Here is a 57,671-nt window from a genome sequence, read left to right on the forward strand (position 1 = left end):
TTGCTGACAAAGTTGGTATTTTTGCCGATTTACCCGACGCCGAGTATAGCGATCTTCTCAGCCAAACTCTGCAAGAAAACATTTCTTTAGCTTTAGCAATTAATACCGAAAAAGCTCGCTCCGAATTAATTGTCACACCTATTTTAGTAGAACTTAGAAAGCAGTTTAAGTATCAAATTAGCTTTTTTTCAGGAAAAGAGTTTAATGTAGATTTAGAAAAAGGCTTAACGGGTTTCTGTGATTTTATGATTAGTCGTTCTCCCGAACAACTGCTAATCAAAGCCCCCGTAGTCGCCTTAGTAGAAGCTAAAAATGATAATATCCAAGCTGGGCTTCCACAATGTATGGCAGAAATGATTGCTGCTCAAATTTTTAATGAAAGAAGAAACAATAATATTTCTGAAATATTTGGAGTGGTCACAACAGGAACAAATTGGAAATTTTTACGCCTTAGTAATCAACTTATGGAAGTTGATTTAAATGATTATTTTATTGATAATATTAGTAAAATTATTGGGATCTTAAAATATTTGATCGATGCCACTAACCTATGAAACTGGGAGCCAATTTATGAAATTTGCTCAATATAGATAAATTTAACAATAACTTAACCATAATTTTTACAAGATCACAAATTCTCCGGGACAATGTAGCTTTCATCAGCTTGTTGTCACCGGCTCGATCACTCGTTTTTCCCCGTCGAACGCGAGCGTTCGGGAGCGTGGTTTGGATGGGGACAATTTAGGGCAAATTGTTCCAAGCTTGAGCCACAATGTCGCTCAGCCATAGCCTCTGAGCAAAATCGAGCAAATTGTCGTCCGCGAGTACCTCAGCCTTCAATTCATCCAAAGACTGAGATCGCGATCGAGCTATTTGAATCACACCCGCGATCGCCGACGCCACCAATTCTTCATTCAGCGGCTGCTGTCGCAAAGCAATCATTTCTTGAGGATTCGTAGGAATGGGATAATTCATAGAAGTGCATACCGAAAGGAGTAGATATTCAGCCACTGCGCCCCCACCGACAGCAAGAGCGATCGAAAACCTAAAAATCTGAGAACATTGTAAACTTATTTAAAACTCAATAAGTATTCGGGAGTATAGCCTACTTTGCTCCCTTGTCAACTCCCCCATCTTTATTAATTTATTCAGAATTGAGAGCCTAATCATGCAAGAAATTCTTTATCTAGAAGTCCCGACGCCGGATACAGCAGCCGTCTGCACTTGGTTGCAGCACGAATTCGATCCCGGAATCGGAGAAAAAATTATTACTGCTGACGGCTTTCGACTGCTTTCACCAGCCACAACAGCCGAGGTTCTCAAGTCTGGAACTCAAAATGCCAATCCCAAACCCCCCTTCGCTGACCCCAATTCAGGAAACCCAAATTGGCGATCGACAGAACTTTCCACCTTTGTCTGGTCACTGCAACGCACCACTTATTTAAAAGTCTTTCGTCTAGAAGAGGCGCCTGCGGGAGAAAAAAAGTTCCTGGAAGCTCTGAATCTTGCTGTGAGAAACAAGTTTCCCGATCGCTACCCTGAACCCCCTGTCATAGACCTCTCCAAACAGTCAATTTTTGACGCTCTTGCCCCCTATTACCCCCTGACCGTCAAATACTTCCAAAAAATGCCTCAAGGCGAATACGACCTCAAGCGCGTCTACTGGTGGGAGCAACGTTGGCGCGAAGGCACTCGCAATCCTCAAAAGCCAAAACAAGTAGTGTTTTTGAAGGAAGAGGGAACAGGGAAGAAGGAAGAAGGAAGAGGGAAGAAGGAAGAGGGTACAATTTCGGTGTCTGATTCTGGTGATACTTTTTATGACTTAATTTATATTGGCGGGGCCTTGGGAGTGATTCACGCCGCAGTCATGGCGAGATTGGGCTACCGGGTGCTGCTAGTTGAGCGAATGCCTTTCGGGCGGATGAATCGCGAGTGGAATATTTCGCGGGACGAAATTCAAAGCTTAATTGATTTGGGTTTATTTACTGCTGCGGAAATCGAAACTTTGATTGCCAGAGAATACAAAGATGGCTACAACAAGTTTTTTGATGCTAACAATCCGCCCGTGGCTCAAGCGCCAATTCTGCACACACCAAAGGTACTCAATGTAGCTTTGGACGGCGAGAAATTGCTGAATTTAGCGGGAGTGAAGCTAACAGAAGCTGGTGGAGAAATCTGGGACGAAACAGAGTTTCTCCGAGCCGATGTTGAAGCCGAAAAAGTAGTAGTTCAGGGTCGCCACTTGCCGACAAAAGCCGATCGCACTGCATTAGGACGGCTGTTGGTGGATGCAATGGGTTCGGCTTCTCCCATCGCTTGGCAATTGAACGAAGGGCGGACTTTTGACAGCGTTTGTCCGACAGTGGGAGCAGTCATCGACGCAGGATTTGAGCCGGGAGTGTGGGATTCCGAGTACGGGGATGTGCTCTACACTCACGGGGACATTTCCCGTGGCCGCCAGCTCATTTGGGAGTTGTTTCCCGGCGCCGGCACAGAATTGACAGTTTATCTATTTCACTACCACCAAGTACATCCCGATAATCCCGGTTCTTTGCTGGAAATGTACGAGGATTTTTTCGCAATTTTGCCGGAATACCGCCGCTGCGATGTCGATAAATTGGTGTGGAAAAAACCGACCTTTGGTTATATTCCGGGGCATTTTAGCAGCAACAGCAGCGATCGCTCCGTGGCGATCGATCGCCTAATCTCGATCGGCGACGCAGCATCATTGCAATCTCCCCTCGTTTTCACAGGGTTCGGCTCTCTTGTCCGCAATCTTTTCCGCTTAACAGACCTTTTGGATACAGCTTTAAAGCACAATTTGCTGACGGCAAATCACTTAAACCAAATTCGCGCCTACCAGAGCAATGTTTCAGTAACTTGGCTATTTTCTAAAGGCATGATGGTTCCTACCGGGAGCAGTTTGCCACCTCAAAGAATTAATTCAATTCTCAATACCTTTTTCGGTATTTTGGCAGCCCAAAAACTCGCCGTAGCCGAAACTTTTATCAAAGACAGAACCGACTGGCTAACTTTCAATCGGCTGGCGATCGAAGCAGCCGGAAAAAACCCTTCTCTCCTAATGTGGATTTTAGATTTTGTCACCTTGAGGGATATTTGGCGCTGGCTGGGAAGTTACTTGAATTTTACTCTGCTGGCTTTTGCCACTTTGCTGTTCGGATGGCTTCCCAGCTTCGCCCGCAGAGTACAACCTTGGTTGGAGCCCCGGTATCCGGCTGTTTGGCTGTGGCTGTTGGCTACCAGCTATGCTCTCACCTACGGCATGGGAAAGGGGAGAAAAGAGTGTTGAGTGTTGAGTTTTGAGTTTTAACTCAAAACTAGCAACTTCAGTTCGCTATCGAAAACTCGGCAATTCAATTTCAGCTAGCGAACGCCGTTTTTTAGAAGCCCGCAGCGGACTGGCAATCAAGCTTAGCCAGTCTGGTTGGGCGACTGCTGTAGGTTTTGCCACACTCGATCGCACTTCTTGAATGCCAAAGGTTTCAACGGAGTTCAAAATTTGAAAAGCCCTGGCTAATTCTTGCGTGTCCACATTGGTAGCAGTTTCGGGTTCAGACTCCGCCACCGGCAGTTCAGGTTCCGCAACCGGTTCGGCCGAGTCAGGTGCAGGCTCATGAGGCTGGTAGGTTTCGGTCTCCTGTAATTGAATGGCGGATACTTGGGCTAATTTGTTGAGTTCTAGAGGAGCTGGGGATTCAGGCTCGATCGCCTCGGCAGCAGTCGCTACCTCTGGAAGCTCTTCTGGTTCCGACCAAGGTTGGACAGGGGAAGCGTTGAAGGCTGGCGGCACCGGCATCTGAGAGCTTTTGACCGCCGCGAGCAAAGATTCTAATTGTGCGCTGGCGGTGTCCAGATTATTGTCAGGCGGCTCGATCCTCGGCGACTTTACCTGCGGCCTGTCCAAACTTCTTTCCAAGGCAGCTTTGAATTGCAGAGTGTGGCGCTGCTGGCGGTGCAAGCGGGCTCGCAATTCCCTGCAAATATTTTCTGTGGCTACTAACTGCTGTAACTGTTCGTTGTAGCGCTGCACAGTAGACGCACATTCTCGCTCAACAGTCGCTAGCCTGACTTGGCTGGTTGCCAACTGACTTCTTAAATTTTCGACTAAAATTTCTTGACTTTGGAGGGTTTGATGGGAAACTTCCACTTTGCCAAACAGCCGCGTCAATTGTTCTTGAGTATTTTCGAGTTCTGCAGTCCGCTGTTCTAGCAAAGTTTCGCGATTCTGCAAGGTTTTTTGGGACTCTTCAAGAGCTGTTTCTAGCTGGGCGATGCGCTGTAAAAGGTCGCGGTTGCATTCGTGCAGCGCTTGCATGAGGGTGACTGGGGTTGATCCTTTGCCCTTGGCCTGTTCGGCATTCCCAAGCATATTTTTTAGATTCTCTGAAATCGGGGGCGAGCCCGCCTCCGCCGGCTGTGTCGGAGATTGCGAATTTTTTGTTTCCGGTTTTGTGGGAATTGCATCTACGCTGATGGCGTTGGGAAAATCTACTGTTTGCCAGTCTTCTTCTGGCTGTTGGGGAACCATTGCGGGAGTGTCTGTCGCATAGGGGGCGAGCGGCTCAAAACCCCCAGCAGCAGCAAAATCTGACTGCAATGGTTCGGTATCGGATGGAACAGCAGGGTACGGTTGGTGCTGATGGGCTCGAAGATCAGCTTCTGACATGGCTTTTTATCCCAATACTCACAGGGTCTCAGATACAGTCTATCCTTAGATATTCTCCCGAAGGAAGCCCCTCAGTGATAGTTTTTGGCATTTTTTCTGTTTTTTCGGACAATCGTCTCTGAATCGATTCGCGCGATCGAACTACAACCCGAACTCAAATTCAGGCGTAATATGCGCCTAGGAGCACCCTACAGACGTGAGTTGTGGGTCCAGAGTCCTATCAAAATAATTTTTCTTGATGTCTAACGCACTGTTTCGGTATGCGTGCGATCGCCTAAGCTTTAACAACTGCACAATGTTTGTCAATGATTGCTGGAACTTCTGCCGGTGCAATGCGGCTGTAGCGAGTTTTGTCCGGCATCACAACTATATTTGGGCCCGCTTTACACTGTTTGAGACATCCGGTTCCCTGTACTGTCACTTTGTCTTCTAAACCGCGCGCATTCAAAGCATTTTCTAAAGCTTTACAGACTCCTCCAGCGCCCCGCTTCAGGCAGTCTGATTTTTGACATACTAATATTTTGGTTTGGGTTTTGGCCGGAGCTTTTACAGTTTGAGCGGCTGTGGGAGAGCTGAATTCGCTTTTGCCGATCGCGCGATCGTCGGATGTCAATACCGCAACAGGCCCATTGGTGGAGTCAAGCAGTTCTGGCGATCGATCGTTTTGACCTTGAGCCAGCTTGAGGCTGCGAGCTTTAAGTTTTATTTTACCGTTTTTCAAGTTGATTTCTTTCTCACCTACAACTTCAACTTTCAAACCGGGCGTCAAAACAGGTAACAGAAATGACCGCAATTCCTTGCACAGTTTAACAAGATATTCTACTCCCCGAGCATTGCTAATTCGCAAATATTTAAGTTTGCAGCCATCTTCAATAATCAGGCCGAGGATTTCTCCCTCTAAACTGAATTCGGAAACTTGCTTGCCAGATTTATACATTGTTATGACTCCTTTAAATCCGTTACATCCGTTACATCTTGTACATTGCTCGTTGCCGAACTTCGTTCTACCTTTAGCCCCGTTGCCAGCAGCACTCCAGCCATTCCACCAGTTCGTCCCGAGGGGCACTGACTTGCCTCAACACGCTCATTAACTGAGCCGCTTGTTTAGCTGTGTTGACTTTTGCCCGCAAAGGTTGGTCAACCGCACACCAGCAGGGAATTTCTAGTTCTTGCAAGCGTTTGTAAACTTGCCACCTATCTAGCCAACTAACTTGCACAATGTCACAAACTTCTAATTCTGGATCTGCTGGATTCATTTTTTAACAACAGTAATAATTTGCATTAATTTTTACCCTGAATGGTAGCGGGTAGAAGTTAAAAGCCAGATTTCAGGAGAACATCAAAGATGTTCAAAAGCCCTTCCTGAAAAATTCTGCCTTTTGTCCTCTGCCTTCTGACTTCAGAAGGTTCGCCCCACTTTCAGGAAGCCTTCAGAACGAGGATCTTGTTCAAGCATAACCCAACTGCTAATAATTCTCAATAGGTTTACAAAAAAAATTTCCTACTCTATAAAATCTTCTACTATCGAGGCAGACGCTGCTTGACTGGTAAATTTACGGTGCTAGACTGACTCTATTGGCAACAAAACTGCCTATTGAGAGGAGAACACACATGGCTGAGACTCAGAGTGCATTGAGACCGTTTGGGCACATAGCCGAAAACCCAGTTCTACTGGAACATTCAGTCACAGCACCGATTTGTGAAGGGATGAACGCGCTGCTGGCCAGTTTTCAGGCTCTATACCTGCAATATCAAAAACATCATTTTGTGGTGGAAGGGGCAGAATTTTACTCCTTGCACAAATTCTTTGAAGAAAGCTACGGAGAAGCTCAAGATAGCGTCCACGAGTTGGGCGAACGGTTAAACGGGTTGGGCGGCATACCGGCAGCTAGCTTTAGCAAGTTAGCCGAGCTGTGCTGTTTTGATCCGGAAGCCGACGGCGTATATTCCTGCCGCCAAATGCTAGAGCATGATTTGGCAGCAGAGCAAGCTATCCTTGGTTTGCTGCGGCGTCAAGCAGGACAAGCAGAAAGTTTGGGCGATCGAGCTACCCGCTACCTCTACGAAAAAATCCTGCTAAAAACAGAAGAGCGAGCCTATCACATTTCCCACTTCCTCGCCCCCGATACCTTAGTGCAGTTGAACTTGAACTAACAATTCTTCTTCTTCCTCTTCCTTCGCGCCCTTTGCGCCTTCGCGGTTCGTTATCTTAGATCAAACAAAAAAAAAGCGAGCAGTTTTGTCACTGCCCGCTTTTTTTATACAAAGTGCGTTTGACCCGCAGGGAATTAAGGCGCTAAAGCATTGCCGCGCAACAAGCTACCAATGGTTTTGGCGGTAATCTTCATCTGGATGAAAGGATTAGCCGGTACTACTGTCTTATACAAGTAGCTATCGAATGTGAGTTTCTGCACATCGCGATCGGCACACATTTCCACAAAAGCTTCGCGGGTAGCATCGGAACGGTAAAACACGCGCTGCAAAATGTCCAGAACTTTGTAAGTAATGCCGTAGGCTTTATCCCACCGCTTCAGGTAAATCTTAATTTCCTCTTCAGTCGGAATGCGCGCGCCTTTATTGGAAATCTCAACAATAGTTTCGGCGCACATCCGGCCAGACTTGGCGGCAAAATAGATACCTTCGCCGGAAGACTTGGTAACATAACCTGCGGCGTCGCCTACGAGAGCAACTCGGCCGACAACCCGGCGGGGACGCGGATGTTCCGGGATGGGGTGAGCTTCCACTTTAATAATCTCACCGCCCATCAGTTTTTTGGCAGCGCGAGCGCGGACTCCTGCTTGCAGCTTTTTGATGCTGGCTTGATTGACTTTCATCGTGCCGGTACCGACGGCTACGTGGTCGTATTTGGGGAACACCCAAGCGTAGAAGTCGGTAGATACGTCGTCGCCGACGTACATTTCGGCTAAGTCTTCGTAGTAAGCCATTTTATCTTCTGGCAGGCGGATGCGCTCTTGGAAGGCGATCGCATAATTGTAATCACCAGCATCGATCGCCTTTGCTACGCGGGAGTTAGCGCCGTCAGCCCCAATTACCAAATCCACCTTCAGAGTTTTCTGAATTCCCATTGCGCTGCCGTCGGAGTGGTCGGCATAATGCAAGGTGTAGGGGTCGGTGTTGTTTGAAGGAATGTCTAATTTGTGAACGGTGCCGTTAATCAGCTTTGCACCCAACGAAGCGGCGCGATCGCGCAGGAAGCCGTCGAGCACTTCGCGGCGGCACATACCGATGTATTCATGTGCGTTTTCAATATTGATGTCCACCTCGACGTTGGAGGGGGAGATCATTTTCATTTTTCTGACTTGGCGGTCAATAATACTTTGCGGCAAGTCAAATTCGCTGACCATGCACAGGGGAATCGCCCCACCGCAGGGTTTGGCGTTGTCTAATTTACGCTCGAATAGGTATGTTTCGATGCCTGCTTTTACCAATGTTTCGGCGGCGGAAGAACCCGCAGGGCCTGAACCTACTACTGCAACCCTTAGTGTCAAAGCTTTTCTCTCCAGTTTTTTTCTATAGGCATTACTCAGGTGTGATGGTATCACGGACTTTGGATGCGGGGGCGTGAAGCAGGGTAGATTTCAATGAAATGAAACAGAGCTTAACAGTTCGATACGAAAATCGGGTTTCCGGCAGTAGGTGCGATCGAATATCTTAAATCTTTAACGGCAGATGAACGCGGATGTGCGCTCATGTGCAGTGTGTCCTGGTGTGTGATCGAACATTTTGCCCTATTTTCTAAGAACAGGCTTTCCGGCCTGTTCCACAAAGAATGAATTTTCTGCTTGTGGGGTGGGCTTCTAGCCCGCCCGGACATGAACAGGCTGTCCGGCCTGTTCCACAAAGAGTGCATTTGGTTTTTGTGGGCCGTTGCTCCTAGCCCGCCCGGAATAGGTTAGAACCAGTCCAATAAGTTACATTAAAGTTACTTGCACTTATATCTAAAATTCTTATGCTCGGTAACTTTCAACAAAGCAACCTGCGGATTGAGCTTGAAGCTTCCGAAACAGCGATTAGAGACAGCTTGTTGCGTCCGAGTCAATTGCAGCAGTGGATGTGGCCGCAGCAGTTGTCTAGCGGTTTGCCGGAAGAATTTGCTCAAGGTTTGACCTTTACAAGTTGGCTGGGCCCCGTGGCAGTTCAGCATCACGTTAATATTGTTGAGCACAATTGTCTGCGGCTGTTATTGAGTCAGGGAATTGACGGATTTCACGAGTGGTATTGGGGCGATGGTTGGGTGCAGTCTCGGCTGGAGGGAGTGTCGCTGCTGCCGCTGAATTTGGGACAAACGGCTAGTTTGTTGCGGCTGCGAGAGTTTGTAGCCCGGAAGGGGAAGTAGATAAATGACTCTCCAAAATCCTTAGAACAAAGTCTGGTAGTCCTGCATAGCAACGAAAAATCCTAAACACTTTTAGGGGTCAAGAAGTGTTGTAATCATGGATAAAATACCAGAGGGCCCCACATTATTGGAAAGCTTTTTAGATTAGGAAAGACTCTTTCTTACAACAATATCGAGATATCCTGTAAATCAGGGAGTTCTTGCATCTTTCGATATCAGAAGTTTTGCCCGTATCTTTCCGACAGATTTGTGTCGCTGGCGAGGCAAAACTTTTTTATATGCGACCAAAAAATCTGTATAATAGACTGCACATTGTCTGTCAACTGCTGGGAGGGAATCCCAAAAACCTTTAGCACCCATTTCAACTCGACTTCCTATATACATCCCTAGAATTTCTTTGCTTAAGGTATCAATTGGCCGCTCTTTCCACTGCTTGTTCCCCTTATTGCCTAAAAACGACTACATTTCCTCACGTTGGATCGTTAGCTTGCCTTGGTTTTTTGACTTTACTTGAACTTTCCGGGGGACTGATGCTAATTGTTGAAAAACACATAGTATTGGAACCAGCGGGGGGACACCCTCGTGACTTTGAAAATCGCGACTCAAGATATTTTTTCTAATAAAAGCTGAGCTCTCAATTTTTTTGTTTCTTCTGAAATCCTTGGATGTCTGGGGTTTTAAAGAAACTGCCTGTGACAATATATACATTTAAAGTTTTGCTTAGCACTGGGGGTGGGACAATTTTTAACGATGTTTGGATAACCGAAACGGTGACAATTCATGGAGTGGAGAATTAACAAGGCTTAGGTACATCGCATGATAACTCCTTACCCTTACTCTGTCAGACCACCTGAAAGCCACTTCCCTGCCGAAAAACTAAGAGTGTGTTATAAAAACATAATTTGTTCCTTTCTAAAGCGCTATTGTTGACACAACGAACCAGGTGTGTTTTGACTGCGCGTTAATTTTTACCCGAAAAATAAATATGCTGTCCATTCCAGGCATTGCCGTCCAGAAGCTGCTTTACGAAAGTGCTAACTCTCTGGTGTACCGGGCGATACGGGAAGCGGATCACCAACCGCTCATCCTCAAACTGCTCAAAGAAAGCTACCCCACACCTCAAGAATTGCTACGCTACCGCACCGAATACCGTATCACCCGAGAGCTGAAAGAGGCGGGAGTCGTGCAAGTTTATGACTTGCAAAAATACCAAAACAGCCTCGTGATTTTTGTGGAGGACTTTGGCGGGGAATCCTTGAAAATATGGATGCAGCAGCGAAAGTTTAGCCTCAAGGAATTTCTGCTCCTGGCGATTGCAGCCACTGAAACTTTAGGACAAATTCACAGCGCCAATATCATCCACAAAGATATTAACCCCTCAAATATTGTTTATAACCCCGAAACGGAACAATTAAAAATTATCGACTTTGGCATTTCCACTCAGCTAACGCGAGAAATGCCAACCCTGAAAAATCCCAACGTTTTAGAAGGAACCCTCGCTTACATCTCGCCGGAACAAACTGGTAGAATGAATCGCTCTATCGATTACCGCACTGACTTTTACTCGCTCGGCGTCACCTTCTACGAATTGCTGACAGGAAAACTGCCTTTTGAGACAGAAGACGCTTTAGAGCTAGTTCACTGCCACATTGCCAGACAACCAGTTCCCCCGCACGAAATCAAGCCAGAACTTCCGGTAATTGTCTCTCAAATTGTCAGTAAATTGATGGCGAAGAATGCCGAAAATCGCTATCAAACTGCATTGGGTCTCAAGCAGGATTTAGAAATGTGTCTGGTTCAATTACAAGAAACCGATAGCATAGAAGAATTTGACTTGGGAATGCTGGATCTTACAGATCATTTCCTGATTCCCGAAAAGTTATACGGCCGAAAAACTGAAGTTAATCATCTATTAGCGGCCTTTGAAAGAGTTCGTAATGCTAATGCCGAAATGATGCTAGTAGCTGGCTTTTCGGGGATTGGTAAAACCGCCGTCGTGAACGAAGTCCACAAGCCGATCGCCCGACAGCGTGGCTATTTTATCAAAGGCAAATACGACCAATTCCAGCGCAATATCCCCTTTAGTGCATTTGTGCAAGCATTTCGGGAATTGATGGGACAATTATTATCAGAAAGTGACGCTCAGTTACACAGATGGAAAACCCTAATTCTCACCGCAGTAGGCGAGAGTGGGCAAGTGTTGATTGACGTAATTCCTGAATTAGAACACATCATTGGCGCTCAAAGTCCTGCACTAGAATTGTCCGGGAGTGCAGCACAAAACCGCTTCAATCTGCTGATGCAGAAATTTGTGCAAGTATTTACCCAAGCAGAACATCCCTTAGTGATGTTTCTGGACGATTTGCAGTGGGCAGATTCGGCATCTTTGAAGTTATTACAACTATTGATGGAGGATACGGGGCATCTGTTAGTATTGGGTGCTTATCGGGATAATGAGGTATCACCGGCTCATCCGTTTATGTTGACTGTGGATGAGATTGTGAAGTCTGGGGCAGTGGTGAATACGATTACCCTGCAACCGTTGAGTTTAGCAGATCTCAATCAGTTGGTAGCAGATACGCTGATTTGCGATTTATCTTTAGCCGGGCCCCTGACAGAATTGGTTTATCAAAAAACCCAAGGTAATCCCTTTTTCTCGACTCAATTCCTCAAAGCCTTGTATGAAGATGGTCAAATTATTTTTAACCCCCCTCAATCCCCTCTTAGTAAGGGGGGCAGTAAAGGGGGGTGGCAGTGCGATATTAATCAACTTAAATTGGCCGGCGCCTCGGATGTGGTGGAGTTTATGGCGGCGCAATTGCAGAAGTTGCCTGCCAAAACTCAGGATGTTCTCAAGTTGGCGGCTTGCATTGGGGCGCAATTTGATTTAGAGACAGTGGCAGTAGTCAGCGAAGAATTACCAGAACAAACGGAATCAGCGCTGTGGAAAGCCTTGCAAGAAGGACTCATTTTAGTGATTTCAGAAGGCTATAACTTCATTCAAGCAGATGCTCAATCCCCGAATCAGTCTGTTGCTAATCCCACTTATAAGTTCCTGCACGATCGCGTCCAGCAAGCGGCTTATTCATTGATTCCTGACGACCAAAAACAAGCCACTCATCTGAAAATAGGACAGTTACTGCTACAAAGTTCTTCTGAGATAGAAACCGAAGAAAAAATCTTTGATATTGTGGGGCATTTAAATCAAGGAATTGAGTTAATCAATCAATTAAGTGAACGATCAGACTTAGCCAAACTCAACTTAGAAGCTGGACGTAAGGCTAGAAATTCTACCGCCTACGCTGCGGCAAATATCTATCTACAAACGGGAATTGAGCTACTGACACCTCAATGCTGGCAAACTCAATATGAATTGGCGCTAAATCTTTATGTTGCTGCTGCTGAAATTGCCTATTTAAATGGTGAGTTTGATGGTATGGAACAGATGGCAGCACTGGTTTTGCAAGAAGCCCAAACAATTTTAGATCGAGTTAAAATTTACGAAATTAAAATTGCCGCTCAGACAGCCCAGAGCAAGGTGTTAGAAACGATCGCAGTAGCAAGAGAAGCACTCTTACAATTGGGGATTGAACTGCCTGCCGAACCCGATCAAGCCAAGATTGGCAAAGCGCTACAAGCCCTTGCGGCCCTCCTCGGCGACAGAAAGATTGAGGAATTGGTTGACCTACCTGTGATGACAAATCCGCAGACTCAGGCAGCTATGCAACTGTCTGGTATGTTGTTTCCACCCATTTTCCAGGGAATGCCCGGTTTGCTGCCCCTGCTGAGCTCCACGATGGTGAGTTTATCGCTCTCCTTTGGGAATGCACCCGCCTCGACAGTGGGTTATGCGATGCACGGGATGGTTTTCTGTGCCTTTTTACAAGAGGTGGAAACGGGCTATGGCTTTGGGCAATTGGCACTTTCATTGCTTGATAGGTTGAATGTACCGGAATTCAAGTCCACAGTTCTACTTTTGTTTGGTGGCTGGATTCAGCATCGCCAAGAATCTCTTTTGGCAACGATACCGACGCTGAAAGAGGGCTATAGGTTTGGTATGGAAACGGGCGACTTTGTAGACGCTGGCTACAACATATATATTTGTTTTTATACTCATTTATTCGCTGGTGTAGAACTAGACACTTGGGAACCAGAAATAGCAAGTTATAGGGCGGTAATGGCGCAGTTGAAACAATATTCTGCGCGGGTTTATTTGGATATGATTCAGCAGACGGTGCAAAACTTGAGGGAAACCCATATTCGGCCGGATTTGTTAATAGGCTCTGCCTACGATGAAACGGTGATGATTCCCAAGCACTATCAGGATAATGAATTTACGGCGATCGCCTGTGCCTGCATCTACAAACTGCTGCTTGCTTACTGCTATGGCAATTACACGGCTGCCCTAGACCACATTACCCAAGTCAAACAGTATTTGATGGGAGTATCGGGCTCGGCTTTTGTTCCAATTTTTCATTTTTATGCCGCCCTGACGCACTTGGCACTTTTTCCCGCACAGCCAGCAATTGAGCAAACTGAAACTATTGCCTTAGTGGAAACCCATCAAACCACGCTGCAACAGTGGGCACAAAATGCTCCCATGAATTATCTGCATAAATGGTATTTAGTGGAAGCAGAACGGCAACGGGTGTTGGGCAATAAAGCCGAGGCGATTGAAATGTACGATCGCGCTATTTCTGGAGCCAAAGAAAACACATATGTTAATGACGAAGCCCTAGCAAACGAAATCGCAGCCAAATTCTACTCGGAATGGGGCAAAACAAAAGTTGCTCAAGCCTACATATTTGAGGCGTATTATTGTTATGTTGAATGGGGAGCTACTGCTAAGGTAACGGATTTAGAAACGCGATATCCCCACTTATTCGCGGTAACTCAACCAGGAAGGAAAAATACTCAAACTACCGTAGCAATGACAACGACTGGTTCGGGGAATCACCTAGATATCACCGCAGTCATGAAGGCTTCTCAGGCGATTTCGGGAGAAATTATGCTAGATAAGCTACTGTCTAGCTTGATGAAAATTTTGATGGAAAATGCAGGGGCGCAACGAGGCTATCTAATTTTGTTAAGCCAGGGAAAACTGTTCATTGAAGCTGAAGGGAAAATCGATGAGGAACTCGTCACCGTGTTGCAGTCAATCCCCGTTGAAACCTGTCAAGAACTTTCCTCCGCAATTGTCAATTATGTGAGTCGCACTCAAGAAAGTGTGGTACTCGATGATGCTGCGCGATCGGGACAATTTACCAACGACCGCCACATCCGAAAGTATCAGCCCAAATCAATTTTATGTGTGCCGCTGATTAATCAATCTCAAATCATTAGTATTGTTTACCTAGAAAATAACTTGACAGCGGGAGCTTTTACCCCTGAAAGAGTGGAAATATTGAAAGTTTTATCTGGACAAGCGGCGATCTCAATTCAAAATTCTAAGCTTTATACAGAAGTACGCAAAAATGAAAGCAGGCTGGCTCAACTCAATAAAGCTTACGAGCGATTTATTCCCCATCAATTCCTCCAGTTTTTAGAGAAATCAAGCATCATTGATGTGGAATTGGGCGACCAAGTGCAGTTAGAAATGTCGGTGTTGTTTTCCGACATTCGCGACTTCACGACGCTTTCGGAAACTATGACGCCGGAGGATAATTTCAAATTTATCAATTCTTATCTTTCTCGCATGGAACCCGTTATTAATGAAAATAAGGGGTTTATCGACAAATATATTGGCGATGCGATTATGGCGCTGTTTAGCGGCGAGGCGGATAATGCGGTGAAAGCGGGAATTGCTATGCTGCACCGCCTCGCTGAATACAATGAATACTGCGCTAACGCTGGCTGTGCGGCGATTCAGATTGGGATTGGGATTAATACGGGTTCTTTGATGCTGGGAACTGTGGGAGGACCAAATCGCATGGACGGGACGGTAATCAGCGATGCGGTGAATTTAGCTTCTCGTGTAGAAAGTTTGACGAAAAATTATGGGGTGGCGCTATTAATTACCCAGCCAACTTATACGCGCCTGAAAAATCCATCCCAGTACGCAATTCGCACTCTCGATACGGTAAAAGTCAAGGGAAAATCCGAAGCTGTGACGATTTATGAGGTGTTTGATGCAGATCCGCCAGAAATTAAACAGGCTAAGTTAGCTACGCTGGAATTGTTTGCAGAAGCTAGGGCACTTTACTCGGGAGGGAAGTTATTTGAAGCGGCGCGGCTTTTTGAAGAGTGTTGGCGTCAGAATCCGGGCGATCGCGTTGCTAAAATTTACTGGGAACGCTGTGAGTCTGCATTGTTGACTCGCACAAAAATCAAAGACAGGCTACACAATTTAAATTAAGCGGTTGCTATACCTGAAAATTACAGCAAAAGTACGATCGACTGCTGAGACACCCTACAAACTAGGCGATCGCGATCGGGTAGGTAGGTTGTTGCGCTTTAGCGCTAAAGCGCAACAACCTACGCAGTCTAAAAAGTTACTGCCTGAACTATACTGCTGGCAGTGACTCCTTTCAAGACAGCTAAATATTCCCCTGTTACCTGATACTGAATTATAGTATCGCTAACATTCGCCCCTGTTCCTTGAAAAATATTTAACTCGCTAAAAGCAAGGGGGCTAATTAAATCAATTTTGTCTTGATTGAGGGTAAAGTCAGTAATCACATCAGCGGCGGCTAAGTCTGTTCCACCAGTATCGATCGCGATCGCAAACACATCAAAACCCAATCCGCCGGTGAGAGTGTCGGCACCCCTTTCTCCAAATAAGTAGTCATTGCCCGCGTCGCCAAACAATATATCGTCGCCCTTGCCCCCGTAAATGCGATCGCTTCCCTTACCTGAGTAAATCAAGTCAATGGCGCGATCGCCCTGAATAAAATCAATCCCCTTACCACCAAAAATAATGTCATTGCCATCACCGCCCCTGATGCCGTCATCCCCTTTTTGTCCGTAAAGCAAGTCATCGCCTGCTTTGCCATGAAGATAGTCATTGCCGGGGCGTGCGTGGATAATGTCGTTTAATGCCGATCCTGTGACGCGATCGTCGGAGTCTGTCAAACCGATTACTGACTGTTGGGACAAGGTTTTGACATCGCCTAAGTTATCGTTATCGCTGATATTGACTGTGAGAGGGGCGGCGAGATTATTATACAATGTGTCTGTGCTGGTAGTGGCGTGGCTAATTGGACTTAGATGATTGCCCTCAACAACCGCATCGTCAACCGCAGTCACCGTTACTGTTTGGGCGATATTCCAATTGGCGGAAGTAAAAGTAAGTGCAGGTAGGCTGACAGTAACTTGGGTTCCAGGGGTAATGGCGACGGTGACATTAGCAGTTGGCTGAGTATTTAGTCGCACTTTGTATATATCGCTGCCCAAGCTTTCGAGTACGTTGGTACTGCCAAGTGGTTCAAGGAAAAGGACAGCGGGAGTACCTGGAGTTGTTGTCGGAGTCGGTGTTGTTGTCGGAGTCGGTGTTGTTGTTGGAGTCGGTGTTGTTGTTGGAGTAGGAGTTGTTGTTGGAGTCGGTGTTGTTGTTGGAGTAGGAGTTGTTGTTGGAGTAGGAGTTGTTGTCGGAGTAGGCGTTGTTGTTGGAGTTGGTGTGGGAGTTGGTGTGGGAGTTGGAGTTGGTGTGGGAGTTGGAGTTGGTGTGGGAGTTGGAGTTGGTGTGGGAGTTGGAGTTGGAGTTGGTGTGGGAGTTGGTGTGGGAGTTGGAGTTGGTGTGGGAGTTGGAGTTGGTGTGGGAGTTGGAGTTGGAGTTGGTGTGGGAGTTGGAGTTGGTGTGGGAGTTGGCGTGGCAATGTTAACAGTAAAACTGCCTAAATTGCTACCTACAACTTGATTGCCAAAAGTATCTTTTACTTGCGATGCTTGCAAATTAACAGCGTAATTGCCATTATCTGTGTCATCCCAACTTCCCCCAGGCGGAGTTAGAGAATAAGTTGCCGTGCGAGGTGTGCCATTACTATTAGTATCGGCACTGACAAATGTAGCGGGAATTGCACCACCTGACCAGTTTACTACCAGATCAGAATTATCTAAACTGCTAACATCAACTCCCCTGCTATCAGTGAAAGTAACTGTCAATGTCTGACTTGTGCCGCCCGCTGTAGTAATATTAGAAATTGTACCCAAGCTAGCACTAGGTGCTGTAAAATCAGCAGTACGAACCAGTTGAGTGGCTGCGGTATTGTTATTACTCGCTGTATCCGTAGCTGTTGCCTCCGGTACATCAACTGTGACGGGGCCATCAGCATTCGGTGTGACTGTAAAATTATAAGTCGTGCCGCTACCTGTAAAACCGCTAACCGTACCGTTAGTAACATTAATGCCACTGGCACTAAATCCTGTCACATTTTCACTGAAAGTGGCTGTGACTAAAAATGGTGCATTTATTGTTGTGGGTGATGTGGATGTTAAGGCAACTGTTGGTGCGGTAACATCAGCAGTACGAGTCAGTTGAGTGGCTGCGGTATTGTTATTACTCGCAGTATCCGTAGCTGTGGCGGCAGGTACATCAACTGTGACGGGGCCATCAGCATTCGGTGTGACATCAAAGGTATAGGTTTTGGCATCAACTGTGACAAAGTTACTGACAGTCGCATTGGCTACGGTAAGATCAGTATTATCAAACCCAGCAACATTTTCGCTGAATGTTGCTGTGACGCTAAATAAACCATTTACTGTTGTTGCTGATGCGGATGTTAAGGCAACTGTTGGCGGTGTAACATCAGCAGTACGAACCAGTTGAGTTGCAGCGGTATTGTTATTACTGGCAGTATCAGTAGCTGTTGCAGCCGGTACATCAACTGTGACGGGGCCATCAGCATTCGGTGTGACTGTAAAATTATAAGTCGTGCCGCTACCTGTAAAACCGCTAACCGTACCGTTAGTAACATTAATGCCACTAGAACTAAATCCTGTCACATTTTCACTGAAAGTGGCTGTGACTAAAAATGGTGCATTTATTGTTGTGGGTGATGTGGATGTTAAGGCAACTGTTGGTGCGGTAACATCAGCAGTACGAGTCAGTTGAGTGGCTGCGGTATTGTTATTACTCGCAGTATCCGTAGCTGTGGCGGCAGGTACATCAACTGTGACGGGGCCATCAGCATTCGGTGTGACATCAAAGGTATAGGTTTTGGCATCAACTGTGACAAAGTTACTGACAGTCGCATTGGCTACGGTAAGATCAGTATTATCAAACCCAGCAACATTTTCGCTGAATGTTGCTGTGACGCTAAATAAACCATTTACTGTTGTTGCTGATGCGGATGTTAAGGCAACTGTGGGTACAATGGTGTCTACAATTATGGCTCTGCTATCCGCTAAAGATTGTCCCGTAGGAATAGTTAAAGTTGCATCATTTCCAGCAGTATCTCTTAAGGTTGCACCAGTCGCTAAAGTTATACTATTTGAATTAAGGTCGAGGCTATTTTGTCCGGCGGCTGGAGTATAAGTGCCGACAGCAGATGTACCGGTGAAAGGTGCAATAGTCACTGTGCCGCCTGTGTCTAAGGCGACACTCATCTCACCGCCTGCTAAAGTAACGGCTTCGCTGAAGTTGACGGTAACGTTGACGTTACCAGTTGTGTTGTAACTGCCGTCAGTGGTGGTAGAGGTGACGCTGGCAATGGTGGGTGCAAGGGTATCAATAACTATGGCTTTACTACCACCGAGAGAGCTAACTGAGGGGGTAGTGGGGAGGGTTAAGAAAGCGTCAAATGCTGTACCCACAGTTTCTTTAATGATGCCGCCGTTGAGGGTGAGGGCGGTGGTGGCGAGGTATTCTAAGTCACCCGAGGTGTCTCCTGCTTGGACTACATAGTTGAAGGTGAGTACAGTACCGCCGCTACCGCTGGCATAGGTGGCAAAGCGGTCAGTAGTACCTGTTTCTAGTTGCAGTTGGGGTGTGCCACCTGTGGTATCTACGTTGACAGCAGCATCGAAGGTGACGGTGATGGCGATGGTATCACCTGCTTTGTAGCTGCCGTCAGCGGTGGTGGCGGTGACAGCGGTAACTTTGGGGGTAGTGTTGAGCAGGATGGAGGCGGTGTTGCTGCTTCTGTTGGCTACAGCTAAGTCGGGTTTCCCGTCGCCGTTGATGTCGCCGATGCTGACGGATAAAGCGGTAGTGCCGGTAGCCAAGTCTAATTTGGGGGCAAAAGTGGGGGTGGTGGCTCCGGTAGGGGTGGTGTTGAGCAGGATCGAGGCGGTGTTGCTATTTCTGTTCGCTGTTGCTAAATCTGGTTTCCCGTCGCCGTTGATGTCGCCGATGCTGACAGAGTAGGGGGCAGGGTCAGTAGCAAAGTCAACTTTGGGGGCAAAAGTGGGGGTGGCGGCTCCGGTGGCGGTGGTGTTGAGCAGGATCGAGGCGGTGTTGCTGACCGAGTTCGCCGTTGCTAAATCAGGGAGGCCGTCGCCGTTGATGTCGCCGATGCTGATGGATTGTGGGTAACCATTAGGGATAGGGAAGGAGACTTGGGTGGCAAAAGTGGGGGTGGCGGCGTTGGTGGGGGTGGTGTTGAGCAGGATCGAGGCGGTGTTGCTGTTGAAGTTCGCCACAGCTAAATCAAGGAAGCCGTCGCCGTTGAAGTCGCCGATGCTGACGGATCTGGGGCTAATGCCACTAGAGAAGTCTACTTTGGGGGCAAAAGTGGGGGTGGCGGCGTTGGTGGCGGTGGTGTTGAGCAGGATGGAAACGGTGTTGCTGTTACTGTTCGCCACAGCTAAGTCTGGTCTTCCGTCGCCGTTGAAGTCGCCGATGCTGACCTCTCTGGGATAACTGCCAACAGGGAAGGAGGCTTGGGTGGCGAAAGTGGGGGTGGCGGCGCCGGTGGGGGTGGTGTTGAGCAGGACGGAGGCGCTGCCGCTGCTGGTATCGTTCGCCACAGCTAAGTCGGGTTTCCCGTCGCCGTTGAAGTCGCCAATGCTGAGGTCGCTGGGCAGAGCGCCACTAGCGAAGTCAACTTTGGTGGCGAAAGTGGGGGTGGCGGCGTTGGTGGCGGTGGTGTTGAGCAGAATGGAGGCGGTGTTGCTGTTGAAGTTCGCCACAGCTAAATCAGGTTTGCCATCGCCGTTGAAGTCGCCGATGCTGACCGAGTAGGGGACACTGCCAGTAGGGAAGGCAACTTGGGGGGCAAAGCCCAGTACGCCCCTGTATGTTTTGAGGGTGTTGGCGTTAAATGGTATTGGTGTATCTATACGGCCTGTTTGTACTTCCAGTTCCCAGTCTCCGCCCAGTGCCGCATTGCCGGTAAGGTTGGCGGAGGCGGCGATGTCAGCACCCGTTAATTCACTCAGGCTTTGGAGGAATTGGTTGGGTTTTGTAGGCTTAAAACCAGTCGGTTTAACACCAGTCCCGCCGGGGGTTAAAACCCCCGTCTGATAGGGAAAGTCCTCGATCGAGGACTGAATAAATGAATTGTCTTGATTGTCTTCAGTCGATTTCAACCGACTTAAGCTATGAGACAGGGGTTTTAACCCCTGGCGGACGTGGGGAATGTGGGAAATGTGGGAAATGTCGGGGCTGTCAATTTTCACCGATACATCGGCAGCGACATTACACCCATAAAGGAGAATATCTGCACCATTTGTTAATGCTTTGCGCCACTGTTTGAGTTGAGGGGCGAAGCTTTCTATGTTGATGCTGTTGAGTGTATTTACACCGAGTTGTACTGCGCCTGGACTGCCGTGAGATATGATGTGGATTGCTTCTATATTTTGTTCAATTGCTAGCCTTTCGGTGATTTGCTCAATGCCATCCCGCGTTTCATCTAGGATAATTACTTCCGCATTTGGGGAAATGCCGCTAATTAAACTATGGTAATCTTCAACATTTGAGTCAATAAAAACTAGAGTTGAAACAATTTTTTCCTGTATCATTATGCAACCTCTTTACTTTTTAAGCTTTATAGGTCTCACTCAAATAGAACTTATGCACTCACTAGCATCTGATTGCGCGCTACGCCTAAAGTCCTTACGATTGCTTTGTTCCTCGCAATGACATTACCAAGGACTTCCAATCATCGTAAAGCCCGACCAATAATAAGGATGGGATAGATTTTCATTAGTCAGTTTAGCTAATTCGGACGGCAATTCTAACTCCTTATTTGAGTTTGACAAAATTAAACGGCCATTTTGAATGCGAACTTGACCTTTGAGCATGGCGATTTGAGCTTGCCGTAAAGCTTCAGCTTTAATAGGCGCGACTTTTAACCGATCGTAAAATTCAGCCATTAACCCTAAAGTACCTTCATCGCTGACGTTCCAAAGGGTCGCTAAAACTGACTTCACTCCTGCTTGCACAGCTAACCCCGCAAAACCTAATTCGGTGCCATCATCACCCACAGCAGTTTTGCAAGCGCTCAACACCAATAACTCAACTTTAGGTGGCTGATTCCACCCTAGTTCGCGCACGCGATCGAGTGTTAACCTGCTATCTGATAACTGAATATAAGAATTGCTCGGTGCTCCTGGCTTAAAGTATCCGTGAGTGGCCAGGTGAATAATCCGATAGGGTCTGTCTTTGCGCTGTGACCTAAGATTGTTGAGAGTAAAGGTTTGGTTGAGGAAGGATTCGCCTTTCCATTCGGAGGCAATAGCATTAAGTTCTGCGGGCACTGCTAGCAAGGGTGGGTTATTAGTAAATTGTGAGGCTCCCATTGCTAAAACTTCAGCATTTTTAACACTTGCATAGCTAGTATCGGTTAAGTTGACGCTGGGAATGAGTCCGATTCTGTACTTTTCTACTACAAATTGAGAACCGTCATGGAGGGCGGCTAAGGGGAGCAATCGCAACCCCGCATCCATACTAAAAACTAGCGTATCGATGCCCTGAGCTTTCAAATCAGCTTCCAAGGGAGCAATTATCCACTGGTAAAGTTGTTGGGATGCTGGCAAATAGCTCTCAGTATTTATGTTTCTGAGATTAAGGAGTTCATCCCTCAAATTGGCGACGACTTGCATCAAAGTTTCGCGCCGGGCGGCGGGGATGGCTTTATGAATGGGGAGGCCAGTAGGGGGGACGATGATCAGGTCTAATTGTTCAGGGCGGGAGAAGGCGTAGATAATAGCTGGTTTTTTACCAGTTTGGCTGGCGATCAGTCTCATTCTTTGCTGTATGGCGGTAAAAGATTGCAAGTCCCGCCTGATTTCCTGGTTGATGTATGACCCTACTTGTTCGCTATAGAAGATATCGATAAAGAAACTGGCTTGTGGGATATCGCCTTTATCGATCAGTCGTGTGATATCGCTGGCGCTAACTATATTTAGAGGCGATGCCGTTTGGACAACTTCGCTTTCCCAATCGGATCTGTAGTTAAAAAGAGATTCAATTCTATTAATGCTATTCAGCTTGCCAGATTGGGCGAGCGCATTGGTAATTGAGATATCCGGTAGTGGTGTGGGAGTATTTGGTGTTGGTGTGGGAGTATTTGGTGTTGGTGTGGGAGTATTTGGTGTTGGTGTGGGAGTATTTGGTGTTGGTGTGGGAGTATTTGGTGTTGGTGTGGGAGTATTTGGTGTTGGTGTGGGAGTATTTGGTGTTGGTGTGGGAGTATTTGGTGTTGGTGTGGGAGTATTTGGTGTTGGTGTGGGAGTATTTGGTGTTGGTGTTGAAGTATTTGGTGTTGGTGTTGAAGTATTTGGTGTTGGTGTGGGAGTATTTGGTGTTGGTGTTGAAGTATTTGGTGTTGGTGTGGGAGTATTTGGTGTTGGTGTGGGAGTATTTGGTGTTGGTGTTGGAGTATTTGGTGTTGGTGTTGGAGTATTTGGTGTTGGTGTTGGAGATGGCACGGAAGTAACGATCGCAATATTGCCCTGAGTGTAAGTGCTTGGCGGCACCGGCACCGGGAATTGTGGCGAAATAGTATCGGAACCTGATGTAATGGCTCCCGTCGTCCCATTCGTTGTCGCATCGCCGACAATAAAAGGTATACTAGTGCCCCCCGCATGGCGAATAGTAATCGCGCCGCCACCCGTGCCATTAGCGCTGGAAATGCTCGCATTTACACCGTTACTATCTGTAAAAGTGCCGCTGACTGTGAGAAGATTGCCAGCCGTGAGGTCAATACTGCCGCCAGTAGACTGAAGAGTGCCTGTAACGGCGATGTCGTTGGCAGCTTTGAGAGTAATATTACCCCCAGAAGTGGCGATCGCATCCAGCGCAATGTCCCCTGCTGATTCCAAAATCACAGGCCCGCCTGCTGTCGAAATCGCTCCCACTCCGATGCTATTGCCCGAAGCAACACCCGGAGAAGCAAAAAATGTCTCCCCTGCGGTGACATTCGGCGGCAGATTCGCAGCATTCGCCAGAGTCGAAACGCCCGATCGCAAAATTAAAGCTGCACTACCTGAAAGCACCGCCGCATCTGGATCGGCGGAACTTGACAAAGTAGTATCTGGCCCAGTGATAGTAATATCTCCCGCCGCGATCGCGCCTTTTGCTTCTACCTTAAGTGAGGTTCCAGTATAATCCCCAAATCTCACATCTCCCTCGGAGCTAATAATCGGGTCGTACAAACTCAGAAAACTGCCGCCGTTGCCAGACAATGTGAGAATAGAAAAATTACCACGCGCAGCGAAGTGAGCATCACCGGAAACAGTGCCATTGCTCAATAATGTGATATCCCCTGCGGATTGGAATGCAGGGCTAGGGTAATTTAGGGCGAAGATATCAATATTTTGATTACCTTGTATAGTAAGATTGCCACCTGCGATCGCCCTGAAAGGATAACTGCCATCCCGCACCCGCAGCGTATCTCCTGCCAACAGATACAAATTGTTCTCAGTAAGTAGCTGGCTTTCTACCAAAGTGAGATTACGTGCTGCCGAGAGTGTAGCATTCTGACTATTAACAGTAGAATTAGCGATCGCCACATCTCCGCTTTCCACCCTCAAACCCGCCGTCAAAACCACTTCTCCTGCACCGTTAACCGAGATACCAGTAGCAGAGTCCCTACCTGCGCCCGCAAGCAATTGTGGAAGAGACAAAGGCAGAGATAATTGCCCATTCTGTGCCAACAATCCCCCGTCAACAACCCCTATTTCTAAACTTAATAAATGTCCTTCTTGACTAAGCCGTATAGCATTTTTACCGGGAACAGCAGCGAGAATAATATTACCTTGGGGAGCATAGAGGGAACCAGTGCTGACAACAGTGCCGCCAATTAAACTTATACTTTGTCCCGGCAAAACAGCTAAATTACCTGCATTAATAATACTTCCCGGTTGGCTGAGATTAAAGTAAAAAGTGTTCGGAGTTCCTATCAGCGTAATGTAATCGTTCGCTCCAGCCACATTGAACAAACCGGAATCAAAACCGATGTTAGTAGCAGTAGTAGCTGTAAAGGCAGCCGGAAGATTCAAGCTAGCATTAGGGCCAAAGATAATGCCCGAAGGATTTATTAAAAATAGATTGGAATTGCCGCCACTTACTTGAATTAAACCGTTAATGATAGAAGGATTGCCGCCTACTACCCGACCGAGAATGTTGCGAATAGCGGGATTAGAGATAAAATTAGCAATCTGCCCTTCGCTAAGCCCAAACTGTTGAAAACTGTGGAAAAGATTCGCTCCATCTCTCGAAGTTTGGCCGCCTGTAATATTCAAGCGATCGCCGCTAGGGGTGACAGTAGTGCCAGTGCGATCGGGTGCGGGAACAATGGGTTGTGCTTGTAGAACCCCTGTACTGACAATAGTGGCTGCGATCGCTAGCATTGCAGCACCATGTATAGAAAAGAAGGCTAGTTTCATTAGCTTTGAGCTGGCAGAGCACGTATCTGACAATTATAACTTTAAGGTAGTGGCTGCTCAGTGCGGTCAACTGCGACGTAGACTTAGCGATTAAGAACCTCGTCACCATCAGGGCGGTTGCTTTACCTGAAACCCCAATTCTGCACCCTCAAATGTCACGCTCGGTTTTTACTTATTTTTAGCCACTAATAAAGCTATAATTTATAGTTTTATACCGTACATTGACTGATAAAAAACGTTTTAAAGCCATAATTTATTATTTTAAAAATAGATTTTTCTGCGTAATTATGCTGTGTCACACCCCAGGCTGCGTAATGTGGGCTGAAAATCAAAGCAAAAGTGCGATCGACTGTTGAGGCATCCTACAAATTAGGCGATCGCGATCGGGGCAACCAGAAAGTATTTGCAGGCTGGCACCCGAAAAACTAAACATTTGTTAACAAACCTTTTTTTTGCCTTTATAACGCGCTATTCTCTACACAAAGCTGGTGCATTTTGACTGCGCGTTAATTTATACCATAAAAATCAATATGCTCTCTATTGCAGGCGTTGCCGCCCAGACACTTCTCTATGAAAGTGCCAACTCTCTGGTTTACCGGGCCATTCGGGAAGCAGATAACCAACCAATCATCCTTAAACTGCTCAAAGAGAGCTACCCCACTCCTCAAGAATTAGTGCGCTACCGCACCGAATACCGCATCACCCAAGAGTTGAAAGAGGCGGGAGTCGTGCGAGTCTATGACTTGCAAAAATACCAAAACAGCCTCGTAATGTTTGTAGAGGACTTTGGGGGCGAATCCTTGAAAATATGGATGCAGCAGCGAAAGTTTAGCCTCAAGGAGTTTCTGCAAATTGCTATCAAAACCACTAAAATTTTAGGACAAATTCACAGCACCAACATCATCCACAAAGATATCAACCCTTCTAATATTGTTTACAACCCCCAAACGGAACAATTAAAAATTATCGACTTTGGCATTTCCACTCAGCTAACGCGAGAAACACCGAGCCTGAAAAACCCTAACGTTTTAGAAGGAACCCTCGCTTACATCTCGCCCGAACAAACTGGCAGGATGAATCGCACTCTTGATTACCGCACTGACTTTTACTCGCTCGGCGTCACCTTCTACGAATTGCTGACACGAAAACTGCCTTTTGAGACAGAAGATGCTTTAGAGTTGGTTCACTGCCACATTGCCAGACAACCAGTTCCTCCGCACGAAATAGAGCCAGTAATTCCCCTAATTGTCTCGCAAATTGTCAGTAAATTGATGGCAAAAAATGCCGAAAATCGCTATCAAACTGCCTTGGGAATAAAGCACGATTTAGAAATGTGTCTGGTTCAATTACAAGAAACCGATAGCATAGCAGAATTTGACTTAGGAACGCAGGATATTACAGACCATTTTCTGATTCCCGAAAAACTATACGGCAGAGAAACTGAAGTCGATCATCTATTAGCAGGCTTTGAGCGAGTCAGTACAGGTAGCGCCGAAATGATGCTGGTGGCTGGCTTTTCTGGGATTGGTAAAACCGCAGTAGTGAACGAAGTCCATAAGCCGATAGCCAGACAGCGTGGCTATTTTATAAAAGGCAAATACGACCAATTCCAGCGCAATATTCCCTTTAGTGCATTTGTGCAAGCATTTCGGGAATTAATGGGGCAATTATTATCAGAAAGTGATGCTCAATTACACACATGGAAAACCAATATTGTGACAGCAGTCGGTGATAGCGGGCAAGTCTTGATTGACGTGATTCCTGAATTAGAACACATCATTGGCGCTCAACCTGCTGCATTAGAATTGTCCGGGAGTGCGGCACAAAATCGCTTCAATCTGCTGATGCAAAAGTTTGTGCAAGTATTTACCCAAGCTGAACATCCGTTAGTGATGTTTTTGGACGATTTGCAGTGGGCGGATGGCGCATCTTTGAAGTTATTACCACTGTTAATGCAGGATACCGGGCATCTGTTAGTGTTAGGTGCTTATCGGGATAATGAGGTGTCACCTACTCACCCGTTTATGTTGACGGTGGATGAGATTGTGAAGTCTGGGGCAGTGGTGAATACTATTACCCTGCAACCGTTGAGTTTAGCAGATCTCAATCAGTTGGTAGCAGATACGCTGATTTGCGATTTATCCTTAGCTCAACCTTTGACAGAATTGGTTTATGAAAAAACTAAAGGTAATCCCTTTTTCTCGACTCAATTCCTCAAGTCTTTGTATGAAGATGGGCTGATTATTTTTGACCCCCCTATGTCCCCCCTTACTAAGGGGGGAAGTAAAGGGGGGTGGCAGTGCGATATTACTCAAGTTACATTTGCCGAAGCCTCGGATGTGGTAGATTTTATGGCGGTGCAATTGCAGAAGTTGCCGAAAGAAACTCAGGATATTCTAAAATTGGCGGCTTGCATTGGGGCGCAGTTTGATTTAGAGACATTGGCAGTCGTTAGCGAAGAACTAGCAGAAAAAACGGCATCATGGCTATGGAAAGCCTTGCAAGAAGGACTTATTTTAATGATTGCAGAAGGCTATAGCTGCTTCAGTTCAATACAGGATCAATCTAATATAGATTCTATTACTAATCCCACTTATAAGTTTCTGCACGATCGCGTACAGCAAGCTGCTTATTTTCTAATACCAGAAAATCAAAAGAAAGCCACTCATTTAAAAATAGGAAATTTACTATTACAGAAATATTCTGACATAGAAAGAGAGGAAAAACTATTTGATATTGTGGGGCATTTAAATCAAGGAATTGAGTCGATTGATCGATTAAGCGAACGAGAAGCCTTAGCCAAACTCAACTTAGAAGCGGGAGGTAAGGCAAGAAGTTCTACCGCCTACGCTGCGGCAAATATCTATCTGCAAACAGGGATTGAGCTACTGAGGGCCAACTGCTGGCAAAGTCAGTATGAGTTGACCCTGAATCTCTATATTGCTGCTGCCGAAGCCGCCTATTTGAATGCTGACCTTGATGGTATGGAACAGATGGCAGCACAGGTTTTGCAAAAAGCCCAAACAATTTTAGACAAAGTTAAAATTTACGAAATTAAAATCGTCGCCCATACAGTCCAGAGCCAGATGCTAGAAGCGATCGCCGTGGGGAGAAATGCCTTGGGGCAGTTGGGTGTTGAACTCCCCACCAACGTTGACGAAGCTTTAATTAGTAAAGCGCTAAAAACCTTGACCAGCCAACTCCAGAACAGGAAAATTGAAGAACTGGTTGACCTGCCTATGATGACCAATCCACAGACTCAGGCAGCTATGCAACTGTTAGGAATATTACCTGTAGCAATTTTCCAGGGAATGCCCGGTTTGCTACCCCTACTTAGCTCTACGATGGTGAGTTTATCGCTCGAATTTGGGAATGCACACGCATCGACGGTGGGGTACGCGATTCACGGCATGGTCTTGTGCGGCTTTTTGGGAGATGTAGAAACGGGCTATGGCTTTGGTAAATTGGCACTCTCATTGCTAGATCGCTTCAATGTGCAGGAATTCAAGTCCATAATTTTACTGATGTTTGGGGCCTGTATTCAGCATCACCAAGAACCTCTCTTGGCAACGATACCGACGAGCAAAAATGGCTATACGGCTGGCATGGAAAGTGGCGACTTTCTATACGCTGGCTACAACATAATGGGTTACTTTTATGCCCATTTCTTCGGTGGGGTAGAACTAGATACTTGGGAAACCGAAATAGTAAGTTACAGCGCTGCCTTGGCTCAGGTAAAGCAATATTCTGCCCAGGGTTTGTTGGATATGACGCAGCAGACGGTGAAGAATTTGAGGGAAGCTAGTACTCTCTCGGATTGCTTAATAGGCTCTGCCTACGATGAAACGGTGATGATTCCTAAGCACCATCAGAACAATGATCTGACAGCGATCGCCCTTGCTTACATCTATAAACTGCTGCTTGCGTACTCATGGGGTAATTACACGGCTGCCCTAGACCATATTGTGCAAGCCAAGCCGTATTTGATGGCAATATCAGGACAAATTTTTGCTCCCATTTTTTATCTCTATGCAGCCCTGACACACCTAGCACTTTTATCCACACAGTCAGAGCAGGAGCAAGCTTCCATTCTCGCCTTAGTGGAAACCCATCAAAGCACGCTGCAACAGTGGGCGAAAAATGCTCCCATGAATCATCTGCATAAATGGTATTTAGTTGAGGCAGAGCGGCAACGGGTGTTGGGCAATAAAGCTGAGGCGATTGAAATGTACGATCGCGCCATTTCTGGAGCCAAAGAAAATAAATTCCTCAACGAAGAAGCACTAGCTAACGAACTAGCAGCCAAATTCTACTGGGAATGGAGCAAAGAAAAACTTGCTCAAACCTACATGATTGAGGCATATTATTGTTATGTTCAATGGGGAGCCACTGCTAAGGTAAAAGATTTAGAAACGCGATATCCCCAGTTATTAAAACCAATTCAACCGGGAAATAAAAACACTAAAAATACTGCAAGAGTGACGCTCACTGGTTCAGGTAATAACTTAGATATCACCACAGTAATGAAGGCCTCTCAGGCAATTTCTGGCGAGATACTGCTGGATAAGTTACTGTCTAGCTTAATGAAAATTTTGATTGAAAGTGCAGGCGCGCACAGAGGATATCTAATTTTACCAAGCCGGGGTAAGCTATTAGTTGAAGCTGAAGGGACAATAAATTCCCAACAAGTCACCGTGTTGCAGTCAATCCCCGTTGAACATTGTCAGGAACTTTCGGAACCAATTGTTAATTATGTGGCCCGCACTCAAGAAAGCGTGGTACTAGATGATGCGGTTCGAGAGGGACAATTTACCAACGACCCCTACATCCAAAAGCATCAGCCCAAATCAATTTTATGCGTGCCGCTGATTAACCAAGCTCAAATCATTAGTATTGTTTACCTAGAAAATAATCTGACAGCCGGAGCTTTTACACCAGAAAGAGTGGAACTATTAAAAGTGTTATCTGGACAAGCGGCGATCTCGATCCAAAATTCTAAGCTTTATACAGAAGTCCGCGAAAGTGAGAACCGACTCGCTCAATTTTTAGAAGCAATTCCAGTGGGGGTGTCAGTGCTGGATGCTTCTGGCAAACTTTACTATAGTAATCGCGCTGCTATTCAATTATTGGGTAAAGGAGTTATTACTGAAGTCACCACCGAGCAAATACCAGACGTTTATCAAATCTATCAAGCTGGAACAGAGGAGGAATATCCCTCTGCCGAATTGCCAACTACGCGGGCGTTGAGTGGCGAAAGTTCCACTGTAGATGATATGGAAATTCACCAAGGCAACAAGATTATTCCGATCGAAGCTTGGGGTACACCAATTTATGATGAAAACGACAATATTTCTTATGCAATTGTAGCCTTTCAAGATATCACAGAGCGCAAAAAAGCCGAAACTGAGCGAATCAGGTTTACCAATGAACTGTTCCAACTCAACAAAGCTTACGAGCGTTTCGTCCCCAATCAATTCCTCCATTTTCTAGAGAAAGCAAGCATTATAGATGTGGAATTGGGCGACCAAGTGCAGTTAGAAATGTCGGTGCTATTTTCCGATATACGCGATTTTACTACGCTTTCGGAAAGTATGACGCCGGAGGATAATTTCAAATTTATCAATTCCTATCTTTCTCGTATGGAACCTGTTATTAATGAAAATAAGGGCTTTATTGATAAATATATTGGCGATGCGATTATGGCGCTGTTTAGTGGGGAAGCTGATAATGCTGTGAAAGCGGCAATTGCTATGCTGCACTGCCTGGTTGAATACAATCAAAATCGCGCCAATTGTGGTTATCTACCGATTCAGATTGGGATTGGCATCAATACTGGAACTTTGATGCTGGGAACGGTGGGAGGACAAAATCGCATGGAGGGCACAGTAATTTCCGATGCGGTGAATTTAGCTTCTCGCGTGGAGGGATTGACAAAAAATTATGGGGTGTCGCTGTTAATCACTCAGGAAACTTACTCGCGTTTAGAAAATCTATCCCAGTACGCAATCCGCACCCTCGATACGGTAAAAGTCAAGGGAAAATCTGAATTAGTAACAGTTTATGAGGTGTTTGATGCCGATCCGCCAGAAATCAAAGCGGGCAAGTTAGCTACGCTGGAATTGTTTGCAGAAGCTAGGGCAATTTACTGGGAAAGGAAGTTTGCTGAAGCGGGGCGGCTGTTTGCCGAGTGTTGGCGTCAGAATCCGGGCGATGCCGTCTCCAAAATTTATTGGGAACGCTGTCAGTCTACTTTAAGAAATCGCACAAAAATCAAAGATCGGCCACACAATTTAGATTAATCATAAAAGTCCAAAGCTCGATCGGTACATTAACAACTCAACATTTGTTCCAAAAACAAAAAAATTACCTTTCTAACGTGGTATTCTATAAACCAAGCTGGTGCGTTTTGACTTCGCGTTAATTTTTAGCAAAAAAATCAATATGCTCTCGATTCCAGGCGTTACCGTTGTGACACTTCTCTATGAAAGCGCCAACTCTCTGGTTTACCGGGCGATTCGGGAAGCCGATCGCCAGCCGATTATCCTCAAACTGCTCAAAGAAAGCTACCCCACACCTCAAGAATTGGTGCGTTACCGCACCGAATACCGCATAACCCAAGAGTTGAAAGAGCCAGGAGTCGTGCAGGTTTATGACTTGCAAAAATACCAAAACACCCTCGTCATGTTTGTGGAGGATTTTGGCGGGGAGTCACTGGCACTTTGGATGCAGCAGTGTCGGTTCCGCCTGGAAGAGGTCTTACTCCTCACGATTGAAACGGCCCGCAGTTTGAGTCAGATTCACGCTGCTAACGTCATTCACAAAGATATCAACCCTTCAAATATTGTTTATAACCGCGAGACAGGACAGTTAAAAATTATTGATTTTGGCATTTCCACCCAGCTAACGCGGGAAAATCCGGTACTGAAAACGCCCGGAGTTTTGGAAGGCACGCTTGCGTATATTTCGCCAGAACAAACGGGTAGGATGAATCGAAGTTTGGATTACCGGACGGATTTTTACTCGCTCGGCGTCACGTTTTACGAACTGCTGACAGGGAAACTGCCATTCGAGACATCAGACGCTTTAGAGTTAGTTCACTGCCATATCGCAAAGGTGCCAGTGCCACCCTGCGAAATCCATCCAGAAATTCCTAAAGCCGTCTCAGATATTGTGATGAAACTCTTAGCCAAAACTGCAGAGGAGCGATACCAAAGCGGGTGGGGAATTCAAGCGGACTTAGAAGTGTGTTTGAAGCAATTGCAACACATGGGCAGCATCGAATCTTTCCCATTAGCCAGTCAGGATATTTCCGATAAATTTCAACTGCCGCAGAAACTTTACGGCAGAGAGCGAGAAATTGAAACTTTATTGAGCGCCTTCGAGCGTGCGAGCGGGGACAAAAGCGAATTAATGCTGGTAGCAGGTTATTCGGGAATCGGGAAGTCAGCATTAGTGCAAGAACTCTACAAACCCATCACCCAAAAGCGCGGCTATTTTATTTCGGGTAAATTTGACCAGTACCAGCGCAACATTCCCTACAGCGCAATCGTTACGGCTTTTCGAGAATTAGTGAAACAACTTTTAAGCGAATCTGAAGCGCAACTGAACCAGTGGCGGGAGAAACTTCAATCTGCCTTGGGGAGCAATGGTCAAGTGATTATCGAGGTAATTCCTGAAGTAGAGTTGATAATTGGCAAACAGCCGGCGGTGCCTGCACTCGGTTCCCATGAGTCCCATAATCGCTTTAATTTAGTATTTCAGAATTTTATAAAAGTCTTTACTAAACCCGAACATCCTTTAGCAATATTTATTGATGATTTACACTGGGCAGATGGCGCATCTCTGAAACTGATAAAATTGCTGATGAGTTCTTCCTCACCCGCACTGTTTGTAATTGGCGCGTATCGAGATAACGAGATAACCTCCGGGCATTTGTTAATGTTAACACTAGATGAAATTGCCAAAACTGGAGCAATTATCAATCGCGTTTTTCTCTCGCCTTTGGCATTACCTACAGTCACTCAAATCATTTCGGAAACTCTCAAGTGTTCTAAAGAAAAAGCCAACTCTATTGCCGAGTTAGTGCATTTCAAAACCGGAGGCAATCCCTTTTTTATGAATGAGTTTTTGAAATCACTTTATACAGAAGGACTCTTAGAGTTTAACTTTCAGACCTTAGAGTGGCAGTGGGGATTAGCCCAAATTCAAGCCAGGGATTTTACTGATAACGTAGTCGAACTGATGGCAACCAAAATTCAAAAGCTGCCAAAAAATACGCAACTGAGGTTAAAGGTAGCAGCCTGCATCGGCAATAACTTTGACCTATCCACCTTAGCTATTACCAGTGAAAAAAGCCTTACAGATACAATTAATGATTTGCAATTTGCGGTGGCTGAGAGCTTAGTTGTACCTCTGGGAAATATGGGCGATTTGCTATTAGCGGCTAATGGAGAATTCTCCAATACCCAGTGCCTAGAATACAAATTTGTTCATGACAGAATTCAGCAAGCCGCTTATTCTTTAATTACCGAAAGCTACAAAGTAAATATTCACCAAAAAATCGGCGAAATGATATTGAAAAATACTCCTATTGACAAACTAGAAGAAAAAATATTTGACATTGTTAATCACCTCAATTTCGCCATTGAAATGATTTATATTCCGCAAAAAAAAGATGAACTGGCACAGTTAAATCTCATTGCTGGTAAGAAAGCAAAAGCATCGGCTGCTTATCAAGTCGCATTAGCTTACCTAACTCATGGTTTAAAACTTTTAGCGACGGATAGGTGGCAGTCTCAGTACCAAATAACACTTGCTCTGTATGTAGAAGCCGCAGAAGCAGCGTACCTGTGCGGCTACTTCGACGAGATGGAAAAATTAGTAGAAGCAGTGCTTAAAAACACTAAGATTTTACTGGATAAGGTCAAGGCATACGAAATCCAAATCTCTGCTTATAAAGCCCAACAAAGGCTTTTAGATGCCATCAATACAGGGATACAAGTCTTAAAATTATTAAGCGTAAATTTACCGGGCAATCCAAGTAAGTTAGATATTTTATTTTATCTGTTAAATATCAAATTAGCTTTGATGGGTCAAAAAATTGAAAACTTATTAAATTTACCAAAAATGACTGATCCTGACAAATTAGCAGCAATGGCTATTCTATCCAGAATAGCACCTGCCACATATCTTGCTGGTCATAAGTTAATGCCAATAATAGTCCTGAAACAAGTAAGCTTATCAATTAAGTACGGTCATGCAGCGTCATCTCCTTTTGCCTATGCTAGTTACGGGGTAATTCTTTGTGGGTTATTAGGAGAAATTGAATCAGGTTATCAGTTTGGAAACTTAGCTATTAGTTTATTAAATAAAATAGATTCCCTAGAATTAAGCTCTCAAACAATTTTGCTGGTTAATTATTTTATTAGGCCTTGGCAGAAACATATAAAGCAGGTATTACAGCCTTTACTTGAAGGCTATTCTAGGGGTATAGAAACGGGAGACTTTGAATATGCTGGTTATTCTGCAGCAGCTTACTGCTGCTATTTATTTATGTCAGGACAGGAATTAGCTATTGTTGAAGGAGAGATAGTAAAATACCGTAAGGCTATCCAGGAATTGCAGCAAGAGCGAGACTTTTCTTGCACTTTGCAGGTAGCTTTAAATTTAATGGGTAGTTATGACAATCCATGTTGCTTAATTGGAGAAGTTTACGATGAAAGAAAAGCACTTAGAAACGATATCCAAACAAATGATCGCACGGCAATTTTTTACTTCTACATTTATAAGTTGATGTTGCATTACCTCTTTCAAAATTATCAAGAAGCGCTGAATAATGCGGTACAAGCTAAAAAGTATTTAAATGCTGTATTAGGCTCTCTGAATATTTCTATGTTTTACTTGTATGATGCACTTGCTCTGCTATCTAATTATTATTCAACTCCAAAAAACCAACAAAAAAGACTTTTGCAAACAGTGCAAAGCCATCAAAGAAAAATGAAAAACTGGGCCCATCACGCCCCGATGAATAACTCACACAAATGTACACTGATTGAGGCAGAACTTTGTCGAGTTCTGCGTAAAGATTCTTTAGCCATGGATTATTATGACAAAGCAATTGCCCTTGCCAAAGAAAACGAATACATCCATGAAGCCGCCCTCGCCTACGAACTAGCCGCCAAGTTTTATTTATCCAAAGGCAAAGAACTGACAGCCAAAGCCTATATGCAAGAAGCACGTTACTGCTATCAACTGTGGGGTGCGGCGGCAAAAGTCAAAGATTTAGAAAAGCGCTATCCCCACCTATTCATGGCCAGTCAATCAATTATTAAAGATACCAAAACTACCACAACTGGCTCAGGCTCAAATTTAGATATTGCCACAGTAATGAAGGCGTATCAGGCAATTTCTGGCGAAATTATGCTAGATAAGCTACTGTCTAGCTTGATGAAAATTTTGATGGAAAATGCGGGGGCACAAAAAGGCTATCTGATTTTGTCAAGCCAGGGAAAGCTATTAATTGAAGCTGAAGGGACAATTGATGACGCTCGCGTTACCGTTTTGCAGTCAATCCCCGTTGAAGATTGTCAAGAACTTTCCTCCGCAATTGTCAACTATGTGGCCCGCACTCAAGAAAGCGTGGTACTAGATGATGGTGTCCGAGAGGGACAATTTACCAACGACCCCTACATTCAAAAGCATCAGCCCAAATCAATTTTATGTGTGCCGCTGATTAATCAATCTCAAATCATTAGTATTGTTTACCTAGAAAATAATCTGACAGCAGGAGCTTTTACGCCAGAAAGAGTGCAACTATTAAAAGTGTTATCTGGACAGGCGGCGATCTCGATTCAAAATTCTCAACTCTATACAGAAGTCCGCGAAAATGAAACGAGGTTGACTCAATTCCTAGAAGCGATGCCAGTAGGGATACTTGTACTCAAACCCAGTGGTACACCTTACTACGTTAATCAGAAGGGGCAGCAGCTTCTGGGAAAAGGAGTTGCGGCTGATGCCGCGCGCGAACAATTGGCAGAGGTTTATCAAGTGTATACCGCTGACACTTCCGAACCCTATCCTGTTGAAAAAATGCCTGGAGTGCGGGCCTTAAAGGGTGAAAGTTCCACTGTTAATGATGTAGAAATCTACCAGACTGACAAGGTTGTACCCATCGAAGTTTGGGGAACGCCTATCTATGATAATCAGAGCAATATTGTCTACGGCCTAGCAGCATTTCAAGATATAACGGAGCGCAAAAAAGCAGAAACTGAGCGAATAAGGTTTACCAATGAACTGTTCCAACTCAACAAAGCTTACGAGCGTTTCGTCCCCAATCAATTCCTCCATTTTCTTGAGAAATCAAGCATCATTGATGTGGAATTGGGGGATCAAGTGCAGTTAGAAATGTCGGTGCTATTTTCCGACATTCGCGACTTCACCACGCTTTCGGAAACGATGACACCGGAGGAAAACTTCAGATTTATCAATTCCTATCTTTCTCGCATGGAACCCGTCATTAATGAAAATAATGGGTTTATTGATAAATATATTGGCGATGCGATTATGGCGCTGTTTAACGGCAAGGCGGATCATGCGGTGAAAGCCGGAATTGCCATGCTACATCGCCTCGTTGAATACAATCAACATCGCGCTAAATCTGGCTGTGCGCCGATTCAGATTGGGATTGGCATCAATACTGGAACTTTGATGCTGGGAACGGTGGGCGGTCAAAATCGCATGGAGGGCACAGTAATTTCCGATGCGGTGAATTTAGCTTCTCGCGTGGAAAGTTTGACGAAAAATTATGGGGTGTCGCTGTTAATCACTCAGGAAACTTACTCGCGTTTAGAAAATCTATCCCAGTACGCAATCCGCACCCTCGATACGGTAAAAGTCAAGGGAAAATCTGAAGCGGTGACGGTTTATGAGGTGTTTGATTGCGATCGCCCAGAAATCAAAGCGGGCAAGTTAGCTACGCTGGAATTGTTTGCAGAAGCGAGGGCAAATTACTTGGAAGGGAAGTTCGCTGAGGCGGGGCGGCTGTTTGCCGAGTGTGGGCGTCAGAATCCGGGCGATGCCGTCTCTAAAATTTATTGGGAACGCTGTCAGTCTACTTTAAGAAATCGCACAAAAATCAAACATCGGTCACACAATTTAGATTAATCATAAAAGTCCAAAGCTCGATCGCTACATGGTTGGAGGGGGAGCTCATTTTCATTTGACGGGGTGACAACCCCGTCAACCTCGGGTCGCTAGAATCTATGTTACATTCCTGCGATAGGTGAGAATATTCTCCTCGCAGGTATTCTAGTGCGTTATTAATTACCTAATCCTTTTTAGCTTCATCTCCTGGAATTTAAACATAAGCTTCATCAAGAAAAGATTTAATTATTTGAAACCAATTCATAGTATATAGCTAATTGACACCAACCAAATCTTAAATCACGATTCAGGATTTGGTTGGTGAATACATAAAAACTTATGTAGGTTACAAAAAGTAATTATCCTTGTCTTGTTAAAATGCTAAGATTAGCTTTACATGATTAATGGTAAAGCTGGGCAATGCTTGTGTCAACAACTGTATATTTATGAATTTCAGTAAAAGGTAATCAGCGAGCAGATTTATGTATACTCAACTTTCATTGTGGGAAGAGCCAAAAGCAGAAAGCCAGAAGCATGGTCAGCAATTATCTCTGCCTGATGCAGAAATAATCATGTACCGCGACTTCTTCAATAACAATGAGAGCAACCAGATATTTGCGGAATTGTACGGCACTATTAATTGGAAGCAAGAGGTGGCTCTGCTTTTTGGCAAGCAAGTCGCTATACCGCGACTTAGCGCATGGTACGGAGATCCAGGTAAATCTTACACTTACTCCCAAATAAAAATGGAGCCTAATCTATGGACACCTACACTCATAATAATCAAATCTAAAATAGAAGCAATAGCAGGTACATTGTTTAACAGCGTGTTGCTTAATCTATATCGCGACGGCAAAGATAGTGTAGCTTGGCACAGTGATGATGAATCAGAACTTGGTGAAAACCCAGCGATCGCTTCTGTAAGTTTTGGGACTACTCGTCGTTTTATGCTCAGGCACAAATACCAAAAAGAAATGAAATTAGAAATTCAATTAACTCCGGGAAGCTTGCTGCTGATGAAAGGAGTAACCCAGCATTTTTGGCAACACCAAATCCCAAAAGCAGCCAAAGTTACTGAACCAAGAATTAACCTTACTTTCAGGAAAGTAAGCTAAATGAATTAATGGTAATTTGTAATTTGCATATGCGTTTATTTGCCTTTACTTGCGGTTTTAATAAAAAAAATGCAACTTTTGTTAACAGTAAAAATAGCGATTTTGGCACAGCAATAACAGTACCGCCGAATTAGCGATCGCACGGGAGTGGCGCGGCTACGGCTGAATTTGGGTCAAACGGCTAGTTTGTTGCGGGTGCGCGGGTTTTTGGCGGGTCAGCAGAAAGGCTAAGAGTGATGTGAAGCGCGATCGCACTTATTTTCTCTCAAAGTCTCATTCTTCACGTTTACCGATTTTGCCTGTTAAGGTGTAGTGCATCGCCTTAACTTTTACCCCCTCTTTACTCCCTAAATATTTCAATTTTTTTAACTAACTCGCCTGTAAATTTCCTCAAACTATTGACCTAACTTTGGCAACATATATATTAATAATTCGTAAATAGCTAGGTCGGGAGGAGTACCAATCTCGACAAAAATAATTATATCTGAAGATAGACGAATTCTCACTTAAACACAGCTAGGCTATATAACTAGCATCAAATAAACTACTTAAAAATTACTTATAATAAATTGATTAATATAAGGAAATTTTAAGTAGAGCTTAAGATTAAAAAAAGGAAATTTATGGTATTGAGTATTATTGTTCACGGTGGAGCAAAAACCATCACAGAAGACAAGGTTGCAGCCAACAATGCAGGCTGTACCGCAGCAGCAGAAGCGGGTTGGGCAGTGCTCGCAAGCGGGGGTTCCGCAGCAGAAGCTGTTGAGGCAGCTATCCGGGTTCTGGAAGCTGACCAGACATTTAACGCAGGCTTTGGATCGGTTCTCAACAGTAAGGGAGAAGTAGAGCTAGATGCAGCGATGATGGAAGGCGGTTCCTTAGCTTGGGGAGCCCTCGCAAATGTTCAAGGCGTGTGCCATCCCATCTCTGTGGCGCGAAAGATTATGGATAAAAAACCCATGTTCTTAGTAGCGGATCATGCAGAAAATTTTGCTGCAGAAATTGGAGCCGAGATGTGTACAAAAGAAGACTTAATCGCGGATGAGCAACAGGAAGAGTGGGAGGAGGAAAAAGAAGTTATTGACCGCCCCAATACAGTTGGTTGTGTAGCTTTAGATAGCAGTGGCACCTTAGTTGCCGGTACCTCAACAGGGGGCACTATGAATAAGCCCGCCGGTCGCGTCGGCGACAGCGCGATTATCGGCTCAGGCTTGTTTGCTGACAGTCAACAGGGCGGTTGCTCGACCACAGGCGATGGCGAGTCGATTATACCAGTAGTTCTGGCTAAGACGGCGATCGACATTCTAGCGTCCGGCAAGCACCCAGACGAAGCAGCGAAGATGGCAATTGAGACTCTGGCATCTAAGGTGGCAGGAGAAGCTGGGTGCATCCTCATAGACCCTCAAGGGCGGGTTGGCTGGGCGCATAACTCAACCGACATGGCTTGTGCTTATAGAACCTCAGAAATGGACAAGGTGGCTGTGTTCACTAAGAAAAAACAACTCGTCCATCATTGAAATTATTGAGGTTGCATTCTCTCCAGTTGGAGAGTGTTAAAATTCCGCAACTAATATCTTGTTTCCTAGGTATTAACTAGCTGGACATCAATAAACATTTTTTCAATTTGTAGGGCGGGCCTTGCCCACCCTACTTTTAATTGTGTCGAGCTACTTAGTGGCCGGGAAAACAGTTCAATTCAAACTCGACTTGGATGTTTCTATGAACTCAACATACGACTTTCCTTACTTTCAGGGTAATTCTCTTTCCGATTTGTTTGCAGCAGACATCACAGATGCACGTTATGCGTTCATCCTAAATTACCCTGCAACTGCCAGTTGGGCTGCTTACCCCAACAGAAAAAAATACTTTATTCAAGACGGCAGCAGTGAAGCCACCAAAACTTCTTTCGACAAGATTGGTCAGAAGGAACCTTGGAAAAATCTGGCTGTGTTAGGCGATGCCATCCCAGGGATTGTGATTAATCAGCCGCCGAACTCGCTGATGGACTATTGGCGGGAGCATTTTGGCTTCAGCTACAGCAGTATGGAGATGATAGACTGCTCAACTTATCTCGAAGATCTCAGCGTAAGCGATCGCTTTGACAAACTCCTCAGTCTATTTCCCTTCGACAATCTCAAACCTGAAAAACACGCCGTCCATCCCGACATCCACTACCACTTGCTCAGCAAAGCCACGCTAGCAGAATTAGGCGTGCAATGTCCGAAATACCAAACCTACAATCTGCACGAAGTCCATCTCGAAAGCATTCAGTTACCAGAGCAATTCCCCTACTTGATTAAAACATCCCACGGACTTTCTGGAGAAGGCACTTATATTATCAAAAGCGCCAGCGATCTGAACTACTGCTTGCAGGAAGTGAGGAAATATCTCGATATCAAGTTGCTGGATACGATTATTGTCTCGGAATTCGTCAAGAATGAAGTGCAGAACTATTGCGTGCAGTTCTATGTAAGCAAAACGGGAAATATCACGCTTATCGGCACTACCAGCCAACTTGTCACTCCAGAGGGCAGCTATTTAGGGGGACTAATTCACTACCGCGAAACCGACATGAGTAGGTTTTTTGAGATGATTGCCGCTATTGGTAAATATGCTCACCAACAGGGTTATTTCGGGGTTATTGGCTTCGACGTGCTGGAAGACTCTGAGGGACAGTTGTATGCCATTGATGCCAATTTCCGAGTTAATGGCTCGACTCCGCTTTGTGTGCAGCGCCATACCTTACTGGGGCTGGGAAAGGAGGTGGCTCAATATTCCAGTAACTGGCGAATGGACGGGACTTTGGAATCGATTCTTGTCACGCTGAAATCCGAACTCTATCGCAAGGACTTGATAATCCTGTCGGCTTTAGAGAAGGTTAAATACGGAAAAATCTACACGGAAATTTACGGGATAGTTGCGGGTGAGGATATGAAGGAAATGCAGCACATCGAGGAGAATTTGCACAGTAAGGGATTGCAGCAATTTGGTTGATATCTACTCTACCCCTTGCAGCAGTTATGGGGTTTTCCCGGTCATTTGGCGCGCACCACCAACACCGAACAAGGAGCCTCAGCCACTACCTCAGCACTCACCGAACCCTCCAAAATCCGCTTTAAACCAGTCAAACCCCGACAGCCGATCGCAATTAAATCCGCCTTATAGATATGAGCCAAACGGACAATTTCTTCTGCAGGTTGTCCCGAAACAATCTCCAATTCGCTCTGGCAAGGCAACTTTTCCTGATAAGATTGCAGTAACTTCTCCACCTCTCGGTAAGCAATCTCATCTCCCTGAGCGTGAGGTCGATCGACAACCGCGTCAAAATCCGACATACCAGAACTGACAACATGAACTAGAATCACCTTTGCCGTCGGTTCTAGCTGAAATTGTCCTACAACTTGCAAAACCCGTTCTGCAAGCTCTGAATTGTCGATCGCTACCAAAACAGTATTCAATACCATGCACCTTTAAATTTTTCGTTTAAATTTTTCGTTGATTGTCGCCTACTGTCCACAATTTCGCGCTTCCCACCAACATCATTATTACCTACCCAGAAACCCGGTTTCTTAACATAATGGCGTTATTTAAGCAAGATACTTGAAGAAACCGGCTTTCTTAAGCCCGGAGTTGGTAAGTAGATAGGTGCAAATAAGCTTTGCCACTTGTCACAGAATGTAAAGCTACCATAATCGCAAGAGAATTGCTTCCTTTCATTGCATTTCACTCGCTTTTGACTACCTCTGTATTTTGCCGATCATCTACTTAAATCTTCCATCTAAAACTCACCCTTTCCCTCATTTTCAGTCCGCAGCCGCACCGAATCAGCGTGAGAAGGAAGCCCCTCTGCTTCGGCCAAAACATTAATCGCTTTACCCACCTTCTTAAGTGCAGCAGGCGAATATTGAATCAAACTCGAATGCTTCATAAAAGTTTCGACACCCAGCGGCGACGCATAGCGCGGAGCCCCAGAAGTCGGCAAAGTGTGATTCGGGCCAGCCAAATAATCACCTACAGCTTCCGGCGTCGAGCAGCCCAAGAAAATCGCCCCAGCGTGGCGAATTTGGTCAAGCAAAGCCCAAGGATCTGCAACTTGCAATTCCAAGTGTTCCGGGGCAAACTCGTTAGAGAGTTCCGCCGCCGCTTTGAGCGAGTCAACTACCACGACTAAACCATAGTTGACGATCGCCTTTTCTGTTAAAGTTCGGCGCGGGTGATTTGCCAACTGTCTGTCTACCTCAGCCACCACCTTCCTAGCCAGCACCGAATCCGCCGTCAGCAAAATTGCCGACGCCATCGAATCGTGCTCAGCTTGAGCCAACATATCCGCAGCCACGTGCACGGGATTCGCCGAACCATCCGCAATAATCAGCACCTCCGACGGGCCAGCCAGAGAATCGATCCCCACAGTCCCGTAAACCAGCTTTTTAGCTAGGGTGACGTAAATATTCCCCGGCCCAGTAATTAAATCCACCTTCGGAATAGTTTCCGTACCGTAGGCCAAAGCCGCGATCGCCTGCGCCCCGCCTACCCGATAAATCTCATCAACTCCCGCTTCCTGAGCCGCTACCAGCACCGCAGGATTCATTTTCTTCTCCTGTCCGGGGGGAGTACACATCACCAGTCTCGGAACCTTGGCGACCTTCGCAGGAACCGCATTCATGATCACCGAGCTTGGATAGGACGCCTGACCGCCAGGAATGTAGATTCCCGCTCGATCGACCGGCGTGTAGCGTTTGCCCAAAACAATCTCGTCATCACCAAACTGCACCCAAGACTTGGGTACGCGCTGTCGGTGAAACGCCTCTACCTGTTTGCAAGCCAGCCGGATGGCATTTAATAATTCTTTCGACACCTGCTGGTAAGCAGCATCCAATTCGGCGCCGGTCACCCGTAAATCTTCCACATTTAGGGTCATGCGGTCAAATTCAGCAGTGTAGTGCAGCACAGCCTGATCGCCTCTGCGCCTTACAGCTTGCAGCACCTCCCGCACGGTGGCTTCTTTGTGAACGACAAGTTCGTCATGGGTGCGATCGCAGATCCGTCGCAGTTCAGCTTGTGCCTCAACCCACTGAGTAATGATTCGCAGCATGGAGATTAGGAATGCCGTCTATAACTTCACTAACATTTGCTTGACAATTGGGGATTTTTGTGGGGATCTCCTAGAGAAGTATGCCACCACCAGTCCACAAGCTTAAACCGCGATAGTCGCGGCATTTTCCAAGGCTTCAGTGCAGCGTTTAAATCTCTGTCGAAGATTTTGCAACACTGAGGACAAGTCACAACCTTCTCTCTTGAATTGCCCGCCAGAGAACCGGTTGCGGAGGGAGAGGGTTGGAACGCAGAGGGGGAGAGTGTCCGACGCCGATAATATCCGAGAGGGAGAGTGTTCGATCGGGAGAATTTTGATTCTGCCTTCTACCTTCTACCTTCCGATCCGGCTGTCTTCTACCTTCTACCTTCAGCTTTTTACCTTCTACCTTCGGTAAGTGCTTCTTGCCGAAGCCCAAATAACCCGTATTCTTTGTTATAGCTTAACTTGGATTTTTCAGAGAATTGGATTTTAAGCAGAATAGGTGCTATATTAGTTTTTCCAACACCTGATAATTTTTTTATAAAAAAACGCCAAATTATTGTATACTTGAAAATTGCGCGCAAGAAACCGTGACTTTAACTCGTGACGGTGGAAACACCGCAAAACGCCTATGTAACACCCATGTCCTACCTTATGGGTATTGTCAGGGGTAAAAAACAGGCAGTTAAATGAGTCAATAAAAAATTATTGCGCGGGCGTCGCCAAAAAGTAGCCACAGACTCAGCTCAATCTGAGCTATTTGAAAATTGGCTGTCTCACTCCGCCTTTAAAAATCAAGCTTTTTGCGGATCGATCCCGAAAAGGTTGTCCTTCAAAATCCCCGTGTCTTGGGACTCTCTTGAGACTAGGGTGTATCAATGAATACCTACTTCCAGCAACTGAACTATGGCAAATATTAAGTCCGCCGTCAAACGAGTCAAAATCGCCGAACGTAACCGCTTGTACAACAAATCTTACAAGTCAGCGGTCAAAACTTTGATGAAGAAGTATTTCGCTGCCGTAGACAAGTACGCCGCAGCTCCCAGCCCGGAATTAATGCAAGAAGTGCAGCAGCGAATGTCTGAGGCCTACAGCAAAATTGACAAAGCGGTCAAAAAAGGTGTACTCCACCGCAACAACGGCGCTCGCAAAAAGTCCCGCTTGGCAAGAACTCTCAAGCCACACGAAGTATCGGTAGCATCTTAAGGAAGCAGAAAGTTCGGCAACGAAGCAGTGTACAAGATTGAAGGGATGGATGTTGAGGGAAGAAGTCAAGGGTGAAGAAGTCGAGGGTGAAGAAGGAAGAAGGAAGAAAGAAGACGGAAGATTTTTCCCACGCACTCTCTGCCACTCCCACTCCCAGACTCTCTCACTCGCCCTCGCCCTATCCCACCTGGACTCTCCCGTATCACCTCTAATCTGCTTCCCCCATGCAGCTCATCGACACTCACGTTCATATCAACTTTGAGACCTACAAATCTGAGTTAGAAGCCATTCGAGAACGCTGGCGCGAAGCTGGTGTAGTTCGGCTGGTTCATTCTTGTGTAGAGCCAGAAGAGTTTGCCGGCATTCAAGCAATCGCCAATCAGTTTGCCGAAGTCTCGTTTGCGGTTGGACTCCACCCCCTAGATGCCGAGAAGTGGACAGACGAGACGGCGAGCCAGATTAGGGAATTAGCGAATTCGGACTCTAGGGTAGTGGCGATCGGCGAAACCGGACTGGACTTTTATAAAGCTGACGATCGAGAACACCAGTTTAAAGTGTTTGAGGCACAGCTTGAAATCGCCCAGGAACTTGACAAACCAGTCATTATCCACTGTCGCGACGCCGCCGCCCCAATGGCCGAAATGCTGAGGAACTTTTGGCAAACACGCGGGCGAGTGCGCGGGGTCATGCACTGCTGGGGAGGCACGCCAGAAGAAACCCAGTGGTTTTTAGACCTAGGTTTCTACATCAGTTTTAGCGGAACAGTAACCTTTAAAAAAGCCTTGCAAATACAAGAATCAGCTTGTATGGTAAATAGCGATCGCATCCTAGTCGAGACAGATTGCCCTTTTCTCGCCCCCGTACCCCAGCGGGGAAAACGCAACGAACCAGCCTACGTCTACTACGTAGCCGAGCAAGTTGCTAAATTGAGAGGAGTTTCTCTCTTAACTTTGTCCCAGCAGACAACCGAAAATGCCTGTCAGCTATTCGGCTTTTCAGTTTAGTTATAGCAGAACAGAGAAACGAGGAAAACAGGTCGATTTAGGAGCCAGCGATCGGGACAATTTCATTTCTATCCTGCCGGAAAAACCGGATTCATCCTTTATTGGAGATTCTTTTGGCGTTGCCTGCTGCGATCGGATTTGCGTCCTATAATAAAAAGAACCGCCCGATCGGGCGTTGGCTTAGTATCCGCGACTGCGATGTCGCCCCGGAAATGCCAACACAACGCGAGTACGCTAACCTTCGGGAGCGGCAAAAAATTCACGCAATACCTCAAACTTACACACTCAAACTTACACATCAGAAGAAACTTGGAACCTCAGCAATTTGGCAATAGCTGTCAAGTCAATTTTAGGAGTCAAAAGTGTAGGGAATTTACCCCGGGATACCACGATATCGGAGCTAAAAGCATCGGGATCGAAACTAAAATTCGCACAAAAATACTGCGAGCCACCAGCAAAAATAACCGTTGCAGCAGTTGGCAGGCGATCGAAAACATCATATAAATTCTCTCACACAATCAATCAAAAAAACGCAACAAGGTAAAAAAGCCCAGCCTTGGCGCCATGTAAAAAGCTAGAGCCACTGCGGAAAAAGGACCCCCATGACCACTAAAGATTACACAGAATTCGCCTTCACCTTGCCCGATTTGATCGAAATCCAGCGGGCAAGTTTTCGCTGGTTCCTAGAAGCCGGGCTGATCGAAGAACTCGACAGCTTCTCCCCGATTACAGACTACACGGGGAAGCTGGAACTCCACTTCATGGGCAAAGACTTCAAACTCAAGCGCCCGAAATACGACGTGGACGAAGCCAAGCGCAGGGACAGCACCTACTCGGTGCAAATGTATGTACCCACCCGCCTGATTAACAAAGAAACAGGGGAAATCAAAGAACAAGAAGTCTTCATCGGCGACTTGCCCTTGATGACCGAGCGCGGCACTTTCATCATCAACGGCGCGGAACGGGTGATAGTCAACCAAATCGTGCGTTCCCCAGGCGTCTACTACAAATCGGAAACCGACAAAAACGGTCGCCGTTCCTACAACGCCTCGCTCATCCCCAACCGAGGCGCTTGGCTGAAATTTGAGACAGACAAAAACGATTTAGTCTGGGTCAGAATCGACAAAACCCGCAAACTCTCAGCCCAGGTGCTGCTCAAAGCCCTCGGACTCACAGACGGCGAAATCTACGACTCCCTACGGCACCCAGAATACTTCCAAAAAACGATCGAGAAAGAAGGACAATTCGGCGAAGAAGAAGCTTTGATGGAGCTCTACCGCAAACTCCGTCCAGGGGAACCCCCCACCGTGGCGGGCGGCGAACAGCTCCTCAACTCGCGCTTTTTCGACCCCAAACGCTACGATTTGGGCCGAGTCGGCCGCTACAAACTCAACAAAAAATTGCGCTTGACAGTCCCCGATACCATGCGGGTGCTGACATCGCAAGATATCTTGACAGCGATCGACTATTTAATTAACCTCGAATTCGACATTGGCTCCACCGACGACATCGACCACTTAGGCAACCGTCGCGTCCGCAGTGTCGGAGAACTGCTGCAAAACCAAGTCCGAGTAGGACTCAACCGCTTAGAACGGATCATCCGCGAAAGAATGACCGTCTCGGATGCCGACTCCCTCAGCCCCGCTTCTCTGGTCAACCCCAAACCGCTGGTAGCAGCAATCAAGGAATTCTTCGGTTCCTCCCAGCTATCGCAGTTCATGGATCAAACCAACCCTCTGGCAGAACTGACGCACAAACGTCGGCTTTCCGCCTTGGGTCCAGGAGGTCTGACTCGGGAACGCGCCGGGTTTGCAGTGCGAGACATTCACCCGTCCCACTACGGCCGGATTTGCCCGATCGAAACACCAGAAGGCCCCAACGCAGGTCTGATCGGTTCCTTAGCAACCCACGCCCGCGTCAACCCCTACGGCTTCATCGAAACTCCTTTTTATCCAGTAGAAAAAGGACGGGTGCTGCGCGACAAAGCGCCTGTTTACATGACAGCCGACGAAGAAGACGATTTGCGCGTGGCCCCTGGAGACATCAGCCTCGACGAAAACAACAACCTCTTGGGCGAAACCGTAGCAGTCCGCTACCGCCAAGAATTTACTACCACCACTCCGATGCAGGTGGACTACATGGCGATTTCGCCCGTGCAAATCGTCTCCGTAGCGACATCGCTGATTCCGTTCTTGGAACACGACGACGCCAACCGAGCTCTGATGGGATCGAATATGCAGCGGCAAGCTGTGCCGCTACTGAAACCAGAACGGCCGCTAGTCGGTACGGGCTTGGAAGCTCAGGCGGCCCGAGATTCCGGGATGGTTGTGGTTTCCCGGATCGACGGCGAGGTGATTTACATTGACGCTACCCGGATTATTGTCAAACCCCTGGCTGAGGATGCCGAATCGAATTCCAGCGAAGAACATTTCCTGATTAAGGAATACGACGATCTCAAAGTCAAACAGCCCTCGGTTTGGAAGCAAAAATATGCTGGCTGCATCGAACACGAACTGCAAAAATATCAGCGTTCTAACCAAGATACTTGTTTAAACCAGCGTCCGTTGATTTATGAGGGCGATCGCGTCGTAGCAGGTCAAGTGCTCGCCGACGGTTCCTCCACCGAAGGGGCAGAACTCGCTCTGGGTCACAATATCCTCGTAGCTTATATGCCTTGGGAAGGCTACAACTACGAAGACGCGATGCTAATTAGCGAGCGTTTGGTGTACGAAGATGTCTACACTTCGATCCACATTGAAAAATACGAAATCGAAGCCCGCCAAACCAAACTCGGCCCCGAAGAAATCACCCGCGAAATTCCTAACGTCGGCGAAGACGCGCTGCGCCAGCTAGACGAACAGGGGATTATCCGCAAAGGTGCTTGGGTAGAAGCCAGCGACATCCTAGTCGGCAAAGTCACCCCCAAAGGCGAATCCGACCAACCGCCGGAAGAAAAACTGCTGAGGGCAATCTTCGGCGAAAAAGCCCGCGATGTGCGCGACAATTCCCTGCGCGTCCCTAACGGCGAAAAAGGCCGCGTGGTGGACGTGCGGGTGTTTACCCGCGAACAGGGCGACGAACTGCCCCCCGGCGCTAACATGGTCGTCCGCGTCTACGTGGCTCAAAAGCGGAAGATTCAAGTCGGCGACAAAATGGCCGGCCGCCACGGAAATAAGGGTATTGTGTCCCGGATTCTGCCGATGGAGGATATGCCTTATTTGCCCGACGGGACTCCCGTTGACATAGTGCTCAATCCCTTGGGCGTACCGTCGCGGATGAACGTGGGTCAGATTTTTGAGTGCTTGCTGGGATGGGCGGGCGAAAATCTGTCGATGCGGTTCAAGATGGTGCCTTTTGATGAAATGCACGGCGCTGAAAAGTCTCGCGAAACCGTACACGGCAAGCTACAGGAGGCACGCGAAAAAACCGGCAAGCCTTGGGTGTTTAATGAAAAGCACCCCGGCAAGACTATCGTCTACGATGGCCGAACTGGGGAACCGTTCGATCGCCCCATCACAGTCGGCATCGCCTATATGCTGAAGCTGGTTCACTTGGTAGACGATAAGATCCACGCCCGCAGCACAGGCCCTTACTCGCTGGTAACGCAGCAGCCTTTGGGCGGCAAAGCGCAGCAGGGGGGTCAGCGGTTCGGAGAAATGGAAGTCTGGGCTCTGGAAGCGTTCGGCGCAGCTTATACTTTGCAAGAGTTGCTGACTGTGAAGTCGGACGATATGCAGGGGCGGAATGAAGCGCTGAATGCGATCGTCAAAGGCAAAGCTATTCCGCGCCCCGGTACGCCGGAATCTTTCAAGGTGCTGATGCGGGAGTTGCAGTCTTTGTGCTTGGATATTGCTGTGCACAAGGTGAATACGTCCGACGAGGGCAGCGAGCACGTTGAGGTGGATTTGATGGCAGATGCTGGGGGCAAGCGATCGCCCTCCCGGCCTACTTACGAATCGCTTTCTCGTGATGAACTTGACGAGGATTAGGCATTAAAGATTAAAGATTAAAGATTTTTTGACCGGATTCAATTCTTTAATCTTTAATCGACAATCTCAAATTAAAATGCCTCAGCAGTGGTACGAACACTGGTGAGGCGAATCAACGCTCTAAACAGGAGAGACGCTGACATGACTATTGTAACAGTTGTCCCAGGAATTCAAGGAGAAGTTGACCGGGCGACGGGCTGTATTAATTGGCAAGGGAGCAAGTTTGGCAACGGTTACGGGCGCAAGTGGATCGATGGCAAAACGGTTTTAGTCCACCGCTTAGTCCTCGAATCAAAAATAGCAGGGTTCCTCGGTTCCGGTTATTTTGGTTGCCATACCTGCGACAATCGAAGCTGCATCAACCCGGCACATCTGGTAGTAGGTACTGCTGCTGAGAATACGGGGCAGATGATTGGGCGAGATCGCAAAACTCCCAGACGCAAAAGTATTCCCGGTATTGGCATATTGTCGATCGCACAACTACGGGAAATTCAGACTAAATATTTATCTGGAACCATCAAGAACCACCTAGCAAAAGAGTATGGAGTACAACATGAAACTATTACTAAGATACTTCAGACAAATATTCCCGATAACTTCACTACAGTTTCACCCAATTTTTTAGGAGAAATTCAAGACAGCGGCTGCATCATTTTCTTAGGTGGAAAGGATGGTCAAGGTTATGGCAGATACTGGAAAAATGGGAAATTAAAATCAGTTACCCGTGCTGTTTTAACCGAGAAATTAGGATATGAACTTCCGACTTCGATGGATGCTTGTCATACCTGCGACAATCCCAGTTGCATCAATCCACAACACCTTTGGGCTGGTACTCGCACTCAAAATTTGTTAGATGCTTCTCAGAAAGGACGCACTCAAGGAAAAAGTCATCCTCTTTCCAATGCCAAATTAGATTGGGAAAAGGTGCGAGAAATTCGACAAAAGCTAGCAGTAGGACAGAGGATGAAGGATGTAGCACAGGAATACAGTGTCGGTCGCAAAACCATACACGATATTAAATATCACGTCACTTGGAAGGAAGCAGGCGAAGAGGTTCCAGTTCCTCGCAGGGGTGGATATCTAGATCGAAAATTGACTTTCGAGCAAGCTCTTGAGGTACGAAAAAGAATTAGAGCGAGAGAATCAATCTCTAAAATCGCTGATGACTTTGGAGTATCGTCAAGTGTGATCTCTGATATTAAAAACCACGTCACATATAGAGGAGTTTAACATTGATTTAAGCCGTAAAACAAGCAAACAAAAAAGATAAACAACCACAAATAATCGCCTGTAAATTATCAATTGGAGTCAAGAATGGCAAAAATAGAACAACGCTTTGATTACGTCAAAATCGGGTTAGCTTCACCAGAAAGAATTCGACAGTGGGGAGAGAGAACTTTACCCAACGGTCAGATAACTGGCGAGGTGACAAAACCAGAAACAATTAATTATCGCACGTTAAAACCGGAAATGGATGGCTTGTTTTGCGAGCGCATTTTTGGGCCTGCAAAAGATTGGGAATGTCATTGTGGGAAGTACAAACGAGTTCGCCATAGAGGCATTGTTTGCGAAAGATGCGGTGTTGAAGTCACTGAATCTCGCGTCCGGCGTCATCGCATGGGCTTTATCAAATTAGCAGCTCCAGTAGCTCACGTTTGGTATCTAAAAGGTATCCCGAGTTACATGGCAATTCTGTTAGATATGCCGCTCCGAGATGTCGAACAAATTGTTTATTTCAATGCCTACGTTGTCCTAAATGCAGGTAATGCAGAAAAGCTGCAATACAAGCAATTGCTCACGGAAGATGCTTGGCTGGAAATAGAAGACGAACTTTACAGCGAAGATTCCACACTCACAGGTGTAGAAGTAGGCATAGGTGCTGAAGCTTTGCAAGTTTTGCTGCAAAATATTCCGCTAGAAAGTGAAGCGGAAAAGCTGCGGGAAGATATTGCTAATGCTAAAGGTCAAAAACGGGCCAAGTTAATTAAACGCTTGCGGGTTATTGACAATTTCATCGCTACGGGTTCTCAACCCGATTGGATGGTGCTCAATGTGATTCCAGTGATTCCCCCCGACTTGCGGCCGATGGTGCAGTTAGACGGCGGGCGTTTTGCAACGAGTGACCTCAACGACCTCTATCGGAGAGTAATCAACCGGAATAACCGCTTGGCGAGACTGCAAGAAATTCTGGCGCCGGAGATTATCATCCGCAACGAAAAGCGGATGCTACAAGAAGCTGTGGATGCGCTGATTGACAACGGTCGCCGGGGCCGGACGGTTGTAGGGGCAAACAACCGCCCGCTGAAGTCGCTGTCGGACATCATTGAAGGGAAACAAGGTCGTTTCCGGCAAAACTTGCTGGGGAAACGGGTTGACTACTCCGGGCGTTCGGTGATTGTGGTGGGGCCAAAACTGAAAATTCATCAGTGCGGTTTGCCGAGAGAAATGGCGATCGAGCTTTTCCAGCCTTTCGTCATCCACCGCTTGATCCGCCAAGGATTGGTCAACAACATCAAAGCTGCCAAAAAACTGATCCAGCGCAACGATCCCAGCGTTTGGGACGTGCTTCAGGAGGTGATTGAAGGACACCCGGTAATGCTGAACCGGGCGCCGACGCTGCACCGTTTGGGGATTCAAGCCTTTGAGCCGATTTTGGTTGACGGGAGGGCAATTCAGCTTCACCCGCTAGTCTGTCCGGCTTTTAACGCTGACTTTGACGGCGACCAAATGGCCGTGCACGTGCCTTTGTCTCTGGAATCTCAGGCGGAAGCGCGCTTGCTGATGCTGGCTTCTAACAACATTATGTCGCCGGCAACCGGAAGACCGATCGTTACTCCTTCTCAAGATATGGTGCTCGGTTGCTATTACTTGACAGCCGAAAATCCTGACGCTCAAAAAGGAGCCGGTCACTATTTCTCCAACCTCACCGACGCGGTTGTAGCTTACGAACAAGGAATCGTTGACTTGCACTCTTATGTGTGGGTGAGGTTTCAAGGCGGCATAGAAAACGCAGAACCCGAGGGAGAACCGCTGAAGGTGGAACGCTCGACCGACGGTATAGTGACGAAAGAATACAAGTTCCGCCGGGTTCGGGAAGACGGAGAGGGCAAGGTACTCAATCAGTTCATTCGCACTACTCCGGGCCGGATTATCTATCACCAAACCATCGAATCGGTAATTAACAATTAGAAATTGGGAAGCGGTAAGAGGTAATGGGTAAGAGGTAACAGGTAATGGGTAATGGGTAATAACTGACAAATAATCGCTAACTAATAATAGTGATTGCAGCAGGAAAAATTACCCATTAATGCTTACCAATACTTCGGCTACGCGGTTACTGAGCGCAGGTGAATGGCAGTAAAAGTTACCAATTACCCATTAAGTAGGTAGGTGAACATAAACTTGATTATGGGAAGAGCAGGTGAGTGCATTCATCTCTTAGCTTAGCTCTCTTCCTTATACGCTAAACCCACCCTACAAAATGCTTGGTGTTTTTTCCCACCGATCTACTTATCAATTACCAATTACCAATTACCAATACTTCGGCTACGCGGTTCCTGAACCCAAGGGTTTCGCTCAGGGGAACCGAAGTCGAACGGCAGTAAAAGTTACCAATTACCAATTACCACTACTCAGAAAAATGACAGAAAATAAGGAAATTGTTTTTCGCAATCGAGTTGTTGACAAAGGTCAGCTCAAAAAATTAATCTCTTGGTCTTTCATGCACTACGGAACGGCCCGTACAGCGCAAATGGCCGATAAACTCAAAGACTTGGGTTTCCGCTTTGCGACACGAGCGGGAGTTTCGATTAGCGTAGACGACCTGCAAGTGCCCCCGTCAAAACGATCGCTCCTAGATGCAGCAGAAGAAGAAATCCGCATCACAGAACAAAAATATACCAGAGGCGAAATCACCGAAGTCGAACGCTTCCAAAAAGTAATCGATACCTGGAACAGCACATCAGAAGACCTCAAAGACGAAGTAGTCAAAAACTTCCGAGCCACAGACCCCCTAAACTCGGTCTACATGATGGCCTTCTCCGGGGCGCGGGGAAACATTTCTCAAGTGCGGCAGCTAGTCGGAATGCGCGGATTGATGGCTGACCCCCAGGGCGAAATCATCGACTTGCCAATTAAAACCAACTTCCGCGAAGGACTCACCGTCACCGAATACATCATCTCTTCCTACGGAGCGCGCAAAGGCTTGGTAGATACAGCGTTGCGGACGGCAGACTCTGGCTATTTGACTCGTCGTTTGGTGGATGTGTCCCAAGACGTAATTGTGCGGGAAGTGGACTGCGGCACTCAGCGGGGAATTCGAGTACGGCCGATGACGGACGGAGCAACAGTGTTGATTCCCCTCAAGGACAGGCTGCTAGGGCGGGTGTTGGCTAGAGATGCGGTGCACCCCAAAACCGGGGAAATCGTGTCTTACGGCAGCGAAAAAGCCGTCCGAAATCAGCCAATTACCGATGAGTTGGCGACGGAAATTGGTAACGCTGGGGTGGCAGAGGTGTATTTACGATCGCCCCTGACTTGTGAATCTACCCGATCGGTTTGTCAGCACTGCTACGGCTGGAGTCTAGCCCACTTGAAAATGGTGGACATGGGAGAAGCGATCGGGATTATTGCGGCTCAGTCGATCGGGGAACCGGGAACCCAGCTCACCATGCGTACCTTCCACACCGGCGGCGTATTCACCGGAGAAGTCGCGAAACAAGAACGCGCACCCTTCCCCGGCGTAGTGAAATTCAAGAACTTGCGTACTCGCTCGTTCCGCACCAGACACGGCGAAGAAGCACTGGTGGCAGAAAACAACGGCAAACTTGTATTTGAGGGCGACGGATTTGAAGAAGGGAAATCCGGCGCCAAAAATCAAAAACTGAAAATCGAATTGGCGATCGTCCAGGGTTCTACTCTGATGGTCAAAGACGGACAGCGCGCCATTCCCGGTCAAGTTTTGGCAGAAGTGCCGATCCTCGGTCGCGCCGCCCGCAAAACTACGGAAAAAGTGACTACAGACGTGGCTTCCGACTTAGCCGGAGAAGCCAAATTTGCTGATTTGGTGCCTGAAGAAAAAACCGACCGCCAAGGGAACACAACCCGCACAGCCAGCAAAGGCGGGCTGATTTGGATTCTCTCAGGAGAGGTCTACAACTTGCCCCCAGGCGCCGAACCTGCAGTGAAAAATGGCGATCGCATTCCGGCCGAAAGCGTGATTGCCGAAACTAAACTCATCTCCGAACACGGTGGCGTAGTCCGCATCGCTGACCCCAGAGAAATTGAAATTATCACCGCCCAAGTCCTGCTCGACCAAGCAGTCGTGCGGGCCGAAAGTGCAGGCGGCCGAGACCACTACACGATCGAAACATCTTCTAAGCAGCGGTTTTCCCTGAAGACGGCTCCTGGGAGCAAAGTGATTAACGGGGAAGTCGTCGCCGAACTGCTAGACGACAGCTACCGCACAGCTACAGGGGGCATTGTCAAGTACGGCGGGGTGGAAGTCCACAAGCGCGGCAAAGCTAAACTTGGCTACGAAGTCGTTAAAGGCGGCACTCTGCTCTGGATACCGGAAGAGTGCCACGAGGTGAATAAGGATATTTCTCTGCTGCTGGTGGAAGATGGCCAGTACGTTGAGGCCGGTACAGAAGTCGTTAAGGATATTTTCTGCCAAACCAGCGGGGCAGTGGAAATCACTCAGAAAAATGACATCCTCCGGGAAATTGTCATCAAACCAGGCACACTCCACGTAGTAGACCGCCCGCCACTAACATTGGGGGAAGGTCAAATCGTCAACGCCGGTCAAGAAATTTTCCCTGGCTTGGTTGCCGAAGAGCTGGGCTATGCGGAGTATATCGAAACTCCCGAAGGTCCGGCTTTGCTGCTGCGGCCTGTGGTGGAGTTTCCCGTGCCGGATAAGCCACCAGTGCCTTCTCAGACGGCGCTGAATGAGTCGATCTCTTTGAAAGCGGTGCAGCGACTTCCTTATAAGGATGGGGAGCGCGTCAAGTCTGTCGAGGGATTGGAACTGCTGCGGACTCAGCTTATTTTAGAAATAGGTTCCGGAGCTCCGCAACTGGCGGCGGATATCGAGCTGCTGCCGGATGAGGATGATGCTATGGCTTTTGGGGCGGATGGTTCGGGCCCGGCTTGGGGAGGGGCTGAAGACGGTACGGAGTCGCAAGAATTGGCGATGACAGTAGCCGATGGGGGCGATCGAGCTTCAAAGACTTTCCGCTTGCAGTTAGTGATTTTGGAATCGCTGGTGATTCGGCGGGATGTGTCTGCTGATCCGACTCAGGGCAGCACTCACACGCGGCTGTTGGTCGAAGATGGGCAGTCGATCGCGCCCGGGGCAGTAGTCGCCCGCACAGAGATTCTCTGCAAAGAAGCGGGTATCGTTCGAGGCATCCGTGAGGGGCATGGTGAACCAGTGCGCCGACTGTTGGTGATGCGAGATGCGGATTCTATTTCGATCTCTGTGGCGGGTACGCCGGATGTGAGTCCGGGTCAACTGCTGGTGGCTGGTACCGAAATAGCTCCGGGGGTTGTTCTCGAAGAGTCCGGCCAAGTTGTGAAGGTTGTACCTGCGTCGGAGACAGAACCGGCGAAACTCTTGCTCAGGGTGGCTCGTCCTTACCGGGTTTCGGCCGGTGCGGTGCTGCACGTAGACGACGGCGACTTGGTGCAACGGGGTGACAATTTGGTGATTCTGGTGTTTGAGCGGGCAAAGACTGGGGATATCATTCAGGGTTTGCCACGGATTGAGGAACTTCTTGAAGGGCGGAAGCCGAAGGAAGCTTGTATTTTAGCCAAACGGCCGGGGACGGCTCGCGTGGTTACGGATGACGATGTTGTGGAACTGGCGGTGATTGAGGATGATGGCCGGATTGAGGAGTATCCTTTGTTGCCTGGTCAAAACCCGATCGTTTCCGACGGACAGCGCGTAGGCGTCGCCGAAGCTTTGACCGACGGGCCTGCTAACCCTCACGAAATTCTGGAGGTGTTCTTCCACGTGCTCAAGGAGCGGCAGTCTACTTTTGAGGCTGCCTTGGAGAGTTTCCAACAGGTGCAGACGTTTTTGGTGAATGAGGTGCAGTCGGTTTATCAGTCTCAGGGCGTGGATATTTCTGATAAGCACATCGAGGTGATTGTCCGCCAGATGACCAACAAAGTCAGGATGGAAGATGGCGGCGATACTACTATGCTCCCCGGCGAGTTGGTAGAATTGCGGCAGGTTGAGCAGGTGAATGAGGCGATGTCAATTACTGGTGGAGCCCCGGCGGATTATACTCCGGTGTTGCTGGGGATTACTAAGGCTTCGCTGAATACTGATAGCTTTATTTCCGCTGCTTCGTTCCAGGAGACGACGCGGGTGTTGACTGAGGCTGCGATCGAAGGTAAGTCTGACTGGCTGCGCGGGCTCAAGGAAAATGTGATTATCGGCCGCCTGATTCCTGCGGGTACTGGGTTCAATGCCTATGAGGATGCTGGGGTTCAGGATGCGGGTTTTGATGGTGCTGTGTTTGATGACGACATCCACGATTTACAGGAGGATGTGGTACTTGATGACCGTACGGCGCGCCGTGCTTATACGATCGAGAGCGGTTTTGAGATCGGGCGCCCGTCTGATCTTGAGCCTGATGAGGATTTTGAGGAAGTTGAGGTTGATGAGGACGATTTTGTCGCTGAGACTGAGGATGATGCCTTGGGACCGGATGTTGACGATGATGACGATGATATCGGTTTTGACTTCGATGAGGACGAAGACTAATCATAGTTTTGAGATGGCATGAATGAGTGAACAGCGTTGCGCTCGCTGAGGATAATTTGGTTCCTCGCCGCAACGCACACTTCGATTTCATGAGTTGAAAATTCTCAAATTTTTCCTCACAAATTACAAGTCCGAACTCATAGCATTGTGCGATGGGACATCGAAAGGAAGAAGGAAGAAGGAAGATTTAGAGTTAAAGAAAACTTTGTAATTCTAGAGTTTTAATTGCTTGTTGATTCAAACAAACAATTCTTTCTTCCTGCTTCCTTTTTCCTTCTTCCTGCTTATTTTTTCTTCATGTATGGTTCACTCAATCAGGCAGCAAAGCCTTGATTTGATTAACAAACTCTTGATGGTCTACCACAGGTTTAGAGATGTAACCGTCGGCACCGCTTTGATCCAGAAATGTTTCTCTATCACCAGCCATCGCGTGAGCAGTCACCAAAATAATCGGCAGCGAGGCCGTTTGCGGGTCAGCTTTGAGCAGTTGAGTAATCTTAATGCCGTCAACAGATTTGCCCTGGTACACGCTGCGCGAAAGAGACACATCCATTAA

General features: G+C 46.9%; 27 protein-coding genes (2 of these 27 cut by a window edge). 17 read left to right on the forward strand and 10 right to left on the reverse strand.

What is annotated here, in order from left to right; all coding sequences use genetic code 11:
• Positions 1 to 554: the 3' portion of a hypothetical protein gene (locus tag NDI35_RS02205; protein WP_445311301.1), read on the forward strand. The gene continues 28 nt to the left of window position 1, outside the view; the window shows 554 of its 582 coding nt (coding positions 29–582); its start codon lies beyond the left edge, outside the window; its stop codon occupies positions 552 to 554.
• A 187-nt stretch (positions 555 to 741) separates the two neighbouring features.
• Here the strand turns inward: NDI35_RS02205 and NDI35_RS02210 are convergent, their stop codons facing one another.
• Positions 742 to 975: a hypothetical protein gene (locus NDI35_RS02210; RefSeq protein WP_190662685.1), complete on the reverse strand. Its 234-nt coding sequence runs from the start codon at positions 973 to 975 to the stop codon at positions 742 to 744.
• Between the two features lie 193 nt (positions 976 to 1,168).
• Between NDI35_RS02210 and NDI35_RS02215 the strand changes: the two genes are divergently transcribed.
• Positions 1,169 to 3,310, forward strand: a complete 2,142-nt coding sequence (locus NDI35_RS02215; RefSeq protein WP_445311302.1) for an NAD(P)/FAD-dependent oxidoreductase — start codon at positions 1,169 to 1,171, stop codon at positions 3,308 to 3,310.
• A gap of 45 nt (positions 3,311 to 3,355) precedes the next feature.
• On the opposite strand, the gene NDI35_RS02220 is transcribed toward NDI35_RS02215, so the two are convergent.
• The 3 genes from NDI35_RS02220 to NDI35_RS02230 form a co-directional block, all read right to left on the reverse strand.
• A complete protein-coding gene (locus tag NDI35_RS02220; protein WP_445311303.1) occupies positions 3,356 to 4,687 on the reverse strand; it encodes a hypothetical protein in 1,332 nt (443 codons plus the stop codon).
• Positions 4,688 to 4,961: 274 nt separating this feature from the next.
• Positions 4,962 to 5,624: a (2Fe-2S) ferredoxin domain-containing protein gene (locus tag NDI35_RS02225; protein ID WP_445311304.1), complete on the reverse strand. Its 663-nt coding sequence runs from the start codon at positions 5,622 to 5,624 to the stop codon at positions 4,962 to 4,964.
• Between the two features lie 73 nt (positions 5,625 to 5,697).
• Positions 5,698 to 5,943, reverse strand: a complete 246-nt coding sequence (locus NDI35_RS02230) for an Asr1405/Asl0597 family protein (protein ID WP_333138614.1) — start codon at positions 5,941 to 5,943, stop codon at positions 5,698 to 5,700.
• A 355-nt stretch (positions 5,944 to 6,298) separates the two neighbouring features.
• Here NDI35_RS02230 and dpsA point away from each other — a divergent pair, with 355 nt between their 5' ends.
• Positions 6,299 to 6,841, forward strand: coding sequence for a DNA starvation/stress protection protein DpsA (gene dpsA, locus NDI35_RS02235; protein WP_333085490.1), 543 nt, complete (start codon positions 6,299 to 6,301; stop codon positions 6,839 to 6,841).
• Between the two features lie 134 nt (positions 6,842 to 6,975).
• Here dpsA and chlP read toward each other — a convergent pair whose 3' ends face one another.
• Positions 6,976 to 8,196 (reverse strand): geranylgeranyl reductase, encoded by a 1,221-nt coding sequence (chlP, locus tag NDI35_RS02240; RefSeq protein ID WP_445311305.1) that lies wholly within the window; start codon positions 8,194 to 8,196, stop codon positions 6,976 to 6,978.
• 461 nt (positions 8,197 to 8,657) lie between these two features.
• On the opposite strand from chlP, the gene NDI35_RS02245 reads away from it, so the two are divergent.
• On the forward strand, positions 8,658 to 9,044 hold the full coding sequence (locus tag NDI35_RS02245; protein WP_445311306.1) for a hypothetical protein: 387 nt from the start codon (positions 8,658 to 8,660) through the stop codon (positions 9,042 to 9,044).
• Between the two features lie 985 nt (positions 9,045 to 10,029).
• A complete protein-coding gene (locus NDI35_RS02250; protein ID WP_445311307.1) occupies positions 10,030 to 15,399 on the forward strand; it encodes an AAA family ATPase in 5,370 nt (1,789 codons plus the stop codon).
• A gap of 128 nt (positions 15,400 to 15,527) precedes the next feature.
• Here NDI35_RS02250 and NDI35_RS02255 read toward each other — a convergent pair whose 3' ends face one another.
• Complete coding sequence (locus NDI35_RS02255; protein ID WP_445311308.1) at positions 15,528 to 20,942, reverse strand: FG-GAP-like repeat-containing protein; 5,415 nt, start codon at positions 20,940 to 20,942, stop codon at positions 15,528 to 15,530.
• 123 nt (positions 20,943 to 21,065) lie between these two features.
• Positions 21,066 to 24,776 carry a CHAT domain-containing protein gene (locus NDI35_RS02260; RefSeq protein ID WP_445311443.1) on the reverse strand — a complete coding sequence of 1,237 codons (3,711 nt, stop codon included), beginning with the start codon at positions 24,774 to 24,776 and terminating at the stop codon, positions 21,066 to 21,068.
• Between the two features lie 566 nt (positions 24,777 to 25,342).
• Here NDI35_RS02260 and NDI35_RS02265 point away from each other — a divergent pair.
• The 5 genes from NDI35_RS02265 (at position 25,343) to NDI35_RS02285 (ending at position 41,062) form a co-directional block, all read left to right on the forward strand.
• A complete protein-coding gene (locus tag NDI35_RS02265; protein WP_445311309.1) occupies positions 25,343 to 31,111 on the forward strand; it encodes an AAA family ATPase in 5,769 nt (1,922 codons plus the stop codon).
• A gap of 142 nt (positions 31,112 to 31,253) precedes the next feature.
• The gene (locus tag NDI35_RS02270) at positions 31,254 to 36,974 is read left to right on the forward strand and encodes an AAA family ATPase (protein ID WP_445311310.1); all 5,721 of its coding nucleotides are present in this window, start codon (positions 31,254 to 31,256) and stop codon (positions 36,972 to 36,974) included.
• Positions 36,975 to 37,435: 461 nt separating this feature from the next.
• Positions 37,436 to 38,068, forward strand: a complete 633-nt coding sequence (locus NDI35_RS02275) for an alpha-ketoglutarate-dependent dioxygenase AlkB family protein (RefSeq protein WP_445311311.1) — start codon at positions 37,436 to 37,438, stop codon at positions 38,066 to 38,068.
• Between the two features lie 623 nt (positions 38,069 to 38,691).
• Positions 38,692 to 39,585 (forward strand): isoaspartyl peptidase/L-asparaginase family protein, encoded by an 894-nt coding sequence (locus NDI35_RS02280; protein ID WP_445311312.1) that lies wholly within the window; start codon positions 38,692 to 38,694, stop codon positions 39,583 to 39,585.
• Between the two features lie 142 nt (positions 39,586 to 39,727).
• Positions 39,728 to 41,062, forward strand: coding sequence for an ATP-grasp domain-containing protein (locus NDI35_RS02285; RefSeq protein ID WP_445311313.1), 1,335 nt, complete (start codon positions 39,728 to 39,730; stop codon positions 41,060 to 41,062).
• A 41-nt stretch (positions 41,063 to 41,103) separates the two neighbouring features.
• Here NDI35_RS02285 and NDI35_RS02290 read toward each other — a convergent pair whose 3' ends face one another.
• Positions 41,104 to 41,532 carry a universal stress protein gene (locus NDI35_RS02290; protein WP_445311314.1) on the reverse strand — a complete coding sequence of 143 codons (429 nt, stop codon included), beginning with the start codon at positions 41,530 to 41,532 and terminating at the stop codon, positions 41,104 to 41,106.
• A 314-nt stretch (positions 41,533 to 41,846) separates the two neighbouring features.
• A complete protein-coding gene (gene hisD / locus NDI35_RS02295; RefSeq protein ID WP_445311315.1) occupies positions 41,847 to 43,160 on the reverse strand; it encodes a histidinol dehydrogenase in 1,314 nt (437 codons plus the stop codon).
• An 888-nt stretch (positions 43,161 to 44,048) separates the two neighbouring features.
• On the opposite strand from hisD, the gene rpsT reads away from it, so the two are divergent.
• The 7 genes from rpsT to NDI35_RS02330 all read left to right on the forward strand — a co-directional run bounded on the left by rpsT (position 44,049) and on the right by NDI35_RS02330 (position 57,115).
• Positions 44,049 to 44,348 carry a 30S ribosomal protein S20 gene (rpsT, locus tag NDI35_RS02300; protein WP_006632886.1) on the forward strand — a complete coding sequence of 100 codons (300 nt, stop codon included), beginning with the start codon at positions 44,049 to 44,051 and terminating at the stop codon, positions 44,346 to 44,348.
• A gap of 224 nt (positions 44,349 to 44,572) precedes the next feature.
• A complete protein-coding gene (locus NDI35_RS02305; RefSeq protein ID WP_445311316.1) occupies positions 44,573 to 45,352 on the forward strand; it encodes a TatD family hydrolase in 780 nt (259 codons plus the stop codon).
• Positions 45,321 to 45,503, forward strand: coding sequence for a hypothetical protein (locus NDI35_RS02310; RefSeq protein WP_333255262.1), 183 nt, complete (start codon positions 45,321 to 45,323; stop codon positions 45,501 to 45,503). Before NDI35_RS02305 ends, NDI35_RS02310 begins: the two co-directional genes overlap by 32 nt.
• Before the next feature lie 451 nt (positions 45,504 to 45,954).
• Positions 45,955 to 49,341, forward strand: coding sequence for a DNA-directed RNA polymerase subunit beta (rpoB, locus tag NDI35_RS02315; protein WP_445311317.1), 3,387 nt, complete (start codon positions 45,955 to 45,957; stop codon positions 49,339 to 49,341).
• Positions 49,342 to 49,482: 141 nt separating this feature from the next.
• Positions 49,483 to 50,571, forward strand: a complete 1,089-nt coding sequence (locus NDI35_RS02320) for an HNH endonuclease (RefSeq protein ID WP_445311318.1) — start codon at positions 49,483 to 49,485, stop codon at positions 50,569 to 50,571.
• Positions 50,572 to 50,655: 84 nt separating this feature from the next.
• A complete protein-coding gene (locus NDI35_RS02325) occupies positions 50,656 to 52,530 on the forward strand; it encodes a DNA-directed RNA polymerase subunit gamma (protein WP_445311319.1) in 1,875 nt (624 codons plus the stop codon).
• A gap of 451 nt (positions 52,531 to 52,981) precedes the next feature.
• Entirely contained in the window at positions 52,982 to 57,115 is a 4,134-nt protein-coding gene (locus NDI35_RS02330; protein WP_445311320.1) for a DNA-directed RNA polymerase subunit beta'', read from the forward strand.
• A gap of 310 nt (positions 57,116 to 57,425) precedes the next feature.
• Here the strand turns inward: NDI35_RS02330 and NDI35_RS02335 are convergent, their stop codons facing one another.
• Positions 57,426 to 57,671 carry the 3' portion of a response regulator gene (locus tag NDI35_RS02335; RefSeq protein WP_445311321.1) on the reverse strand. The gene runs 150 nt beyond the window's last position, so the window shows 246 of its 396 coding nt (coding positions 151–396); its start codon lies off the right edge, out of view; it ends in the stop codon at positions 57,426 to 57,428.

This window comes from Microcoleus vaginatus FACHB-2002 (assembly GCF_040004035.1).
GTDB classification, from domain to species: domain Bacteria; phylum Cyanobacteriota; class Cyanobacteriia; order Cyanobacteriales; family Microcoleaceae; genus Microcoleus; species Microcoleus vaginatus_C.

Bases quoted from the DNA above. Each gene is read 5' to 3' on its own strand.
- NDI35_RS02330 (WP_445311320.1), top strand. From the start codon at position 52,982: ATGACAGAAAATAAGGAAATTGTTTTTCGCAATCGAGTTGTTGACAAA.
- NDI35_RS02275 (WP_445311311.1), top strand. From the start codon at position 37,436: ATGTATACTCAACTTTCATTGTGGGAAGAGCCAAAAGCAGAAAGCCAG.
- NDI35_RS02290 (WP_445311314.1), bottom strand. From the start codon at position 41,532: ATGGTATTGAATACTGTTTTGGTAGCGATCGACAATTCAGAGCTTGCA.
- NDI35_RS02260 (WP_445311443.1), bottom strand. From the start codon at position 24,776: ATGCTAGCGATCGCAGCCACTATTGTCAGTACAGGGGTTCTACAAGCA.
- NDI35_RS02325 (WP_445311319.1), top strand. From the start codon at position 50,656: ATGGCAAAAATAGAACAACGCTTTGATTACGTCAAAATCGGGTTAGCT.
- NDI35_RS02255 (WP_445311308.1), bottom strand. From the start codon at position 20,942: ATGATACAGGAAAAAATTGTTTCAACTCTAGTTTTTATTGACTCAAAT.
- rpoB (WP_445311317.1), top strand. From the start codon at position 45,955: ATGACCACTAAAGATTACACAGAATTCGCCTTCACCTTGCCCGATTTG.
- hisD (WP_445311315.1), bottom strand. From the start codon at position 43,160: ATGCTGCGAATCATTACTCAGTGGGTTGAGGCACAAGCTGAACTGCGA.
- NDI35_RS02305 (WP_445311316.1), top strand. From the start codon at position 44,573: ATGCAGCTCATCGACACTCACGTTCATATCAACTTTGAGACCTACAAA.
- NDI35_RS02265 (WP_445311309.1), top strand. From the start codon at position 25,343: ATGCTCTCTATTGCAGGCGTTGCCGCCCAGACACTTCTCTATGAAAGT.
- rpsT (WP_006632886.1), top strand. From the start codon at position 44,049: ATGGCAAATATTAAGTCCGCCGTCAAACGAGTCAAAATCGCCGAACGT.
- NDI35_RS02225 (WP_445311304.1), bottom strand. From the start codon at position 5,624: ATGTATAAATCTGGCAAGCAAGTTTCCGAATTCAGTTTAGAGGGAGAA.
- NDI35_RS02220 (WP_445311303.1), bottom strand. From the start codon at position 4,687: ATGTCAGAAGCTGATCTTCGAGCCCATCAGCACCAACCGTACCCTGCT.
- NDI35_RS02320 (WP_445311318.1), top strand. From the start codon at position 49,483: ATGACTATTGTAACAGTTGTCCCAGGAATTCAAGGAGAAGTTGACCGG.
- NDI35_RS02210 (WP_190662685.1), bottom strand. From the start codon at position 975: ATGAATTATCCCATTCCTACGAATCCTCAAGAAATGATTGCTTTGCGA.
- NDI35_RS02310 (WP_333255262.1), top strand. From the start codon at position 45,321: ATGCCTGTCAGCTATTCGGCTTTTCAGTTTAGTTATAGCAGAACAGAG.
- NDI35_RS02250 (WP_445311307.1), top strand. From the start codon at position 10,030: ATGCTGTCCATTCCAGGCATTGCCGTCCAGAAGCTGCTTTACGAAAGT.
- NDI35_RS02280 (WP_445311312.1), top strand. From the start codon at position 38,692: ATGGTATTGAGTATTATTGTTCACGGTGGAGCAAAAACCATCACAGAA.
- NDI35_RS02230 (WP_333138614.1), bottom strand. From the start codon at position 5,943: ATGAATCCAGCAGATCCAGAATTAGAAGTTTGTGACATTGTGCAAGTT.
- NDI35_RS02215 (WP_445311302.1), top strand. From the start codon at position 1,169: ATGCAAGAAATTCTTTATCTAGAAGTCCCGACGCCGGATACAGCAGCC.
- dpsA (WP_333085490.1), top strand. From the start codon at position 6,299: ATGGCTGAGACTCAGAGTGCATTGAGACCGTTTGGGCACATAGCCGAA.
- NDI35_RS02245 (WP_445311306.1), top strand. From the start codon at position 8,658: ATGCTCGGTAACTTTCAACAAAGCAACCTGCGGATTGAGCTTGAAGCT.
- NDI35_RS02270 (WP_445311310.1), top strand. From the start codon at position 31,254: ATGCTCTCGATTCCAGGCGTTACCGTTGTGACACTTCTCTATGAAAGC.